Below are 57,671 nucleotides of genomic sequence, written 5' to 3'. Positions count from 1 at the left end.
CTCCGTGATCGACAGGTTTACGCAGACCGGAATTATCAGAAAACCGCTCCTGGGCCCGCTCAACATCACCGGCCCGGTTGCCCGGGCCTCGGGCAGCGGGCGGGACGTCCGGGTGGACAGCCCCTATGGGATGTACGACCGTTTCATACCCGTGCCCCATCCCTTAAATGACGGGGATGTCCTTGCCCGGTTCACGGTCAAGGCTGCTGAAGTCCTTGACTCCCTTTCCCTGATCGAAAAAGTGATTGCAGGAATGCCGGAAGGCCCGGTCATAAGCGCGGACGGGGTCGGTGACGGGGCGGCACTTGCACTCGTGGAGGGGCCGCGGGGAGAGAACCTCTGCTGGGTGGAGATCAGGGAGGGCAGGGTTTTCCGGTATAAGGTAAGGACGGCATCGTACTGCAACTGGCTGGCCATAGAACATGCAGCGCCGGGCAATATCATCGCGGATTTCCCGGTCATCAACAAGAGCCTGAACCTCTCGTACGCGGGAACGGACCTGTGAGGTGAGATACGATGGTAAATGCTGTATCCTGCATGCTTGGAAAGAAAGTGACCGGCCCGCTTCCGGTGCGGGACGAAGAGCTCGAACGGATCGGACGTGAGATCAGGCGCGAGATTAACGCACGGTTCGGCCGCAGCCTTGCCATACGGGAGCTGGACGCGGGCAGCGACAACGCGGCCGAGATCGAGATCAACAACTTAAGCAATGCGTATTATGATGTGGAGCGCTTCGGCATCTCCTTTGTTGCTTCGCCCCGGCACGCGGACGTCCTCCTCGTGACCGGCGCCATCACCTGCAATATGGCGATTGCCGCACAGAAAACCTACGATGCAATGCCCTCCCCGAAATTTGTGGTGGCCGTGGGCGACGATGCCTGTGATGGCGGGATCTACAAGGGCACGTATGCAGTCCTGGGAGGTGCGGATGCGATATTCCCGGTGGATCTCAAAATCCCGGGCAATCCCCCTGCACCGATCCAGATCCTCACGGGCCTTCTTGCCCTGATGCGGAGCGCCGGGAAAAGGACCTGAAAACGGTTCCCGGATATCAAAAAAAATCCGGCCGGTTATCCTGCCGGCCCTGTTCTCCATTTTCCCGGAGGAATGGACATCTCGAAACGGGTGCCGGAACCGGGCACACCGGTCTCTTTTATCATGATACCGGTAATGGAAAGGATGTCCCGGACCAAAAACAGTCCGAGCCCGGAGGTTTTTTTGGGGCCTGACGACGTGGTAAACCCGCGTTCGAAGATGACCTCTTTTTTGTCCTGCGGGACTCCGACACCATCATCTTCGTAGGTAAGCGTACACCCGCCGGACTCATCCGGCATGGCGTTCACCCGGATGCGCCGGACATGTACCCCATGGCGCAGCGAATTGTCAACGAGATTATAGAGTACTTTGGCAAACATGGGATCGGCAAAAACAGAAAATCCTCTTCCCGGTTCCTCAAATGCGATTGTTCCGGCATCAAGGTGTGACCGGATATCGGCAAGGATGGGCCCAAGATCCTGCCAGGCGGGGGCTGTTCCGCCCAATGATTCATAATCCCGGGTAAACTCTATGTGGTGGCGGATTGCTTCGGCCGAGGCCTCAGCCTTATCCAGAAAGCCAAGCAGCAGGGGATCGCGCAGGGATCCCCGGAGAAGATCCAGGTACCCCATCACCCCGGTCAGTTTGTTCTGGATGTCATGACGGGTGATGCTTGTGAGGATGCCTAATTTATGGTTGGCATACTCAAGAGCCGCTGTTGCCTGGACCCGTTCGGTGATATCATAGGTATAGATACGGAATGTATCCTGCCCCGGCGGAATGCAGATAGTCTCGTAAAACGAGCGTTCTTTGATCTGCACCACGCGCTCAGCCGTTTTCCCGGGCTCCTTTTTCAGGTCCAGGGCAATAAAATCAAAATCGGCAGGCAGGAAGGTCTCCGCATTTGCCGGGAGGCCCAAGTCACAAAGAACAGACAAGGTTGCAGGATTTGCGTACACAATCACGCGATCGGCCCCGACATCGATCACCGGGTAGGGATTTAGTTCTGAAAATGTCGACAAACGCTGGTTCTCGCGGAATGCCCGGCCAAGATCGGTTTTGTCAGCAATAACGGCAAGGATCAGTTGCCCGTTTGCTCCGTTTACCGGTACAAGGGTGACCTGTCCTTCCCTGAACGGACCACCATCTCTCCCAAAAGTCCAAAGGAATTCCTGATGCATTCCCAACCGGGCTGCTGCAAGATACTGCTGCACGGCCTGGACCGAGACCCGACCGTCAGGCTGATCCCGGGGCGAATACAAAAACGGTTCCTGCCCGGCCAGTTCTGCCCGGGTGCAGCCAGACAGCCGGGCAGCCGCATCATTGCCATCAAGAATCCTGTCGCCGATAAGGAGTATGGCCTCGCCCGCGGTCTCAAGGACCGCCCGGTACAGGTTTTCCTGGCACCTGCACGATTCCTCTGCCTGGCGGGCTGCATGGATATCGGTAATTATGCAGAGTGTTCGGTCCCGGACTGCACCGGGAATGCAGGTCTCACGAACCCGGCGGTATTCGCCGGAATGGTGCATAAGCCGGTATTCCGATACAACCGGCGTGTCCGGATCGGACGCGGTCCCCGGGGTCCGTCGGTATCGGTCGCGATCGCCGGGAAATACACTCTCCTCCCAGCCGCTGCCCCGTTCCTGTTCAGGAGTCCGGCCGGTAAACGCGTACCATGCCCGGTTGAAATACGCACAGTCATCCTCATTTTCGGTCAGCCGCACCGGAAAGGGAAGGCTTTCGAGAAGGGCAAACGGCGTTTCCTGTACCTGCAGCCGTACGTCCGCGGTTTTTTTCTCTGCCGTGATATCCCGGAATACAAGGATCAGTGCGGGCCGGCCGTTCTGCTTTGGGAACGTTTTTGCCTCCGCATACACGTCAAGCCCGGTACCATCCCCCCGCACCAGCCGCAGTTCCCCGGCAGCCCTCCCGGATTCCCCGCAGAGCCGCGCAAGTTCGACAAAACGGGGATCTCCGTCACCGGTAAGCCTCTTCCCTCCAAGTAACGAGATCTCGCGCCCGGTCCGGCCAAGCAGGCTGCAGGCAGCCGGGTTTGCATACAGGATGTCACCGTCAGGAGTGGCAACCACGACCGCGGCGGTAGTCTCCTCTACAATCGTGCGGTATTTCGATCGCTCTTTTTCAAGCGAATCTGCCTTCTGCTCCTTTTCGGATACATCAACAAGGAAAATTCCTACGCAGGGCTGCCCACCGGTCTCATCGGGAACAGCCTGGAGGATCACCTCAACTGGTACGGGAGTACCATCCTTTCTTTTGACCATGCACCCGTACCGGTCCGGCCTCTGCGTGGCAAGCACCTGCAGGAACCGGTCTTTCTCTGATTCCTGAAAGGAAAGAACGGACAACAGAGGAAGCCTGATCAATTCCTCCTCGGCATACCCAAGGAAGGAACAGAATGCCGGGTTTACCGCACCGGTGCTCCCGTCGGCATGTACTGCCGCAAAGGGGAGGGCTGCGGATTCTATCCCCCCGGCAAGGAACCGGGTGCGTTCCCAGCTCCCGCGCCCGCCTTTTCCGGCCCGGCGCTGGAGTGTTTTTTTATCGAGAAGATCGAGCGCAGACGAAAGCACGGACCCAAGATGCACCAGCGCATCGCTATTCCCGGAGGAAAAGGCATACGGTTCCCGGGAACACAGGGTCAGTGCACCTACCACTTCGCCTTTGAACCGGAACGGGAGGGCTGCCAGGGACCGGTACCCGTTCCGGAGTGCCTCCTCTTTCCAGGATCCTGCAGCAGGATCGGTGCTGATATCGGATACAATGCGTGGGCTTCCCGCCAGGATCGCCTCACATGCCGGGCATGCTGCGGGATCTTCACGGGTAACCGGGTATCCTTCTTTTGGCAGATCACTTTCCGTACCGGCCTGTGCCACCGGACGGAGAATTCCGGCAGCCTGATCGAATAAACCCATCCAGGACGTACATACGGTATCCCCGTCAACAGCATTCCTGCAGGTCTCATAAAGCACACGATCCAGCTCGCGGAGAGATCCGGCATCCGTTTCTGCCTGCGCACCGATCGCATAGAGCCTCTGGTCGGTACCAAGTTTCAGGAGTACCTTTTTACGTGCAGTAATTTCCTGTATGACCCCGATGGCACCGGTTATTGCACCGGCCGTAGTGCGGAGCGGGGAAAAGATCGCCCGTAGCCATCCCTGTTTTCCCACTGCAGGAAACTCGTACCGGAGATCCGGGGTTGCAACAATTTCCCCGGTACATGCACGCGCGACGGCATCCCTTCCTGTCTCCCCAAGGAACGGCAGGAGAGCCTCAAGCGGCTTCCCGATAGCATCCGGTGCAGAAATACCCGTAATATCTTCCAGGGTCGGGTTCCAGCGGCTGACATGACGATCCGGAGTACAGACAAGGATCCCGTCGCGTGCCCCGGTGACCACAGCTTCCGCAGCGGAGATGGCTGCCTTAAGGTCTGCATCTTTTCTTTCCTGGCCGGAGACGTCAGTGAGGGTGACAAGAATCCGGCATGTCTCCCCTTTGCTCCCGCGGATCGCAGCCCCGGCAAGGGATACGATAACATGGTTGTCTCCGGACAGCCTGACGACAAACTGCTCCTGATAGGTTGTACCCGAGCCGACGGTTCCTGCAAACCACGCAAGGAGCCGCGCCCCTTCCTCCGGTGCAAAAAAGTCCGCAAGGTTTTTCCCGGTGATCTCCTCAAGGGAGGATCCAAGCATCACGGTCCCGGCGCGACTGGCACCGGTCACACGTCCATCGGGAGAGAGCACCAGCTGGGCTGCCGGTGCATACGTAAAGAGTTCCTCCCAATCCCTCTCCCCGGGATTTATTGTCTCTGTCTCCCCACAGGAAATACCGGTAATCTGTCCGGCTGCCCCGATAAACTGCCCGTGATCGGTCCGCGGCCGGAACACGGCACGTACACTGTGAACCTTTCCCTCCCTGCCGGCGATTCGAAAGGCAAAGGACGGTGTCGCACCGCTTCTCACTTCACCAAGCCGGCGGGCCACTGAAGGAATATCCTCTGCAGAAACAAGCAGGGCAAAGTCCCGGCCCGTCAGGTCTTTTGGCTCATGGCCGAACCTGCGGATACCCGGGCTCACGTAGGTAAAAATGCCCTCTTCATTTACAGTAAAGACGGTATCGTCGAGCTGGTCCACAAGCGAGCGGAATGTCTCTTCGGATTGTTTCAGGGCACGCTCACTCTGCCTGCGTGCAACTGCAGATCGGATCCGGGTCTGGAGCTCCGCAACCTGGGCACGGGGCGAACCTTTTTTCTGCACGTAAAAATCGGCGCCTGCATTGAGCGCCTCAACGGCAACCTCTTCCCCGCCGTTCCCGGTAAAAAGGATAAAGGGCATCCCGTTGCAGCGGGGGCGGAGGTACTTAAGGAGGGAAAGCCCGTCCATCTCAGGCATCAGGTAATCCGCAACCATGGCATCGTACCGACTGCCTTTAAGTTTCTCGATGGCTTCCCGTGCCGATGTCGCGGTGTCTACCGTAAACTCCCCGCCTCTCTCCATACCATTTTTTGTTATTTCGAGAAGTGCAGACTCGTCATCCACGTACAGGACCGAGATCATGGCAGCCTCCGGCAGGGCCGGGTCGGGATTTCACCTGTTTTGCAATCGTTTTCCGACATGATTAAGGGTACCGCCTGCAAGCAGTCCTGGGGGAAAGACCCGGTACGGGGCCTGTAAAATTCCGGCAATGAACGTGGACGGAACAAAACGTTCTCTGGCACTGCCGGTTATCCCAGAAACTTCTCAATGGCTGTCCTGAGTTCATTGAAGGTAACCGGTTTCTGGAGAATACCCACGAGAGGATCGTTGAGGGTTCTCATCTTTTCCGGGACATTGGGGGATGCGGTAAAGAGAAGTACCGGTATCTCCCGCAGGTTGTACTCCGTCCGCAACCGTTCCAGAAATTCCCAGCCCGAAAGCGGCGACATCATGATATCGAGCAGGATCAGGGCAGGTGGATCCGCTTTTACCGCGGACAAGGCATCAAGCCCGTTTGGTATGAGAACCGGTTCGTACCCCAGTTTCTTTAACAGGATCTCCATGAGATCCAGGATTGGCTGGTCGTCTTCAACGACAACAATCTTACGCGTCATGGTAATTCCGTCCCGTCAGGTCGTTTTTTGGGGATATGGAGGGTAAAGGTGCTCCCGATGTTTACCATACTGTCCACGCTGATATATCCCCCATGCAGCTGGACATACTTTTTTGCAATGGCAAGTGAAAGGCCAGTACCGCCGACACCTTCACGTGCCGGCCCGGTTCCTCCGTCGGATTTGAAGATCTCATCAAGCTGGGCTTCAGTGATCCCGACACCGTTATCCTGGATAGCAAGCCGGTGGAAAGGGTGCGATGGCGAGTCGCGGTACGTAATCCAGATCTTCCGTGGCGGCTTGGAATATGCCACCCCGTTTGCCACCAGCACATCGATAACGTAGCTGAGTTTCTGGCGATCTGCATCAAAAAGAAGATCTGCCGGGACATCAACTGCGATCTCTGCCTTGAGTGCATACCCGCCTCCTGAGATTACGTTGTTTATCATACCGGCAACGGGAAAGACCGAGTAGTCAAGGCTGGATTCCTCTTCTTCGAGAACCGAGAGTTCAAGCATCTGGTTGATGATCTGGCGCTCGCGGTCCACGCTCTTTGCACACCGTTCAAGGATCTGCCGGGTCTCCTCGGTCACCCCAAAAGCGGGAGGATCCTGGAGAAGGAGGTTAAGGTACCCGAGCACCGGCTGGAGTGGGGTCCGCAGCTCGTGGGCAACCGCCCGCATCATCTCGCGCCTCCGCTCCTTGGTCTGCTCCACCCGTTCGCGGTATTCCTCCCATTCGGTATTGTCAATGATATTGACGAGTCCCGCAGGACGGTTATTCCGGATAATCGGGGTAAAGTAGAGCACAGCCCTCCTTGTCTCCCCGTTTTTGGTGAGAAACCGGAATTCATCACGATCAGGGGCAGGCTCCAGAAACCCCCAGCGATCAGAAAACGACCGGAACCGGTCTTTGTCTTCAGGAATGACCAGATCGGCAAGATTCATCCCGGAGCATTCTTCCTGCCCATAGCCGGAGAAGGAAAAAAACGCCGGGTTTGCAAAGAGGATTGTGGTGCGATCCGTGATCACCATACCTGTGGGCGAGTTTTCGGTCACCTGGCGGTACTGGATCGAACTGTCTGCCGCAAGTTCCCGTGCAGATTTCTCCGCGTCAATATCGGTGATTGAGCAGCTCACGATGGTGTCATCGATCCGGCTCCAGGAAAGGTTGACCCAGTGTGGCCTTTTGTCCTTTGTGACAAAACAGGTCTCGAAATTCCTGATATCCTCACCGGATCCAAGGTGCTCAAAGAACCTGCGTTTGAAGTCCTGCGAGAAGAAGAGATCGGAGAATGCAATCCCGCCCAGTTCCTCTGCCTCATATCCGAGCATGGTTGCCACCTGCTGGTTTGCAAGCCGGATCGTAAACCGGTTCTTGTCAAAAAGGATGATCCCGAGAAGGGAATTTTCAAAGATGCTCCGGTACCGGGCCTCGGATACCCGGATCAGGTTGGTGAAGTAAGCCACGGCAAGCGCGATGCAGATAAAAAGGATGGCCTGGGCGGTAGCCGACCAGAGTGCAAGAACATCCGGGTAGAGCGAGAAGTAGACCAGGCATTCGTAGATGACCCCGCAAAGGCCGGAAAGGATGATCCCGCGCTTGGGATAGAAATACGTTGCATACAGGATGGGAAAATAAAAGAGCTGGGGATAGAGGTCCCCGGCATTTTTGGCAAGAGCCAGTGCGGTTATCAGGATAACAGAAACAGTCAGCGAGGCAATGACGATGGAACGGACCAGATCGGTATGTGAGAATGAATATCCCCGGAGGGTAACCTGTCGTTCCATGCTTAACCTTTGAGTTTACCCTGATACCCTATAAACCTGTCATTGACTCCGGAAAAGAGATCCACCGAAAGAGGAAATACCTCAGCTCATCCGTGTACCTGTCTACAAACCGGGGAATGTGTCCCGCCGGCACCGGAGAAGTTAACGCACAAGTGGCCTGAGTTTCCCAATCACCCGGCTGACCTGTGCCGCGGAAGTACCAATGTAAGAATCCGGTGCAAGGAGGGTTTCCAGGTCGTGCCGCGAACAGTACCTGAGCACGTCCTGATCTTCCCCAAGCACATCTGCAAGCGGCCGGTTTTCCGCAAGCGCCTGCATGCTTGCGAGACGTATCTTTTCGTGGGAATCCTGGCGGTTCATGCCGCGCCGGGTGAGTTCGATCATCACAGACTCGGCCATGTTGATCCCGTGAAGGAAGGCAAGATTCCGCCGGATCGCTGCACGATTGATCTCCAGCTTGTCGAGGACCGTGGTCATGAGCCGGAGGCAGTGATCGGTAAGGATGGACGCCTCAGGGAAGAGTACCCGTTCGCAGGAAGAGTTGGTGAGATCCCGCTCGTCCCAGAGTGTATTATTGAGAAGTGCCGGTTCGACCGCAGCCCTTACGATCCGGGCAAGGCCGCAGACCTGCTCGGATTTTATAGGATTGCGCTTGTGCGGCATGGTAGAGGAGCCCACCTGTTTGGCACCAAACGCCTCTTCCACTTCCCCGATCTCCGTGCGCTGGAGCGAACGGACCTCGACACCGATCTTGTCCAGGGTCGTTGCGACATTTGCAAGAAACATGAAGTATTCCGCGTACCGGTCCCGGGAGATCACCTGGTTGGATACATCCACCGAAGAGAGATGGAGGATCTGCATGATCGCTGCCTGCACCTCCATGCCTTTTGGCCCAAGCGCTGCCTGTGTTCCCACAGCGCCGGTCATCTGCCCTACTGCAACCCGGGGGCGGAGCTGTTCAAGGCGTTCGATATGTCTTCCCACCTCGCTTGCCCAGATGGCAAACCGGAGGCCGTACGTGGTCGGGACTCCCTGCTGCCCGTGTGTCCTCCCCACCGCAACAAGGTTTGTCGTCTCTTCGGCTCTCCGCAGCAGCACCCCAAGAAGTTTGCGCAGTTTTTCATCGATGAGGTCCAGCGCCTGCGCCAGCTGGAGGCCGGTTGCCGTATCGAGAATATCGTTGGAGGTGGCCCCATAGTGCACCCACCGCCCGGACTCCCCGGAGACCTCCGAGATCGCTTTTACAATGGCCATCATATCGTGGTTGATCTCTTCCTCGATCTCCTTTGCACGGGCAAGGGAGGCACGGGGAGCGTTCTTTGCAATCTCCGCTGCCGCCTCCGCAGGGATCATGCCCTCGGCTGCCTCTGCCTGAGCGAGCGCAGCCTCGATTGAAACCACACATGAGAACCTGTTCTCTTCGCTCCAGACCTGGCGCATCTCCGCTGTGCCATAGCGGTACTCGATGGGGTGGACTGCCATGCAGAAGAGTTGGGATGTGCGGGGATATAGCGGTTGAGGATCGAAAAGGGAACATGGGATCCAAATGACCGGTGGATTCCAAACGGGATGTACGGTTTTGGGGTCCAAAGATCTCTTCCCGCAAAAAAATCGGGCCGGAGTGCAATCCAAAAAGCAGGGTACATGTTCACTCCCCATCCCACACCCATAAAACATCCGGCTGCCAATGGTACCCCGGCAATGGACAGTTTCGATCCGTTCTTCCCCTACAGCGAGTACCGCCCCCACCAGCGCGAGATGCTGACGTTTGCCGCACAGATAGCGCGGGACGGCGGCATCGGCATGATCGATGCCCCGACCGGCAGCGGGAAATCAAGTGTAATCTCTGCGCTTCTCGCAGAACGCCGGGGCCGGAAGATCGTAATTGCGGTAAGAACGGTCAGCCAGCTCACGACCTTTGTCCGGGAGCTTGCACTTGTCAAAAAGAAGCGGCCGGATCTCAAGACCGTATATCTTGTCGGGAAAAAGAGCATCTGTCCTTTAGGGGGAGAAGGAGATATTTACCGGCGCTGCGAAGGTGTCAAGACATTTTCTACAGCCCTTATGCGCGAACGGGCCGAACGCGGGGCGCTTGTCCCCATCAAGGATCCCTTCATCGTCCAGCAGATACGGAAAATGGACCGGGAGCACCCGCTTCTCTGTCCTTATTTTATTGCGAGCCGCCAGTTTGTTCCCGGGGAGAGCGGCGGGGTCAAGATGATCCCGTCTGCCCAGGTCCGCTCGAAAGCTGACCGGATGCTCGACGACCCGGTCCGGCCCCAGGAACTCGGGGGATTTTCTGGGGATATCTGCCCCTATGAGCTCGTGCTTTCGGCAGCGAAAAATGCCGATGTGGTGATCCTCAACTACCACCATCTTTTTGATCGTGTAATCCGGGAGCAGCTCTACGCAAACCTCAATGTGGAGGACCAGGACGTGATGCTCCTGATCGACGAAGCCCATAACTGCGGAGACGTGATCCAATCGGTCGAAAGTATTGCGCTTGCCCAGAAAGACATTGAGCAGGCCACCCGCGAGCTTTCGGGGATGCGCCGGCTCCATAAAGGGGCAGAGGCGGTGCAGCACGTCCTTCCCCGGCTCTCGGAGTTCATGGCCGGCCTTGCAAACTCTTCTGAGCCTGAGGACTGGTTCGACCCCGGGATCTTCGATCGGGCGATTGTCAAAGGCTCGCTCTGGAAGGACATGGGCGACATTGTTGACGAACTCATGGGGCTTGCCGAGACCATACGGGAAAAAAACCAGAAGTCAGGAGAGTTCCGCGAAACGGCAATCGAGCGCCTGACCCTTTTTATGTACCGCCTGTCCCAGTCAGCGAATAACCCGGCCTATCTGACCATCTACAAACGGACTGATGAAGGCATCCTCCTTGAAGTCAGGAATATCGACCCGTCTGCCCCATTAACGGAGATCTGTTCCACGCATGCCTGCTGTATCCTGATCTCGGGGACGCTCTCGCCGGTCGACAGCTTCCGGCGGCTGTACTTCAACAATGCATCCGTTGCCACCCTTGCCCTGCCCAACTCGTTTCCCAAAGAGAACCGCATCATCTGCTGCGCAAACGATATTACAACAGCATATTCCCTCCGCCAGAGCAGAGAGAACACCGAGAAGATCGTGCAGTATATTACCGTGTTTGCCGCACTCAAAAAGAACCGGGCCATCTACTTTCCCAGTTACCAGATTCTTGAATCCTACGCATCGCTTGCCTCCTCCCACATCAGCAGAAGGAAGATCTACATTGAACCCCGTGATGCGGCAGGAGCAGGGGCTGCTCTTAATGAGTTCCTCTCCCTTCCCGCACAGGGGGACTCAGGGATCATGTTTGCGGTCTGCGGGGGAAAATGGAGTGAAGGGCTCGACTACCGGGGGGAAATGCTTTCCGGGGCGATGGTGGTGGGCCTGCCGCTTGCCCCGTTTACCCGGGTCAGAAAGATGGTTATCGAGTACTTCCGGCACAAATATGGTGACGAAGGCGAATTCCTCTGTTATACCCTCCCAGCGATCAACCGGGCCCTCCAGGCGCTCGGTCGCGTGCTGCGCACTCCCGAGGATCGCGGTGTTCTTGTCTTTGCCGAACGCCGGTTTTTGGAAAAGCGTGTTTACTCGGCCCTGCCCTTATGGATCCGGGACGAGATGATCGAATGTGATTTCACAAAGTTCCGGGAGGTACTTGGGAAATGGAAGTGACTGGCGGGTCATGCAGGCTCGGACTCTGGCATGTCCATGTCTGGTGGAGCGGCGATACAATTCACCGTGTCCGGTTCGCACCCACAGGTATACCCGGCCCGGTGCCGGCCCCCATACAGAAATATTGTGCCGGTCGTCTCATGGACCTATCAGGACTCAGGACTGTTGCCTGTGAAGGGGATACGGTCTCCTCCCTCATCTACCGCGCCGTCCGGGAAATCCCGTATGGCAGTACCGCGACATACGGGGATATCGCGCGAATTGTGGGTACATCTCCCCGGGCCGTGGGGCGCGCCATGGCCCATAACCCTACACCACTCGTGGTACCCTGCCACCGGGTCGTGGCGGCAAACGGAATTGGCGGATTTACCCCGGCTCCCGAGATCAAAGAGCACCTCCTCCTGCTTGAGAAGAAAGCAAAGAAACGACAGGCCCATCAATCCGGGTGAATTTTCGCCGCCGGCCCGGGATATTCGGAATCTCTAATTGCCCTTCCGTGAAATAGAGTAGAGACAAGAAAAAGGGACGAACAGAGCATGAAAGTTCTGGTACTGGGAGCAGGAGCGGTGGGATTGTCGGTAGCGGCAAAGCTCTCCACAGTCTGCGAAGTCGACGCGGTTTCCAGGAGAAAAAACGCCGAGGCGATCCGTGCAGAGGGTTTTTCGCTCTCAGGCATCTGGGGATCCGATACCGGTCACTTCAGCATTTCAGAGAGCGTTCCTGAAAATGCCCGGTACGATTATATTATTATCACATCAAAGTCCCAGGACACCGAATCACTCTGCCGGGAATATGCTGCCACGCTTCGGGATACCGAAACCGTGAGCCTGCAGAACGGAATCGGAAATGAGGAGATCATCGGCAGATACACCAATAGGGTAATCGGCGGAATGATCATCACCGGTTTTGAATGGCGGGCAGATAACCAGGTCCATGTGTCCGTTGAGGCAGGCCCGGCCAGACTCGGGCGGTTCCCGGAGGGTCTTGATGACCCGGTTCGTACGCTTGTCTCTCTTATGGCCCGGGCCGGGATCCGGGTTGAAGGCACACCGGAGATCCGCTCCGAGCTCTGGGGAAAAACCCTCTATAACTGTGCATTAAATCCCCTGGGTGCGGTGATGGGAGTGCCATATGGGGATCTTGCCCGGCCTGCTGCCTGGAGGATCATTACCCGGATTGTGCACGAAGGTTTTGCCATTGTCAGTGCAGAGGGGGTCCGCCTTCCCTGGAAAACAGCGGACGAATACCTGGAGTACCTCAAAAATGTCCAGCTCCCGGCAACTGCACTGCATCATTCGTCCATGCTCCAGGATATCACCCGGGGTCGCCGCACCGAGATCGATTTCCTCAACGGTGCCATTGTGGCAAAAGGGGCTGGTCACGGTATTCCCACACCGGTGAATGCCTGTATTACCGATCTGGTGAAATTCCGCGAGGCGCTCGTTTTACAGGGTGCTCCAGGATGAAATCTGCGGTAGTGCTTGCCGGCGGTGAGGCCCGCAGGGCAAACGGGCAGGAAAAGTATTTCTTCACCTACCAGGGTAGGACATTTATCGAGCGCCTGCTCGAATCCCTGTCAGGTGTGGTCGATGAGATCCTGGTCGTTGCCCGCAACCAGGATCAGTGTGCCCGGTTCCAGGCAATGAACAATATCACCTGCATCAGCGATATACGCCAGGGGCTTGGTCCCATCGGGGGGCTTCATGCAGCCACCCTAGCCGCAAAGGGAGAACTCCTTTTTGTTTCTGCCTGCGATATGCCGTTTGTCGATCCCCGGGTAGTCTCGTATCTTTTCGGAGCAATCGGAGACTATGATGCGGCAATTCCCCGGTGGAACGAACAGATGATCGAACCACTGCATGCCGTTTACCGGAGATCCGCACTTCTTTTGTACCTGGAGAGCCATACTTCCCTCTCGTTACGGACCATGGTACGGACACTCAACGCCCGGTATATTCCGGTTGAGGATCTGCAGGGTTTTGATCCAAGCCTGAAAACATTTACCAACATCAACAAGCTCGAAGAGCTCGAACATCTCAACCACGTTTCCGGCAAAAAAGTCGATTGACGGGATCCTGGTTTCCATCCTGATCCTTTCCCGGGGGGATACGGCATGCCCATCCGGTTTTTAGGAGACAAAGAGCCCTCTAACATTATATGCATTAAAATCCACTGTAAATTAAGGGATATACCGTGGCAGGTCGCACCTGCTTTTCGGGAGAGCGCAGTACATGGGATCGCCAGTGCCTGACAGAGAGATTATTCTCCGCCTTACAATCGTGGCCATTGCCTCGCTCACCGCGATTCTGGGCACAATCTTTTCCCTCATCCACGGCATATTTGCAGTCTTTTCCTTCCTGTACATCCTCCCCATCATCTGCGTGGTCTATTTCTATCCCAAAAAAGCGGTACTCTTCACTCTCCTTATCAGTATAATCTATATCGGTCTCGTGTATATCCTGGGATCATTTAACCCGATCCTTATTGCCGTTTCTACCGCGTGGTTTGCCATTTTTCTCACCCTTTCCGTTGTTGCATCTTCCTATGCAAACGGCCTGCTCGAAGAAAAAGCCCGCATCCGGCAGATCATGGAGAACACCCTTGAGGGGATCTTCTGTCTCGATCCCGGCACTTTGCGGATCCGGGGAGTCAACCAGAAGTGTGCGCAGTGGCTGGGATATTCACTTGGTGAGCTGCAGGGAACACCGGTCACCACGGTCTGGACGGACACTGCCGCGCACCAGCGCTTTTTCGATGAGGTAACTTCGGGAAAAGCCGGCATTGCCTTTGATGCCCTGTTCCGGCAAAAGAGCGGAGGGGTTATCCGGGTGATCCTTTCCCCCCTCTATGTGACCAGGGGAATGTTGCTCTGTTCTGTGGTAAATGTTACCGATATCCGGGTTGCCGATGAGGAGATCCGCCAGACTCTCGAAGATCTTGAGCGCCAGGTACGGGAGCGCACTGCACACCTGGAACAGATAAATGAGGAACTGCGAAACGAGATCATTGAACGCCGCAGGCTTGAACATTCCCTCCTTTCAGGAGATCCGACAGTCAAACCCGACCGGGAAAAGGAGAGGAAGCCATGAGCGTTACTCTTTCGTCGGAAAAGAAGCACCAGATCTTCTGGACGATCACCCTCATTATTACAATCTTCGTTACCATCTTATCGACGATTTACTCCCTCTCGCTTGGGATATACGATGTATTCCCCTTCATCTACTTCCTGCCGATCATCCTCTTTGTCTACATCTACCCGAGCAGGGGCGTATATTTCTCCCTGGGGTTAAGCTCTGCCTATATTATCCTTGTTTACCTGTACAGCGGATTTAATCCCCAGGATGTGGCGATCTCCACTGCATGGTTTGTGGTCTTTGTCACCATTGGCGTTGTCACCTCCTCTTTTGCCGAGGGATTGCGCGAAGAAGAACGGAAATACCGGGGAATCTTCGAGAACTCCCAGGCAGGAATCTTTACATTCGATCTCAGTACCCTGAGGATCGCGGAGCTGAACGCAAAATGCGCACAGATGCTCCGGTATGAGAAAGGAGAGCTGGCCGGGACTGACCTGGCCCGCATCATACCTGATGCAGGAAACCGCGACCATTTCCTCCGGCAGGTTCGATCTTCATGGGAAACCGGGGATCTCGAACTGCTCTTTACCGCGCGTGACGGGACAATCCGCCAGATGCTTGTCTCTGCCTCGGTCGCATCCGGTAACATCGTGATCTGCTCTGCAATCGACATTACCGCAAGAAAACTTGCCGAGCAGGTGATCGAACGGGCACGGGAAGATCTTGAACGCCGGGTGAATGAACGTACTGAAGAGCTCCTGCGCGTTAACCGGGAACTTTCCGCGGAGATCGAGGAAAGAAAACGCTTTGAGGCTGCGATCAGGCTTGCCAACCACAAGATTAACACCCTCTCCGGGGTCACCCGCCATGATATCCTCAACCAGATCACAGTGATTGTTATGTACCTCGCGCTCATACGGGAGACCGAGACCGATCCCCACGTGACCGGGTATATCGACAAGATTGGCGAGGTTACAGATATGATCCAGAAACAGATCCGATTCACCCGAGAGTACCAGGATATCGGATCCGGGGAACCACGCTGGCACAATATCAATGAGGTAATCGGGGAAGCCGCATCGGGAGTGGGAAATGATGATGTAATCATCGACCGCCAGGTAGCTGACCTGGAGATCTTTGCCGATGCCGGCTTTCCCAAAGTATTCGCAAACCTGATCGAGAACGCGCTGGTCCACGGCAGGCATGTAACCCTTATCCGGTTCTCGTACTATGAGACAGATACCGGGCTGGTACTCTGCTGCGAGGACAACGGGATCGGTATTCCCGATGATGCAAAGGCACGGATCTTCCGGCGCGAATACTTCCGTAACACCGGGTACGGGCTGTTTTTAATTGTCGAGATCCTCAGCATTACCGGGCTCTCCATAAAAGAGACGGGTACTCCCGGAACTGGTGCCCGGTTCGAGATGCATGTCCCGAAAGGGAATTACCGGTTTGTTGCAAGAAACCACCGGAGCGACCGCTGGCAGTAAACGAGATTTCCGGACACCATTCTTGTCAGCCCGGGAAAATGTGGGAACAATAAAAAACGGATTGTACGGGCAGGGGAGACCGGGTCAGATCTTTTTCTTCCTGCCGCTTGCATCCCGGGTGTAATGCCCGAATTCACTCTTTTTGAGTTGTTCGCCAGAGAAGACCGGGCCGTCCCGGCAGACACGCAGGCCCTCGTGATCGATGCAGCAGGAACCGCAGATGCCCACACCACATTTCATGTACCGGTGAAGAGAAAATTCCGTTTTAGCGGCAAACCCGATAGTATCGACAGCAGCAAGCACCGCACGCATCATCGGCTCCGGCCCGCAGACCGCAATCCTGTCGTACACTGCAGGGTTGATTTCTTTGAAGAGATCGGTGACGTACCCGTGCTGCCCAAGGGATCCGTCATCAGTTGCAATAATAACATCGGTGCTCTCGTCCAGCTGGTCGACAAAGAGGAGTTCCTTTTCGGTCCGTGCACCAAGGAGCAGGGTCATCACACAGTCCGACCGGGCGAGCGGGAGAAGCGGTGCTGCTCCCACACCCCCGCCAATTGCAAGCATCTTCTCGCCCCGGGTAAAACCCTTCCCATAGGGGCCGCGTATTCCCAGTCCCATCCCCACGCGGAGATCAAACATGGCGCCGGTTGCATCGCCGGCTTTCTGGACCGTGACACTGTTTGGCGAGGAGAGCGCCATGGGAACCTCGTCTACCCCCGGGACCCAGACCATAACGAACTGGCCCGGCTCAAACGCAAATGTGCGATCGAAAAAGAACGTCTTTACCGAGGGGGTCTCTGTTTTTATCTCGGTGAGGGTCACCTGCACCGGCAGCTGCTCATCCATGGGCACACCCTATGATCTCTGCGGGATCGATCCCTTTCTTTGCGTACAGGTCGTTTTTTATGGTTTCAAAGACGGTGATGTCATGCTTCTGCACGGCACTGCCAATCTCAACGGCACAGGCCCCTGCCATCATCATCTCAATCACGTTATCGGCAGAAGAGATCCCGCCGCACCCAATAATGGGGAGGGAACAGGCTTCATACAGTTCATAGACACAGCGGACAGCCACCGGGAATATGGCTTCCCCGGAAAGGCCGCCGTACCGGTTTCCCAGCACCGGCCGCCGGAGTGCAGTGGATATGCGCATGGCTTTTACCGTGTTAACGGCCACAATTGCCGACGCGCCCCCACGCTCTGCTGCCTTTCCGATTGCCGTTATATCCGTGACATTCGGTGTCAGTTTCACCCAGGTAGGCATACCAAGAGTACTGACTGCACGCGTGCATTTTTCCACAAGATCCGGGTTCACACCTATAGAGGCCCCATAGCCTTCCGCATGGGGGCAGGAGAGATTGAGCTCAAGGCCGGCGGCCATCCCCTTAAACCACCCGGCCACTTCTGCAAATTCCTCCGGGTCCCCGCCAAAGATACTTACTATCACCGGCTTACTCCCAAGACCCGATAATTCCCCGGTAAATTCCCTTGAGGGATTGGGGAGCCCCATAGCATTGAGGATCCCGTCGTCAAGCAGGGCGATACAGGGACCAGCATGCCCGTCTTTTGGCTGCGGGCCGATCGATTTTGTCACTACGCCACCAGCACCGCAGGCAAGCACCCTTGATAACGATGCGCCGGTTGTCCCGAGAACGCCGGCAGCAAGAAGGAGATGGTTATTGAGGGTCACGCCGCCTATCGTCACCGGTTCCGTCCTGAGTACGACCATCCATCAGAAGATGGACGTGATGTGTTATAAAGGACATCTTTAACACCGGCAGACTCGATCCTGTTGTCGACAGTCACTTAAATCGGTGGGATCCATAGGTAATGCAGGAGAAAGGATATGACGAGGCTTGCAGTGATGGGGGTTGGGAGGATCGGGGGAGAGGTAGCCTCCCTTGCCACCCTCATGGGGCTCGCTGATGAACTGGTGCTGTACGACCAGGATCCCACCTTTCTCCGGGCTCAGGTCCTCGATATCAGCCATACCGGTCTTCCGGTTTTTCTTTCTACCGATCCCAGCGACATAAAGGATGCCGACATCTGCGTATTTGCTGCCGGCCTGCCCCGTAACCCGGATATAAAAACCCGGGCGGATCTTCTTGCGGCAAATCTTCCGGTAGTCCGGGCCTGTGCCGGGCTGCTTGATGGTTTCTCCGGTATTCTGGTCACTGTAACAAATCCCATGGACATAAACAACTACCTCCTCCACCGGCTCACCGGCCTGCCCCGGGAGCGCTGCATCGGCTTTGGCGGCCAGCTGGACAGCGCACGGTTTGCCTTAGCTCTGCACCGGCGGGGTCTTAACGGTCCTGCGGCTGTACTCGGGGAGCACGGCGAACACCAGGTACCGGTATTTTCCCGGCTCAAGAGGCCAATCGAAGAAAACCTGCGTCTTGAGATTCTCCAGGAACTCCAGGGATCAAGCATGGATGTGATCAAAGGCAAGGGGGGCACGGTCTTTGGGCCGGCATACCATATCATCACACTCCTGAAAATGCTGCTTTCCGGAACAAAGGAAACGATCCCCTGTTCTGCGGTGCTTAAGGGGGAGTACCAGCTTTCGGACTGTTCGCTTGGTGTTCCTGCCCGGATCGGGACGGATGGAATCCGGGAGATTGTCACCTGGGATCTTGACCGGTGGGAGCAGGAAAAAATGGCTGATGCAGGAGCGTTTGTCCGGAATCTCTGTCGTACGGTGGTGCCATAGATCATGCCCACCCAAGTGATGCGATCTGCAGATATCCTTGCCGTGGCCCGGGCCAATGAGGAAAACATTCCGGTGACGATCGCGATTAACCAGGTGGAGTATAGCAATACTCCTGACGGACCGGTGATTCATATTTTCGGACGGGATACAGGAAGTACCGCCCACCGGATCGATGTCACCGGCTTCCTCCCCTACTTCTATGTGCCTGAAGAGCAGGTAGGGCAGATCCCCCCGGCCCGGGTGACCGTTGAGCCCGATACCCTTTACCGCTCGATCCGGGGAGAGAAACTCAGACGACTGTATACCACAAGGCCAGGTGATGTCCGGGAGATCCGGGAGAGATACCGCCATTTCGAAGCAGACATCCCGTTTGCAACACGGTTTATGATCGACTGCGGCCTGACCGGTGCCGTTACCTCACCTTCCACTACGGTGGAGTACCAGGCCCTTATTCCCGCGGAATCCGATGCCCCGGCCCGCGTCTGCATGATCGATATCGAATGTGAGGATGAGCGCGGTTTCCCGGATGCGCAAAGGGATGCGATCATCTGTATCACCTGTTACGATTCGTTCGACAATGATTATACCACGTTTCTTCTCGGAAGCGCCATACTGCCGGGTGAGATTGCGGAAAAAGAGGCTGCGGGGGGGCTTAAAAACGGCTGTTTCAAAAAGGGCGTCCACACCATCTGCACCTATGACAACGAAGCGTCAATGCTCCGGGAGTTTGGCGCATACATTGCAAGGCGCGATCCTGATGTCCTTTCGGGATGGAATTTCGTTGATTTCGATATGCCCTATATCACCGGCCGTATGGAAAAACTTGGTCTCTCCCCGGTCCTTCTTGCCCGTCTCCCCGGCATGACCGAGAGGAACGCTGTCCGCGGCAGAGCACTCTTTGATCTCCTGACCGGTTACAAAAAGATGCATTCGACCCTCAAGGAATCCTACCGCCTCGATGCCGTTGCCGAGGAAGAAGTGGGTGAGAGGAAAGTAAGGTATACCGGCACTATCTCGGACCTCTGGAGAAAGCAGCCGGCCCTCCTCGTAGAGTACAACTTTAAGGATGTCGAGCTCTGCGTTGCGATCGACCGGAAAGACTCTATTGTGAGCTTTTACCGGGAGATCGCCCGGTATGTCGGGTGCCCCCTTGACAAGACCCTGAATTCATCGAGTGTGATCGATGTGTATATCCTGCGCAAGGCGCACGGGAAGTACATTCTTCCCTCGAAGGGTTTTGCAAATGCCGAAGAATTTGAGGGTGCCACGGTCTTTGAACCCAGTAAAGGGGTGAGGGAGAACGTGGTGGTGCTCGATCTCAAATCGCTCTACCCCATGGCGATGATGACCATCAACGCCTCTCCCGAAACAAAGGATCCCGAAGGCGAGCTCAAAGCGCCAAACGGCATCCGGTTCCGCAAACAACCCGACGGGCTGACAAGGAGCATTCTCTCGGAACTGTTAAAGGAGAGGGATGCAAAAAAGAACCTCCGCAATACCTTCCCTTACGGCTCGGCGCAGTACGTTCTCTACGATATGCAGCAGAATGTGCTCAAGGTGATCATGAACACCTACTACGGTGTTTCAGGCTATACCCGGTTCCGGCTTTTTGACCGTGAGATCGGGGCAGCAGTCACCTCGGTAGGCCGGGCCATTATCGAACACACCCGTCACGTCATCGAACAGGAGGGCTATAAAGTTATTTACGGGGATACGGATTCCTGCATGGTGCAGATCCCTCCCCTTGACCGGGAAAAGACCATCGAGACCGCAAGAACGCTTGAGAAAAAACTCAATACAAGTTACCAGGACTTTGCCCGGAACGTGCTGAATGCCGATACCCATTACTTCTCGATCAAGTTCGAGAAGATCTATGCTCGGTTTTTCCAGGCGGGAAAGAAGAAGAGGTATGCCGGCAGGCTTGTCTGGAAAGAGGGAAAAGAAGCAGATCAGATCGATATTGTGGGTTTTGAGATCCGGCGCAGCGATACCCCGCAGATCACCAAGATCGTGCAGTCGAAGGTGATGGAATCGATTCTTGCCGGAGCAGACTTTGCAGAGATCAAGACCTACCTTGGAGAGATCATTACAAAATACCGCGCCGGTAAATTTTCCCTTGATGAAGCAGGGATCCCGGGCGGGATCGGCAAGTCCCTTGACGATTACGAAACCGATGATGCGCAGGTTCGGGGAGCACGGTATGCAAACCAGTACCTGCACACGGAGTTTGGGAAGGGCAGCAAACCCAAGCGCATCTACATCAAAACCGTGACCGGGAAGTACCCCAAAACAGATGTGCTCTGTTTTGAGTATGCCGATCAGGTGCCAAAAGAATTTGTCCCGGACTGGGAGCTGATGCTTGAAAAGACTATCGAGCAGCCGATATCACGAATTATCGAGGCGCTGGGCTGGACATGGAAGGATGTCGATCCCTCGCATACAACACTTGCCCGGTGGGGATTTGGATAATTTTCCGGGATGCAAAAACGAGGGGATGCTCCATCCGGCGCGATGAACGGGCCTGATATCCCGTTTCCCTCCATAATTCTGGAAATATCCCAAAATACAGGATTTTGTCTGCTTTCTTTTCAAATGCCGCTTTCCTTGTGGGTCTTTATGCCCCGGATAATAGAAAACTATTAATATCCATTTGTGCAATGAGGAATCAGAGACGATGACGGAGAAACGCCGTGTAGCCGGGTGGTTGCCATCCTTAGTAACCCGCCATAATGAAGTGAATGCATGACAGGACAACCATCTCTCATGGGGGAACGAGAAGAAAGTTTTGTAGACCTCTGGCTGTTTATTATCGTTGCCACAACCATCATTGCAATCCTCATCAACATTCTTGCGCTCCATTATGGAACAGCGGCCGTGGCTGCAAATCTTCTCTATATCCCGATTGTCCTTGCAGCGTACTGGTACCCCCGCTGGGGAATCTCGTACGCAATCGGGGTCTCTGCCCTGTTTATTGCCATTGTCGCTTTCGTGACCGGGGGTACGGTTGCCCAGGTAGCGGCTTCCTTTGTTACATGCCTTGTGGTTATCGGGGTAGCAGCGGTTGTTTCAAGCCTTGCCATTCATATGCGCAAAAACGAGGTAAAATACCGGGGTATCTTCAACCATTCTGAGGCAGGTATCGGCCTTGTGAATAACCCGGATCATAAAGTAAATGAGGTAAACCGACGCTTTGCAGATACACTCGGGTACGAGCCCGCCGAAATCGAAGCAAGAACATTCGTTGACCTGTGGGCCGATGCGGCAGACCGGGACCGGTTTTTCCAGCGCCTTGCCAGCCAGGGTAATGTGGAGAACCTGGAAACCCGGTTTGTGACAAAGGGCGGCGCCACCCGGTGGATGCTGCTTTCTGCAGGAATGCTTCCGGATGACCAGTTTGTCTGTACGATCGTAGATATTACCGCCCGTAAGCAGGCCGAGGAATCGCTTATTATCAAAGATCATGCGATCAGTTCCTCGCTGAATGCGATTGCGATTATGGATCTTGATTTTTCGATCACGTACGTGAACCATTCTCTGATTTCCATGATGGGCTCCCGCAGCGAAAGGGAGTTTGCCGGCACAAATCTCTGGAAATGTATGGCATCACCTCAGGAGATCGAAAAGATACGGGACACACTCTCGCACAAAGGGAGCTGGCTTGGCGAGATCCTGCTCAAAAAAACGGATCAGACGCAGTTTTATGTCATGCTTTGGATTAACCTGGTAAGGAATGAGACCGGCAACCCGGTCTGCATCATGGCCTCGTTTATAGATATCACCGACCGCAAGCAGATGGAATCCGTAAAACGGCAGGCCCTGGAGCAGATTGAGAAGAATATCGAGCAGTTTGCCATCCTTGGCGATCACATCAGGAATCCGCTTGCTGTCATTGTCGGTCTCTCCAGTCTTGCACCCGGGGATGTATCGGATAAGATCATCCTGCAGGCCCGTGAAATCGACCGGATCGTAACCCAGCTCGACATGGGCTGGATAGAATCGGAGAAAGTGAGGGAATTTATCAAGCGGTATTACATGGTAGGTATCCAGGATATCAGCGATACCGGTGGGGCCCGGGAAGGCCTGGTTCGCTGACAATCGCGAAAGGTTATATTTTCCCGGGCGGAATCAGCAGGCGTAACCTTCCCACAGGTCAAGAGCGTTTTTTCTGTTTTGTATTCTCCTTGTGTCCGGTGTAACTCCCGGCTTCCTTAAGCCTCTCGTTGAGTTTTTTCACCTGTTCCCGGAGCGCGATCGCCCTCTCGAAATCGAGGCTGTCCGCGGCATCCCGCATCTGTTTCTCGAGCTCGATCACAACATTGGGGATCTCTGCTTTGGGCACGTGCTTTGTGTCCTTAATCTCCACCTCTTTTTCCTTGACCGGCTTTATGATGGTCTGCGGAGTGATGTGATGATTTTCGTTATACGCGATCTGCATCTCGCGCCGGCGCCTTGTCTCGGAAATTGCAGATTTCATGGAGTCAGTCATGGAATCTGCGTACAGCACAACGTTCGCATTCACGTTCCGGGCTGCCCTGCCGATGATCTGGATCAGGCTGCGGGTATCGCGGAGAAATCCTTCCTTGTCGGCATCAAGGATCCCGATGAATCCTACTTCAGGAATATCAAGCCCTTCCCGCAGGAGGTTGATCCCAACCAGCACATCGAATTTGCCCAGCCGTAATTCGCGGATGATCTCAGTACGCTCCAGGGTCTGGATCTCCGAATGGAGATACCGGGTTCGGATCCCTTTGTCTGCAAGATACTCGGAAAGTTCCTCAGCAAGTTTCTTCGTGAGTGTGGTCACAAGCACCCGGTCTCCCCGGGCAATGGTCTTTTTGACCTCCTCGATTACATCAAGGGTCTGTCCTTCGATCGGCCTGACCTCGACTGAGGGATCGACAAGACCGGTGGGGCGGATGATCTGCTCGACCACCTGCGTGGAATGTTTTAATTCGTACGGGCCGGGTGTCGCCGAGACAAAAACCACCTGTCGCATGTACTGCTCGAACTCGAAGAACTTCAGGGGACGGTTGTCGAGCGCGGAGGGAAGGCGGAACCCATAATTCACCAGTGTCTCCTTGCGCGAGCGGTCGCCGTTGTACATACCGTGCAGCTGCGGGATCGTCTGGTGGCTCTCATCGATGATCAGCAGGAAGTCATCGGGGAAATAGTCGAGCAGACAGTAGGGTTTCTCGCCGGCTTTCCTCCCATCGAAGTGCCGCGAATAATTTTCGATTCCCTTGCAGGAGCCGGTCTCGCGGATCATTTCGAGATCGAAATTTGTCCGCTGCCTGAGGCGGTGTGCCTCGACAAGTCCCAGTGTGGGAAGGACTTCGTCGAGCTCTTCCTGTATCGACGCAACAGCAGTTTTCTGTGCGCTCTCCGGGGTGACAAAGTGGCGGGCAGGATACACGTAAAAATATTTCATCTCCTCTTTTTTGGCCCCGGTATTTTTGTCCACCTCACGGATCTTCTCGATCTCGTCTCCGAAGAGTTCGATCCGGATAATGTCATTGAAGTACCCGGGAACAATATCAATGATGTCGCCCTTGACCCGGAACCGGCCCGGTGAGAGGTCGATATCGTTCCTCTCGAACTGGATATCCAGAAGCCGGCTCATGATCTCGTTTCGCGGGATCTTCTGGCCGACAGAAAGATCGAACCCGAGATTCCGGAAGTTTTCGGGATTGCCCAAACCAAAGATACAGGAGACCGAGGCAACCACGATCACATCGCGCCGGTGGGAGAGCGAGGCCGTGGCAGAAAGGCGGAGCATCTCAATTTTCGGGTTGATCGCAGAATCCTTCTCAATGTACTGGTCCTTTGCCGGGATATAGGACTCGGGCTGGTAATAATCATAATAAGAAACGAAATACTCCACCCGGTTGTGCGGGAAGAAATCACAGAACTCCTGGTAGAGCTGGGCGGCAAGAGTCTTGTTATGGGCTATCACCAGCGTCGGCTTATTGGCAGCGGCGATCACGTTTGCCATAGTAAACGTCTTGCCTGACCCGGTGACCCCAAGCAGAGTCTGGAACCGGGCGTTATCAGCAAGGCCGTCGCTAAGCTGTGCAATTGCTTCCGGCTGCGATCCGGCCGGGAGAAAAGACGATACGAGCTCGAAACCAGTCACGGTGCTTAAGTGTTTTTACCGGGATATAAAAAGGGATGGGAATGCGGCATGAAGGTGATGCCGTCACTTCGGTTTGTAGTAGCCCCACTTGGCAAGGGCCTCTTTGAGTTCCTTTGCTTTTTTTGCTTTCTCATCGAGCGTGATCCCTTCCTGCCATGCCTCGATCGCCTGCATGGTCGCCTTTGCCCCGGCCCTGGTTCCTTTCGGGTGGCCGTGGATACCTCCGGAGACAAGCAGCACAAGATCCGTGCCGTAGATATCGAGCACATCGGGAACAAGGCCCGGGTGCAGGCCGCCGGATGAGACCGGGAATGCCGTCTTTATCGTTCCCCAGTCCTGAGCAAGGCACTGGTGGGAGACTTCCTGTATCTTCTGCTTTCGCAGGAGATCGGCAAGAAGAATCGATTCGGTCTTTGTCCCGGTAAGCTTGCCCACTGCGGTCCCGGTATGGATCTGGGAGACCCCTATCAGGCGCATGAGCTTTGCGAGGAAGTACATAGTCATCCCGTGCTTTTTGTTCCGATCGAATGCCGAATGAAATGCGCGGTGGGCGTGGATCGCAAGGCCGAGATCGGAACAGTAGTCCCGCATCGTCATGACGCTCGCGGTTCCGGCAACTACTACATCGATCATCGCGTAGTTCCAGCCGTACTCAACGAGCAGGTCGGCCCGCTTCTTCATCGTCTCCACATCGGCAGAAATGTTGAGAAATGCCGATTTTTTCTCACCGGTCTCCTTTTCTGCCTTATCGCGGAGCTTCGTCATATATTTCACACGGTCATCGAACCGGTTAAACGATGTCGAAGTGAGGTTTTCATCGTCCTTGACGAAATCGAATCCACCCATCCAGGTCTCGTACCCGATCTCGGCGTGCTCCTTTGCCGAAAAACCAATCTTTGGCTTGGGCACGGCACCGGTAAGTGGCCGGCCACGGATCCCCATCATCTTCCGGATCCCGTCCATCCCGAAATGGGGGCCTTTGAATTCCCGGGTGTACGCGGAGGGAAGGGTCGCATCAATGAGGCGCAGGTTTTTGAGCGCTTTCATACCAAAGATATTGCCCGCGATCCCGCTCAGCAGCTGCACGGCATTTCCTTCTTCCCAGAGTGCGAGTGGGTAGGCGACCTTGACATAGTGGCCATCAAATTCAAACGCCTTTGCCTCCAGTTTCTTCATCCGTGGAGGCAGTGTGGCAAGCGTTGTCCAAGTGCCAGTCGAGCTTTCGGAAGCGATCCGTCCGGCCGCCTCCTTGTCGGTTATTCCTGCTGCCGGTTCAAAGTAAAAAAGACAGACAAGATCATCATTAGCGGGTTTGTAGTTCGGATCAACGAATTCATTGTACCAATCGATTGCCATAAGCTATCCCTGTACCTACAAATGCAGGCATGATTCAAAAATCTTGAGTTTGGGCAGAACATTCCCCAGAATAAATATCGGGAAAAATAGCCGGTATTATTTCGAAATGCTCAATATCTTGTTTGTGTTATAGTGATAGCAAATATTATACACCCGCCATAGCGGATGTCCGAGATGAACGGATGATCCTCCAGTATTCCCCGTTTTTTTTCCCCCTTCTCCTGTCCGGAGGGCTGACCGGTATTATAGCCTATATCAGCATACGGAACCGTTCCAACCCGGTGGCCCTGCCGTTTGCAGTCCTTATGGGTGCAGTCACGCTCTGGACAACCGCATACGCAGTGCAGCTGATCACAGCCGATCTGGCCACCACCCTGTTCTTCACGGATCTGGAGTATATCGGGATTGTAACCGTACCTGTGGCCTGGCTGCTGGTTGTCCTGTGTTATACCGGTCGTCCCCGGTATGTCACGGCCCGGAATGTCGGCCTGCTCATGATAGTGCCTGCCATTGTAGTCCTGCTGGTGGCAACAGATCCCCTTCACCATCTCTATTATTCCCTGATATACCCCGGGCAGGTTGCGGGCTCTGTTCTCTGGATCTTTACAAGGGGGCCGCTTTTCTGGATAAATGTCGGCTATAATTACATTCTGCTGATAGTCTCCCTTATCCTCCTTGCTTCGCGCTTTTCCGGCGCTCCTGCAGTATACCGGAGGCAGATCCTGATCCTCGGGATAGCCGTGATCGTGCCGGTACTGGCAAACTTTGTCTACCTCTCGCCCATTGACCCGGTCCCAGGCCTGGATCTGACCCCCTTTACCTTCACAGCGGTAGGAATCATTCTGGCGGTTGGTCTCTTTCGCTACCATCTCTTCCTTACCCTGCCGGTTGCGTATCCGCAGGTCTTCTCTGCTATAAGTGATGGCATTATTGTTGCCGACATCAGCAACCGGATCCTTGACCTCAACCCCGCAGCCCAAACGATCGCCCAGGTACCGGGCGAACTTATTGGCAAGGTCATTACCTCCCCCTTTCCCCAGTTATCCGTGTTTGTTGCCAATGACGGCTGCATAGCAGAAAGCCATCAGGAGATCGTAATCCCAAATGAAAGCAGCTCCCGGTGGTACGATGTCACGTGCCGGCAGCTTCGTATCTCCGGCCAGTCACCGACCGGACATCTCTTTATACTCCGCGACATCACCGACCGCCATATGGCTCTCGATGCTCTTGCTTCCGCTCACCGGAAACTCAACCTCCTTTCTACGGTTACCCGGCACGATATGATGAACAAGCTTACCGGTCTCATGGTATACCTTGACCTGATCAGGAGTACCCATGATCCGGCCGTACGGGACAGGTACCTCCGGCAGGTAGACGAAATTGCACGGATGATCCGGGATGAGGTTGCCTTTACCCGGGATTACCAGGAGATGGGGGTGAAATCACCTGCCTGGCAGGATCTCTCTGCCTGCATAGCCTCGGCAAAGAGTCAGGTTGATCTGGGGAAAATACGGGTAACAGAGGACTGCAGGGGAACCGAGCTGTTTGCGGATCCACTGCTGGTCAAAGTGATCATCAATCTCCTGGAAAACGCCGTCCGGCATGGAGGCAGCCGGTTGAGCATGGTCCGGTTCTCCTGCCGGCATGAAGGAGATTCCCTGGTTATCGTCTGCGAAGATGATGGTACCGGAATCGGGGATACAGACAAGGGGCGGCTCTTTGCCCGGGGTTTTGGAAAAAACACCGGACTTGGGCTCTTCCTCTCACATGAGATTCTCGCTGGCACCGGTCTTTTTATTCGCGAAAACGGTATCCCGGGGCAGGGGGCACGCTTCGAGATCACTGCTCCGTCGGGATCTTTCCGGGTTACAGGGGATACCTTTCTCAGGTAGGGGAGAGATCCTGTGCTGTGGCTTGACCTGACGGTCATCCCGGTGCTCGCCTCATAATTCGGGGAGAAACGGGCACCCCGGATATCCCCGGCAGAAGGGTTGGTAGCCATGGGGATCGGACGGATCACCATCCGGTGGCTACCCCGTTCATGGGCTAAAAGCCGGATACCGCATCCTGCCTTTTCCCCGTTATATTTTTACCAAAAATAGTGCTTTTCAGCCATCCCAAATATGCGATTAGGAAAAATATCCCGGTCACGCAGGAAGTGTTTACACTGCTGCGGTTGTAAGCGTCGGCACATAGGGGGGTTTTCCCGTTGTAGAGTTTACGAGAATGTTCACCTCAGCCCCGGGACTGTTTCTAAAAGCCTGAGTGATCATGGAGCCGTTGTTGTAGACTTCCACGGTCAGGTTGTTCCCGGATAAATCCAGCTTCTGGAACCCGGCCTGTACCAGTGCAGTGGCGTCTTTTACCAGGTACACCTGATCTCCGCTTCCCCGTACTTCAGTGAGACTTCCCGGATTCCCGTACTTCCCGTAATACGTCCCGTTGTAGGTCACCCTGATCCATATTCCCTGTTGAGGGATCCCACCGGTGGGAACCGGTGTTGCACCGGATAACGGCGTCAGGGAGGGGGCAGGAGTCTGCAGTTCTCCTCCTTTTCCCTGTTCCAGAAAGGGCGGGGCGGCAAGGAACACAATGGCACCGAGGAGAAGGAAAATAACAACGGCCACGGCAATGATGCCGGTTACCGGCATCCTCTGTTTTTCCGGTGGCGCTGCGGATGGCTGCACTGTGGGTTTAGTTCCTGCCGGTACACCGGCAGAATGGACAGGATCGGGCAAGGCACTGGAAGTAGATACAGAGAGGACCGGGAAAACAACCGTTTCAGGCAGCCCGGACGGTCCCGATGACGCAGCAGGAAGAACGGGTTCAGCTTCCCCGGCCCCGAGCGGTTCCGTTTCCTCGATCTGCCGGGACAGCTCTTCAAGGTTCCCGACAGGTCCTGCCACAGGATCTTCCCGCCCGGCAAAACTTTCGTACTCCTCAGGGTTCGAAGGTACCAGCTCCCTATAGGGAGTTACCGGCGCCGTTGCCGCAGGGGTTTGTTCCCCATAAGCGGCAGGTTCCGGATCCTTTCCTTCCGTCAGGGGCATGTTGCTGGCAGGTTCCGGTGCCAAATATTCCAGATCCGGTTCTTCCGGAATCAGCATTTCACCGGCAGGGGCAGGCTCCGGACTCTCTTTAACGGGTACATAACCTTTCTCTTCCGGCTCACTTTCGGGAACAAATTCCGGAACCTCTGCCTCGGACTCATAAAGACGGGTCCCGGCTTCAGGCAGTTCTTCTGTCTCCAGCCTCTCGGCAGAATTATCCTTGCTATCCCAAGGCACGGTCTGCATTGCAGAGAGCAGTTCCTCTGAAGGCCGGGGGCTTTGGGATACCTGGGTATGAGGGTGGGGGACATCGGGGGCGATAAACCGGCGGACCGAGGGTTGCATTCCCCGTGCCTTTTTCCCGGCAAGGGGTCTTTGGGTCTCTTCAGGTTCCTGGCGGACAGTAACAATATGCTCGATGAGTTTCTTTACCCAGAGATCGCATTCTACTGACCGGTCCTCGTACGGTTGCTCGGAAAAGATCAGGTCAAGGGTTTTTGAGGTATCGCCGTCAGTCGGATCAAGAACAGACAGGGTGATGACCGGCTCCCGTGCCGGGGTCACTGCCCCTTTGACGGAGATAATCGTGGCAAACGGGACTACCCGGGGCTCGTCACCGGTATGGCCGCTGTCAACAAGGGCAAGGCGCTGGCTGGTCAGGATCACGTCATACTCAGTGTCGCCAATAAGCACCCGGTCCGTAGTCAGGACAATGGTTTCACCACTTTTCAGGTACGGGCCGGCCATATCTTAATAGACTCCTGATCTCCTTTTTGTTGTCTGAAGTGATATGCTTTTTAGGTTATCCCGCAGTGTGCCGGAACCACGATGCTGCCGGACGGATGCTCTTGTATATGCAGATCAGGTACACAAAGGAGATAGTGAGAACGATGGCGGCAGGAAAATGCCGGTCTTTCTTAGAGAGAGTTCCTGCCCATTGCATTATTCATTTGGGGGCCACCCGTACCGGCCGGAGTTATGGCACCGTGGAAGCAGGATGTAATGGAAGGGCCCGTATGCCCTCTTTTAATTCTCCAAATTCTCTGTCAGGATTTCCCCGGCGGAGAATATACTGGTCTGCATCGGTCTCAAGAGTCTGGAACATCTCCTGGTCCGGGTCCATGCCGCTGTAGATGATAATATACGATCTGCATCCCTGCTTTCGCAGGGCCCGGACAAATTCACCTCCCGTCATTTCCGGCATCCGCCAGTCGGTAATAATCGCATCGTACCGGGAAGTGCGTGCCAGTTCCAGCGCCCGGGCCGGATCGGTAACGCAATCTGCACTGCATCCGGGATCGTCCTCAAACTCAAGACGCAGTAGTTCAAGAATATCTGCATCATCATCGACAATGAGAATTCTTGTCATAATCCGTGTGCAGATTGCACGGTGTTGCTATATAAATGGTACGCATATTTGCCGTGCAATCGGTATCGGTATAATCATAGGATATAGCCGGGACGGGGTACCGGAAAAGCCCTGCCTCAATCCTCTATCCGCGAAGAGTAGCGATAGGAAACGGCAGGAATAACTATCTCGTAGCAAACACTTTTTCCCGGCTCCCCGGTTTTTTCAAGGGTGATATCGGTCAGGGAGAGGATCTCCCTGATAATGGCAAGGCTTCGCTCTCCCATATCCTCTTCAGCAGCTGCCGGGTTTTTCGCGGTCGCTTCTGCCATAATTGCGGCATCTTCATGCTCTACGCAGATCACGATCCTGTCCTGATCCCCGCGCGAGAATATCCGGATCGATTGCGGGGGCGAGGGGGAATTTAAGGCAGTCTCAAACAGCCGTAAGAACACCCGTTCGATCTGGCGATCCGCATACACGAGAAGATTTTCGGGAAGTTCAAGGGAGAAACGGGGTGCAGAATCCCCGAACCTTTTTGCAGCTGCACCCACCAGATCCCGGATATTAAGCCATTCGGGGGAATCAGTCCCCAGGTCCTTGAAATCCCGGGTAAGGGAGATCTCGTCCCGGATCGCCTTTGCAGCCCGTTCCTGCCGATCGAGATATTCCCGGATCTCCGGGTCCGTCTCCCGTTTTCTTGCCCGGGTCAGGTAGCCCAGCAGGACCGTTACCTTGTTCTGGATATCGTGGCGGGTGATGCTGGCAAGCACGTTGAGTTTCCGGTTTGCCAGGTGCAGGGTATGCTCCATCCGCTTCCGTTCGGACACGTCCCGGACAAAACAGCATACAAACTCGCTTTTGTGATATGCAAGATACCGCAGAACTATCTCCACCGGTATCCTGGTCCCGTCTTTTTTTATCATCTCAATCTGCTGTTGTATCGTTCCTTCGCGCTTGAGATGATCCCAGACATTGTTCCAGGAATATGCGGAGGGCAGGGGAAAAAGATCGCCAAGCCCCGTAGCGGCGAGTTCAACAGCAGAATAGCCCCCGCCTTCTACAGCAGCCTTGTTTGCGTAATCCACAACACCGTTGCGGTTGATCCAGAACACCATGTCCGCCGCGTTATCCATAGCAAACTGGGTCATGAGGAGCTGCTGTTCCATGGTTTCCCTCCGCGTCATCTCGTCATAGAGCTGCCGGTTGATCTCGCGGAGTTCGTTTGTCCGTGCAATAATTGTCTCCTCGAGCATATCCTGGGTTTTTTTGAGTTTTCCCCTGACCATGACTTCTTCGGTGATATCCAGGCCGCAGGAAAAATAACCCGCCAGCTGCCCGCGATCGTCAAAGAGGGCATGGTCCCACCAGCGCTGCCAGCGCGCCTCGCCGTTTGCCATGATGGCACGAAACTCGATCATGCCTGCCGGGTACTTCGGGTTGAGCCGTGCGCGGTTGGCAGCGATCCGTTCGGTATCCTCTCCCGGGACCAGGTGCTTGAACGGCCTCCCGATCAGGTCTTCGCGGGATCGCGCCATGGCGCGGCAGTAGGGTTCGTTGACATAGAGGATGATGCCCTCGGGGCTGTACCGGACAACGTATTCAACCTGGTGATCGAGAAGTTTCTGGAATTCAGGGAACGGGGATTGAGGGTTCTGACCCACCGCTGCTTCCCCACGATCCGTGTCGGCAATAACCGCGACACCCGGTTTTCCGGTTGCAAACACAAGAGGAACAAGGATCAGGCGGAGGGAATGTTCTTCACCTTTGATGAGAAGAGATGCCTGCACTTGTTGTTCCCCGCCCTTGAATGCGGTACGGAATACCTGCTGGAGCGTACCACCCTCCGGTATCCGGAAAGGAAAGGTATCAAGCGCCCTGCCCAGGATCTGTTCACGGGAAAGACCGGCAAAGCGGGAAAAAGCCGGGTTGTAATCAGTCGCAACCCCATCCTGATCGAACGTGACAAACGGTTGGAAGCAGATCTCCCTAAGGGAATCTGCGGGAACCCGGCGGGACCGGTAATAGACTTTGGAGGTTCCGCGTTTCCTCCCGTCAGCCAGGCCCTGGATCTGCAGGAGGTCCATGTACCTGGCAACTGAATTACGGTTAAGACCGAGCAGGCCGGCTATATCAGTAATACTCAGCCCTTCCGGGTGCTGCTCAAGTTCTTCACGGATCCTTGAGATTTCTTCCTGGTGCTCCTGCATAATTCCCGTCTTAGACTCTATGTTTCAGGTTTGCACACATATATTAAAAAGTTTCTCTTTGCGAAACTTATATGCCATGCATTTAATTATGTTTATATGCAATTTTTAGCACATGATGCAATACAGCCGCAAAAGGCACAGCAAATGTGCATTCACGGCACCAGATAACACAGAGAAAACGATCGGGAGAAGTGTGCAGTATCTGCCCGATATCCGGGAAAGATCCTGCCCTGAATCGTTGTCAAAACAACGTCGGGCAGAAAAAATCCGTTTCCCGGCATCCACGATCTCCTGACAGGTGAAAGGTATTTGCCATGCAAACATCAAGCGAAGTTTCCAGTCCGATGACCATCAGGAAGAAAATCTCCCAGGGCCGGATGAACGTGCCATCGTCCCTGACTGATGATGCATATGTCTATCCATCAGGTAACATTGCTGTCGGGAGAGTCATGCTGCTTCAGGCTATCCTTCATGCTTCAGGATTAGATGAGATCAGGGAAGTCCAGGGAAGGGTGAACGTACCATGGAAGTAAAGGAAGATTCGGTATTTAAAAACGAGTTTCGGCTTGTAGATATGACTGCAAACCCGGGAGGCCTGGGCCTCCTGGCATTCGGTCTGACGACGATTATCCTGAACATGCATAATGCCGGGATATTTGCCATGGGCTCCGTGGTGTTTGCCATGGGCATCTTCTATGGCGGCCTTGCCCAAATCGTTGCAGGGCTTATGGAATGGAAAAAGAACAACACGTTCGGGATGACAGCGTTTATCTCGTACGGGTTTTTCTGGATCTCTCTGGTGTTTTTGATCCTTATGCCCATCTGGGGATGGGGGCCTGCTCTTTCCGGAGAGGGGCTTGTCTGTTTCCTTGGGATATGGGGGATGTTCTCGCTTGGGATGTTTTTGATCACATTCAGGATGGCAAAATCCATGCAGGTGGTCTTTGGCCTCCTGGTACTGCTCTTCCTCCTGCTGATCGTAGGAAATGCGCTCGGGAACAGCACCATCATCGTAATTGCCGGTATTGAAGGGATCCTCTGCGGACTCTCTGCAGTATATGTCGGCTTTGGGCAGATCATGAACGAAGTGTGGAAAGAAACAGTCGTAAGACTCGGGTGATGAAAATGGTTGAAGTACAGGATTTAACAGAGATGTTCGAGAAAAATCCGCTCGCACAGGCAGTCGTAGATGCAAACCAGAAGTTCCAGCTTGTAAACGATGGCTTCTGCAGAATGGTAGGGTTTTCCAAGGATCGCCTCATGGCAATCCGGTTCTCGGATTTCCGTGACCAGAATATGATCAGATATCTTGAGAACAGCGGGGAGTCGGTGGCAGAGTCTATCAGTACCCGGCGGACTACCCATGGAAGCAGCACGCTTGAATCCTCCTCCGGGATCCACGTTGTTGTCAGGACAAATATGCCAATCCTGAACGAACATGGGGAAGTAAAGTACGTTTATATCACGTACAATGAGATCACGTCCCATGTGAAGGTCCAGAAATATATGGAAAAAGAGGTTGCCGACCTGAGCGTGGTCTATGCGAAGATGGCAGCCGGGGACCTGACCGTGCGCCACGAGATTACCAAGCCGGATGAGGACACGAAGGCAACGTACGAACAGATTGTCAAACTCCGCGATGCCGTTCGCGGGATTGTAGTCAGTCTCGAAAAGAACATCGGGGATGTCAACAAGCAGATGCAGAACCTCACGACAACGGCTGACAATGCGAACCGGAGCATCGAGGATGCCTCAAAAGGCGTAAACCAGATCGCAAAGAATGCCGGGGTAGTCAGCGAAAATGCCCAGCATGCAGCCGAGGGCGTCGACCAGATCTCCAAGGCCATGCAGGACATGAGCGCGGCAGTTGAGGAAATCACCTCAAGTATGGAGAGTGTCACCAACCAGGCAAAGAGCGCAAACGATGCAGCAAAAGACGGTGCGATCCTTGCGGAGACAGTCAACAAGGATATGGATGAGATCACCGTGTCTACCACGAACGTACACGGGATCGTCAAAGAGATCGAGAAGCAGATGGCAGACATCAGCAAGATCATCGTGCTCATCCGCGACCTTGCCAACCAGACAAACCTGCTTGCACTGAATGCCGCAATTGAGGCAGCCCGGGCCGGAGAGCACGGCAGAGGCTTTGCCGTTGTCGCATCCGAGGTCAAATCCCTTGCCCAGGAATCCCGGTCCAGCGCGGAAAGGATCGAGGACATGATCACCCAGCTCAATGCGGCCACAAAGAAGGCAACCGACGCAATGGAGGCCTCAAAAGAGCTCGTAGACAAGGGAGTTGCCGCGTCCGCCGATGCCCTTGCCGCATTCAGGAAGATCCAGACCGCGGCAGAGACGGTAGTGAACAGTGCATCCGAGGTAGCGGCCGCAACCGAAGAACAGGCCGCAACCACCGAGGAAATTACCGCAAGCGTCCACGAAGTCGGCGGGATTATCGAGCGGACCGCAAAAGAGGCCGGGGACGCCGCAGCGGCAACCGAGGAATCTGCAGCTGCCCTTGATGAGATCACGCGGATGATCCAGACCGTCAATAATGTGGCCGTCGAGGCAATGGAAGCCAACCGGAAATTCAAGGTGGACTAATCCGGGAGATGGTGGCCATGACGGTAAAGTCAGGTGAACCATTGGCAGCGGAAAAATCCCCGTCTGCATCCCAGGGCGGCATGAGCTCCATCCAGGTCGTGGAGTTTGTGCTCGGAAACGAGCATTTCGCCATCGATCTGTTCGATGTGAAAGAAGTTGTGGAGTACACCACGATCACCAAGCTCCCCAATGTCGCTCCCTATGTCCGCGGGATCATTGATCTCCGGGGCGAGATCACGATGATCATTGACCTCAAGCACCGCCTGAACATCACCGATGCGAGCACAACCGCACTCGAAACCTCGCGGATCATTGTCCTTGATGACAAGATCACCTCATCCAAGGTTGGGATCCTGGTCGACGATGTGACCTCGGTCTCCACCTTCGAAGGCAACCAGGTCGACCATACATCCGCATCGATCAGTCACGAGGATACGGCAATCATCGGGATCATCAAGCGCAAGGTCAAGGTAAAAGACAAGGAGATAAACGAGCTTATCATCTGGATCGACATAAAAAAACTGCTCGGCGATCTCGATTCAGCGGCCTGATATCCATCAAAAGGATACTGACGCACCCGTTTCTTTTTTTTTTAGATCCGACTGAAGCCAGACCCCGGAAATATGCACGTCCCTCCGGGCACCGGCTCACATCCCGCGGGTAGCGTTCACCGGCTGACTGCAAACCCGCCGCTTCCTTATTATAGTTCCCCTCAAATACCAGTGTGATGGAAACAGGTACCGGCATGAAAGCGGTTCTTATTCTTTCAGGCGGGATGGACAGCACCACCCTCCTCTACGATCTCATCGACCAGGGATACGAGGTCAGTGCGATCACGTTCGATTACCACCAGAAACACAAAAAAGAGATCGCGTGCGCACAAAAGACCTGTGCAAAACTCTCCATTCCCCACAAAATTGTCAACCTCTCGGTGCTCAACGATCTTGCACCGTCCAGCCTGACCCGGGCCGACCGGGACGTTCCCGAAGGCCATTATGCAGAAGAGAGCATGAAACAGACGGTGGTCCCGAACCGGAACATGGTCTTTTTGAGCCTTGCCGCATCCTATGCCATCGGCATCGGGGCCGGTCACCTGTTCTACGCGGCACATGCCGGGGACCATGCAATCTACCCGGACTGCCGCCCGGTTTTTGTGAGTGCCATGAGCACCGCATTCCATCTCTGCGACTGGAACGATCTGGTGCTCCAGGTGCCCTATCTCATGCTCTCCAAGGGTGATATCGCAAAAAAAGGGATCGGTCTTGGGGTTGATTACGCCAATACCTGGTCGTGCTACAAGGGCAAAGAGCGCTCATGCGGAAAATGCGGGGCCTGCACCGAACGCCTTGAGGCATTCCGGGAAGCAGGTGCCGCCGATCCGCTGGAATACGAACCGTAAAAGATCCAAAAAAAAGTTCCTGATTTTCCCGGCCGGCGGGTCAGGGATTTTCTACAGCGAAATCTACCCGGTAGTCCTGCGTGCATTCGCCATCAAGGATCATCTCGTAGTTTTTGGTATCGCCCGGTGCAATGCTGCCGATGTAGATAGAGCGGGAGTCCCGGATCGTCCCGGTGCCGGTATTGACCAGGTTGAAGTCCAGACGCAGGTCCTGCGTGGATACGTTTCCCGCATTATACACGTATCCCGTCAGGTGGCTGTAGCAGCCCAGTCCCGGCGACCAGGAGTCCTGGTACTGGTAATGAGCATGAACAGGACCGGCCGAGTTGTCCCCGACAGTAACGGTGCTCAGGCAGCCGGCGCCCACTACAAGCGCTGCAATGATCAGAAAAAGCGATGCATACAGGACAATGTTTCTGGAGAACATACGCAGGTCTCACTCCACAAAAATCTCTAAAAAAAAAGGGAGTGTTCACTTGAGCACGAGGATGGATTCAGGTGCCCGGACAATGAGCGCAAGGCTCTCGTAGATCTGGAACTCCAAGAGATCCCCGACCGGGCCATTATACCCGACTGCGAGATCCTGGCCAAGCGCAACCGAGGCATACTGGCTGCCCGAGGCAACGAGCACGCCACCCTTCTTGAGTACCGGGGCCTTAATCACACCGTCGCCCACAATAGACGAGACGTGGTCGAGCTCGGTCCCGTCTCCCTGCGGGTACCGCCTGAGGAGGAGGTTGTACTGGGCCGGCGCAAGTGCAAGGCTGTAGGGCCCGTGGAATCCTGCTGCGTCGAGTTTGGTCACCGCATCGATAATCTGGTCTGCAGCGGCTCCGACCTTGTCCCACTTTGAAAGGGTGAGCGATCCGGCACCTTCCGCGTTGAGGAGGCCCGGGGTCCCGGCAAGGCCGTTAAAGATGATCCGGTCCTCCTTTGCCGCTGCATCCATGGCTGCACAGGCCACCGGGGCCGTGTCAAGGATGAGGTGATCGCGTTCATAGGCCGCAAGATCGCGCTTGCCCAGCGAGAACTCGGTCCGGATCAGGGAGAGCGGGAGCGAGACGCTCGCGCTAATCCCGTCCTCAAGGGCATAGTCCCCAAGGGGAATTGCCTTGAGCCCGAATCCGTACGGCCCTTCGATTGCAAGCAGCCTGCGCCCGGCAAGCTGGCCTTTTGCTGCCTGGACTGCCACATCATCGATCAGTTTCCAGGACTCTGCACCAATGGGTGCCTCGTCGCGTCCGAGATATACATTTGCCATAATTATGCCTCCTTTGTGTTCTTGAGCGAACCTATTGTCGGTTCTTCCTTTGTCACGGGTGCAGCAGCGCCGGCAGCCCCGATCTGTCCTGCAAGGGTGTCCACTTCAAGCGTTCCTTTCTTATAGAATTCATCCTCGTTACCGGTAAGGATGGAAAGGAGCCGCAGGAGTTCCCCGACATGCACGCGCTCTTCATTGGCGATATCGGTAAGGACCGCCTTTGCAAGCTCGTTGTCGGTCGCCTCTGCATGGGCCATATACCCGTGGATTGCTTCAAGCTCCCCGGCAACATCGAGCCGGACGACACGAATAAGTTCTTCTTTGGTCAGTTTGCGTTCCGGGACCATTCCGCTGAACGGGTTGAAAAAGTCAGGCATGGTATCCTCCGTAATTCTGTAAGGTCAATAGTCTCTTACGTACCATAAATACTTTTGACTCGTGGCAGGATCAGGTAATGACCTTCTTTTTCCGAAGCAGGCGATTGTAGGTGATAGCGAAACGGTGCGCCTCGTCCCGGATCTCATGGACGTAACGGAGGGCGATGCTTTTTTTGTCGAGCCTGAGCGGAAGTGCATTATGAGGAGTGTAGATCTCCTCTTCGCGTTTTGCAATCGCAATGACCGGCTGGGCGCTGGCCCCGAGCGCTGCCAACGATTCCTGTGCTGCTGAAAGCTGTCCTTTTCCCCCGTCAATAATGACAAGGTCCGGGAACGGGGCATGCTCATCGATGAGCCGGGTGTACCGCCGTTTTACCACTTCTGCGATCGAGGCAAAATCATCAATACCCTCTACGGTTTTGATCTTAAAGCGCCGGTAGCCGGACTTGTCCGGCCTGCCGTCCCGGAACTGCACCATCGATCCTACCATGGCGGTGCCGGAAAGGTGCGAGATATCAAAGCACTCGATCACGGCAGGGGGATGCGGCAGGCCAAGGGCTGCGCCCAGCTCAGCGCTCTTGAGGGTGTCGCGGAAGAACGCGATCTCCAGGTTCTTTCTTGCCAGGTCCAGGAGCTGTCTCTTCTCTCCCCGCTGCGGCACTACTATCTCTACCTGCCGGCCCTTCTTTTCCGAAAGGAACCCGGCAAGCGCGGGGTCGGTCTCGTGACCGAGGATCAGCTCGTTTGGGGGTTCGCGATCCGAGTAGTACTGAACGAGAAACTCTTCAAGGATATCTTCGCCGGCTTCAAAGGTGAACTCCTCCTTGTTTGCAAGCGTTCCCCGTTCCACATTGAACACGGTGAGGTATGCCTTCCCGTCCGTTACCTGGTACGCGATCACATCCTGATCGTACTCCCGCCGCCTCTCCACATGCTGCCGGTCCGCAAGGTGCCCGATTGCGTTAATCTCGTTTCTCAGTACGAGCGCCCGCTCGTACTCCTCACGGGATGCCCGTTCTGCCATCTCGTGCCTGAGCTCATCGAGCAGCTCGGTGGACTTCCCCTTCAGGAGCAGGGCTGCCTTTTTTACGTTCTCATCATACTCTGCCGGGCTTACCTTTCCCGTGCAGGGAGCGCTGCAGGACTGCATGTGGCGCCGGAGGCAGGGGCGCTTGGGGAGTTTTTTGCAGGTCCGCAGATGGAAGACTTTTTTTGCCACGGCAAGCACCCGGTCCCGTTCGGCCGCAGAGACAAACGGCCCAAAAAATGTGCCATCATCCGTTGCCCGCCGGGCGATCACCAGGCGCGGGAACTCTTCCCGGGTGAGCTCGATCCAGGCATAGCGCTTGGCGTCCTTGAGATCGATGTTGTACTTGGGCTGGTGCTTTTTGATGAGTGTGTTTTCGAGAAGGAAAGCCTCGGTCTCCGTGCCGGTGACAACGAAATCCACCGAGGCGATATGGGCAACCAGGCTCCGGGTCTTGGGGTCGTGATCCTTTTTTGTGAAATAGCTCGATACCCGCTTTTTGAGGTTCTTTGCCTTTCCCACATAGATGATCCTCCCGTCCGCATCTGAATAGAGGTAGCAGCCGGGGTTCTCGGGAAGGCCTGCGGTATCGATCATGGCTTACCAGAGAAATATCCGGGGGCCGGTGACTTAAACGCTCGGGATCGGGTAAGTGCGCCGTGGGATCGTGACGCCAACCGGTGCGGCACTCCCGGATCGTTTTGGGGAACGCCGGGACCGGATCTTTCCTTCGGTTCCGGGAACTTTCCCGGTGCAGGCATCGCAGGACCCGCAGTTTTTCCGGGCCGGCTGTTCGCCAAAATACGCGAGGAGGAAATTTCTCCGGCAGCCGATTGTCTCGCAGTATCCCGTCATGTCCCGGAGTTTCTTTTGCGCTATCCGGGATGCCTGTTCACCCGCACCGTCATGGTCAAGCATATACCGGATCCGGACTGCATCCCCCCGGCTGTAGAGCAGGACACATTCAGCAGGCTTCCCATCCCGCCCGGCCCTCCCGGTCTCCTGATAGTAGCCCTCAACAGACTTGGGGAGATCGTAATGGACCACAAACCGCACGTCGGGTTTGTCAATGCCCATGCCGAATGCAACTGTGGCGCAGACGATCCGGGAGGTATTTTTGAGAAACGCGTCCTGCACGGCCTCCCGGACCGGACGGGATAGGCCGGCATGGTACGCAAGCGCCGTAAAGCCGCGCTTCTTGAGATCGGCTGCGCACTCCTCGGTCTCTTTCTTGCTTAAGCAGTACACAATGCCGGACTCGTTTTTGTGCCGGCAGCAGATGTCTGCCAGCTGGACTAACGGGTTCTTCTTCTTTATCACCCGGTACTCCAGATTCTCCCGGCAGAAACTGCCCACGAACGATTGGGGCTTTACAAGGCCGAGCTGCCGGCTGATATCCTTTCGCACTTCGGGAACTGCCGTGGCCGTGAGCGCGATGACGGGTGCGGACGGGAAGCATTTCCGCAGCCGGGCAAGGTCGCGGTACTCGGGCCGGAAATCATGGCCCCACTCCGATATGCAATGCGCCTCGTCAATGGCAACGAGCCGGACCGGAAACTCCTGCAGGAATTCGAGAAATCCCGGCTGCAGGCATTTCTCCGGTGAGACAAAGAGGATCCGGAGCCTTCCGTCCCGCATCGCCGCCTCGATCCGACTGCGCCCGGCCGAATCGAGCAGGCTGTTCCACGCGGCGGCCGGGATGCCCCGGGCATTGAGCGCATCCACCTGGTCTTTCATGAGCGCAAGAAGCGGCGAGATCACGATCGTAAGGCCGCCAAGATACACCGCCGGCAGCTGGTAGCAGAGCGATTTCCCGCTGCCGGTTGCCATGATCGCAAGCGTATCGTTGTGCCCGATGATGGAGGCAATGATCGCTTCCTGGTGCGGGCGGAATGCCGGATAACCCCAGTATTTCCTGAGCAGGGTCAGGGGATTCTCCGGCGATCCGGGGGCGATACGTGCGATGGATGTGGGGGTCGTGTTCACGAAGAATGCTCCTGTCAGGCGGGTCGGCCGCCCGGATTACGACGATGTGTGATGAGGAGTGCGGCAGGACGGTATATGAACCCCGGAGCGCGGAGGGTGAAACTAAAAAGGACAGATACCACAAAAAAGAGGGAACGTTATCCATACTCCGTAAAGGAAAAGAAAACGGTATGAGGGGGATTTATCCGGGGGGTTTTAGATAATGATCGCTGCGGACTTCTGATCTTTTTCATCATTGAAGTCCGTGATCAGGACTTCGGTTGAAAGGATCAGGCCGGCGATAGAACCCGCGTTCTGGAGGCCGATCCGCACGACTTTTGCCGGGTCGATAACACCGTTCTCCATGAGGTCTTCGTAGATCCCGGTCTTCGCGTTGTACCCGTAGTGCTTGTTCTTGTGCTCCCTGATCTTCGCAATCACCTCGGCACCCTCAATACCGGAGTTCTTTGCAATCTGCCGGATGGGCTCTTCGAGCGCACGCTTCACAATGGAAACCCCGACCCTGCGGTCGTCTTCGAACTTCAGGGTATCCAGAGATTCGATGGCCCTAAAGAGCGTGATCCCGCCGCCAACCACAACGCCTTCCTCGACTGCGGCCTTAGTGGCGTTGAGCGCATCGTCCATACGCATCTTCTTTTCTTTTAACTCCGTCTCGGTTACCGCGCCAACCTTGATCACGGCAACACCGCCGCCGAGATTCCCAAGGCGCTTTTTGAGTTCTTCTTTCTTGTACTCGGAGTCCGCGATGTTAATCTGGGACTGGATGAGGGTCATGCGATCTTCAACTGCTTTCTTTTCTCCCCTCCCGCCAACGATCAGCGTCTTCTCGCTATCAACCCGGATCACGTGGGCCTGGCCGAGTTCGCGTTTGGTAACGCCGTCGATCTTCATGCCCTTCTCCTCGGAGATAACCGTTGCACCGGTGAGGATTGCGATGTCTTCGAGAATTGCCTTGCGATCATCCCCGTATCCCGGGGCTTTCACTGCACAGACCTTAAGGGCGCCGCGGATGATGTTTAAGAAGAGTGCGGCCTGCGCCTCACCCTCAACGTCATCGGCGATGATCAGGAGCGGCTTTCCTTCGGATGCAACCATCTCAAGAACCGGGATCATCTGCTTGACAGACGAGATTTTTTTGTCGGTGATCAGGATTGAGCAGTCTTCGTACTCGCAGACCATCTTCTCGTTGTCAGTGACCATGTAGGGTGAGATGAACCCGCGGTCGAACTGCATGCCTTTTACCACATCGAGGCTCGTCTCCAGGCTCTTTGCGTCCTCAACACTGATGAGCCCATTGTAGCCCACTTTCTCCATGGCTTCCGAAATGAGTGTGCCTATCTCCTCATCATTATTGGCGGATATGGTGGCAACCTGCACGATCTTGGCCCGGTCCTTGACCGGCACGCTCGTGGTCTTGATGTAGCCAACGGACGCGTTGACGGCCGCATCGATTCCCTTCTTAACCTCAATGGGGTTTGATCCCGAGGTGATGTTCTTGAGCCCTTCGACAATCATGGACTGGGCAAGGAGCGTTGCCGTGGTCGTGCCATCCCCGGTCTTGTCCTGCGTCTTCTGGGCAACCTCTTTTACCAGTTTCGCGCCCATGTTCTCGAACTTATCATGGAGTGCAATCTCCTTTGCGATGGTGACGCCGTCATTGGTGACAATCGGGCTTGTTGCCTTATCGATCACCACATAGCGTCCCTTGGGGCCGAGCGTGATCTTGACGGTATCAGCTACCTTGTTGACTCCGGCAAGGAGCGATTTCCTCGCTTCCTCGTTAAACACCAGCTGTTTGGATCCTGCCATATTCTCTCACCTCACTCGATCTTCGCGAGCACGTCCTTGAACGGTACAAAGACGTAATTCTCGTTGTCTATCTCGACTTTGTCCGCACTGTACCCGCCATAAATGACATGGTCGCCCGCCTTGAGAGGGAGCGGCTTTCCGTCATCTTTGGTTCCGATGGCAATGACCGTCCCTTCTTTTTTCTTTTCCTGGGCGGTTTCGGGAATGTAAATCCCGCTCTTTGTTACTTCTTCGGCTTCTTTGGGCCGGATTAAGACCCGTTCTCCTATGGGAACAATCGCCATTCGTATTACCTCACACGTATTTGTGGTATGTCACTAGTATGGGCTTCTAAAATATTTAAAAATTGTGAAAATTGTAGATATGATTTGAACTTTTTTGAGAAAATAGAGAAAAAGTTTAAATTATTTTGGCGATAACAGTGGAAGAGATATGATCCGGCAGATCGTGATCCGACAGGTGGACCGGCCCCTGGCACCCGGTGAGGACGAGGAGATCCACTGGTTCTTCCATTCGTTTGGGATCGGTGAGGGGCGGGACACGGACCGGGTGGCAACCCAGGTGATCGTCACGCTGCTTGATCACCGCCCCACGGGCGAGGGGGTACCGGTGGAGCAGATAGCCGCCGATCTTAACATTACTCCCTCCCGGGTAAACCATCACATCCGGAACCTGATCGATGCCGGCATCCTGTACCGGCACCGGAAACTGATCTATCTGCGGGGCAGCACGCTCCGGTCAATGGTGCAGGAGCTCAGAAAAGATGCGCTCCGGATGTTTGACGATCTCGAAAGCGTGGCAGACGGGATCGACCGGGAATATGGGACCCGAAGGGAGTAAGTGGCGCCGGGTTTTTCCCGGAAGTCTGATATATTCAAGCGAATTTTTTGAAAAGTTCGGCAATGCGGTTGAACGAATTTCAAAAATCCTGGTAACTCCAGCAAACTTTTTTGAGAAATTTCAGCAGCCGCGCCCGGCTTTTTCCGGAAGAGCAGAAAAACCGGAAAATCCCGGTGAATGTTTTAAGCGGATAACAGGGGAAAAGGGATACCTGCACTGCCGTATCCGGGGTTCAGGGAGGGTTACTGAGTTACCCTAATCCGGGCCCGATATGGGCTCCGACGACCCTTTTTCGATCAAAAAAAAGCCCGTATCGGGCTCCTTTTTAATCAGAGCCCATATTGGCTTTATTTTGGCAATCGGACGATTTTAATGAGCCTCATAAAGGCCCTTTCCTGCCCTGATCTCACCTCAAACTGGCATTTGTTTATTTCCGGAAAAAGAGGCCGAAAAAAGGCCGCTATTGCCCGATTATGGGCATTATATGGGGTTCAATTTGGGCGTATTTTGGCAAACAGGGCCACATAAGGGCACGAAATTTCGGACATGTGGATCGGACGATAATACGGAGCCGGATTTGCCCAAAAACTGAATTCCGGGGCGGATTTTCTACGACGGAGAAAACCCGGGGAGAGTGTGCGGCCCTTTGCGGTTGAAAAGCTACGTGAAGCACCGGACAGGAATCCGGAAAAACAATGGCACCCCTATTTACTTTAATTTAAAGGAGTCCGCCAATTTTTTGCAGACCACCAAAATTGAGGAAGGGAGGTGAGGGATCGAACTTTTTTTTTTGAAAATTGCCGGGTTGCGAATCGGACTTTTTTTGAAATCTTCAGCTGCTGAACAGAGCAGGGTCTAAAATTCCTATTTAAAAACCAGTCTTAATAGCACAATGACGTATAGTATCGAATATGATTTCTCCCAAAATAAGTTTCCCTGCACGAATGCTTGTCGTTGCTACCGTTGCAATTATTGTCGTGAATGTGATAGAGTTTTACGGCATAATGCATCTTGCACCGGACTTCGTTCTTGAAGTCAGCATATTAGAAGTCGTAGTAATAGCGATAAACTTCGCATTCTGGGTCCCACGGTACAACCTGAAATGGGGAAGAAATCCGTAAGCATACATATGGTCAAAATTTACGGGATTTCCGACAGCAATGCGACATATTTCTTCAACCGTGACCTGAACATTTTTGGAGAAATACACAGGTTAAAGGATTATACTGTGTGTGTTTAGTCCACATCTGAAAGCGCGTGAAATTGATCCCGATCAGATTTAATCCGGCTCCGGTGATCCGGTCCGTGTCCGGCCCGTATTTTCCGGGATATTAGTTCCGGGAAAATTCAAAAGATGATTTTCTGTTTACCTGAATAAAGGAAAAATGAGGAAAAAACTGAGGGGAATAAAAAGGGAGATTTTAGAGTGAAAAAATCGGGAGGAGAAGAATCCGGAAACCGGATCGGACCTGAGTTATCATGGGAAGATATTGTGGGGGATTGCATACAGTTAACTGAAAATTTTTTTCGCTCAACGACGGACTTATGTCCTTTTTCGCAAATACGATTCTCCATCGCATGAACGATGACGCGCAACCGTGACTGGCGCAAAAGAGTGCGATCCAAGGTGAACGACAATGAAATACAGGTATTTTCTCTCAAGAACCGGATTTATATCCGCGATCATTTTCCTGCTGCTTATGGCAGCCTGCCCGGTGATGGCCCATGAGGTGTGGACTACAGGGACCGTGGATATGACTTCAAGCGATGTCGGCCAGCACAATTCCCTGGCAATAGATCCGGCCGGTAACCCGCATATCAGTTATTACGATGATGAGAACAAGCAAATCAGGTATGCAGCCGTAGTTGATGGCAGCTGGACTAATGGAGCCGTAGCCGATTCCCGCTCAACCCACACAACGTCACTGGCCCTGGACCCGGAAGGGAACCCCGGGATAAGTTACGGTGACGGCGACCATGACGGGAAGCTGATGTATGCGCACCTGAACGGGGGCTGGACCACCGAAACGGTTGCAAGCGACTCCGGTCATGCAGACATTGGTACTTATTCCTCGCTCGCTATCGATTCCGCCGGTACGCCGCATATATCGTACAACAACGGAAAGGGAAATTATGACACCCTCCTTGAGTATGCAACAAGGAACGGCACCGTCTGGACAAGTGTAACACCGGATCCTAAAATTCTCGGGTACGATTCGTCGATGGTACTGGACTCATCCGGATTGCCGCACATTGCATACCTCAATGGCATGGATTCCGGTTACATTGCATACGGGTACCAGGATACTCCCGGGAAGTGGAGCACAAGAATGGTGGCAAACACAGAGGGCAGAGGCGGAGACATGGCAAAGAATGCCGGGTGCATCCTGTCACTTGCACTGGACTCTGAAAAGAACCCGCATATCGCCTACTTTGATAAGACCCGTAAGGAACTCATGTATGCATTCTGGGACGGGAAGGAATGGATCACGGAGATCGTAGACCAGGATGGGGATACCGGATGGCATCCGTCGCTTGCCATGTATCATGACCAGCCCTCCATCAGTTACTACGATATCTCAAGAGGGGAACTGCGCTTTGCCACCCGGGATCAGGCTACACAGAAATGGGTGCCAAGTACGGTTGACAAAGGCGGGGTTGGCTCTGATTCCTCCCTCGCGTTTGACTCCACCGGTAATCCGGGGATCGCGTATTACGACGGGAAGCATCATGCACTGAAGTACGCAAGCGGGAAACCACTGTAAAGACCGGTGATTCTCCTGGAGGAGCCGCCGGAGAATACTCCGGGACACCTCATTTTTGTTTTTCTGCAGATCTTGGCGACGGGGACTAAAGACCCGGCTTTCTATCTGTTCCGGATCATCCGGGCAAATGACAGGAAAGACTCTCTCTTTTTTGTGCATTTTTGCCCTCATAGCGGTTCCCGGGATTCGCCATGCAGCATAACGTGCTGCCCGGCTGCCGGATATGAGCGCATGCCGGATCTTTTTGGCCGGGGTATACCGCCACATTTGTCCTTAAAAAACGCGTTGTTCGTATCCGGCATGCCATCTCCCGGGAGGACAGGGAGAATACCTGCACCTTTTTTTCACATAACAGAAGACTTATCCCCTTTTTCCCTCAAGAATTACCTGTGGCATCAACACCAGGTTCATGGCGGGAGAGGATCCCGGTAAAGGTGCAAATCCTCGCGGGGCTTTGCGTTCTCTGTATTCTCATACTGGCACTGGCTTTGTTTTCAGGGTTTCCGGGCGGGACTGCACCGGCACCTCATACAAACGCAACGGTCCATATACAGATTCTTGAGGTAAACGATTTCCACGGGCACATGGCAGCGGGGCAGATCATGAACAACCGCCCGGTCGGGAGTGCGCCGGTTCTTGCATCCTATCTTAAGGCAGCAATTGCATCCGAAAAAGCAGACGGCACCATCATTGCCCTGCCCGGGGATGTGATCGGGTCGGCGCCACCGGTCTCCGGGCTGCTCTTGGACGAGCCTAGCATGCTGTTTTTCAACAGTTTTGCAAACCAGTACTGTACCATCGGATCGAACTCTCCCAGTGTTTCCTGTAATATGGTGGCAACACTGGGAAACCAGGAGTTCAATAACGGAGTGCCGGAAGTGCTGAGAATGATTAACGGGGGGAACGGGGCAACAAATATCACGCACATCGTGGATCCGTACCCGGGTTCGAAAATCGATTATGTCTCCTCAAATGTGGTCTGGACCGCAAACAACACCCCGGTCCTGCCACCCTATACCCTGCGAACGGTCGATGGCGTGACCATTGCATTCATTGGTGCAGATACGATCTCTACACCCAATCTCACGACATCAGCCAATGTTGCAAACCTGACTTTCCGGGATGAGGCCGATTCCATAAACCAGTACATCCCGGAGATCCAGGCGCAGGGCGTGCACGCGATCGTTGTCCTCCTTCACGAAGGCGGGAACCAGACTCCCTACGAAGGGCCCACGGAAGGAAACGCAACCCTGCAGACACAGGGCGACGAGCGGGTAGCCGGGATTGTTTCCCGGCTTGACCCGGCAGTTGACGTAGTACTCTCCGCCCATACCCATGAGTTTACCAATATCTACCTGAACGACTCCGCCGGAAAACCTGTGCTTGTCACGCAGGCGTACATGTACGGCAGGGGGTATGGCGATATCGATCTCACCATAGACCGGTCCACCGGAGAAGTCGTGGGGAAATCCGCACAGATTGTCACGACCTATGCAGACCAGGCTCCCGGCACCAGCCCGGACCCTGCTGCCACTGCACTCCTTAACGAGGCCCAAAATGCCGTTAATCCGGTTGAAAATCAGGTAATTGGAACGGCAGCGGGAAATATTACGATTGCCCGGAACAGTGCCGGGGAATCGGCAATGGGAGACCTGGTGGCAGACGAAGAGCGGGCAACGATGAAAACAGATGTGGCATTTGATACTTCCGGTGATGTTTTTGCAAATATCTCAGAGGGGCCAATTACCTGGATGGACCTGTACAATGTCCAGCCGAATGCCGGGACGCTCATGGCAATGACCATGTCGGGCGAACAGATCAAACAGACGCTCGAACAGCAATGGCAGGCGCCGCTTCCTTCCAGCAATCTCATTGTCTCGGGACTTTCCTATACCTACGATGCGGCACAACCTGCCGGAAGCAAAGTGATCTCCGTGTCGGTAAACGGAGTCCCGCTCAACCCGAACGCAACCTACACGGTGGCAACAGTCGATACCGTTACGCTGGGCGATGACGGGTACACGACATTTGGGCAGGGATCGAACATGAGTTACGGGACGACCGATGTCGATGCACTTGTTGCCTATGTGAAGGCATTGCCGCAACCGGTGAACGTGACCATTGACGGAAGGATCCAGCGGATCAATTAAAACGCCAACCGGTCCGGCGTCGGATCACCTTCGGGTACTCTCAGGATGTGGGGCAATGGCATGCACTCCGGGCTGCATGAATCCGCTGCTGCAAGGTACGCCCACTTAAAAAAAAGGGGGGCGGCCTCATCATCATTTGAGCGTCCCCCCGCCACTCCATACCCGGCTAAACTCTTCTTTTCCCCGCGTGAGATTTTCCTCCCTCCCACGTTTCCCGATGCCTTAATACGACTCGCATCCGGTTTATGGAATGACAGGAATCTGTTGAGTCGAGGTGGACCTGGAGGCAAATTCCAGTAATCTCCGAACCAGGACCAGCTGAGTTGATCGATAAGGCATGGGCAGAGATCTCATTTGCCTCCACCTCGGCAAACCAAAACCGGCTCCTGAATGCGGTATAGGTGTTATAGGGGAAAATAAGCCCAAATCGGGCCCCGATTCTTTCACCCAATAATTTATCCGTTTAAAAACCTCCATTTGCCAAAATACGCCCAAATTGAACCCCATATAATGCCCATAATCGGGCAATAGCGGCCTCTTTTTCCGGGAATGAACAAATGCCAGTTTGAGGTGAGATCAGGGCAGGAAAGGGCCTTTATGAGGCTCATTAAAATCGTCCGATTGTCGAAAAACGGCAGATTTGGGATTTGATTTAAACGGAGCCCGATACGGGCTCCGATGATGCCCCGGAAAAGGGTCATCCGGGCTCAATTCGGGCCCGGATGGGGGTAAGTGATGTGGGACGATGTGGGGGGTGGGGGTATACCCCCTTTCATGGGCAGGGCGATGATTCCCCGTAATTGCCCAGACCCGGACCGGACTTTTCTAAAAAATCCCTGTCAACGGAGGTGCAGATTTTTAGAAATCCTCAGCAGCTGAGTGACACATTTCCTTAAATCTTCAACAGGGTGATCGATCTTTTTTTAGAAATGCCAGCTTGCGACCCGAACTTTTACGGAAAAGAGCGGGTGGCGGTACGGATCCGCCAGACTTTGGAAAATGATCAGGAAGATGGGGGCTGTCGCCCCCATATCCCCACGAGTGAGGAGTGCCGCCGCTCCCGAAGGGGCGCCCCCGCGGCGGATCAATTACCGGAGATGGGCATGCTGGTGGACGGTCCAGCGAGGGTAATATCTTTTCTCAATGGTATTTGCAGCATAAAAACAAGAATTCATAATGTGATGAATATAAATTAAAAGATTGGTTGGTAAAAATGATCTCCCGTGTTGATGTACATATTCCGTTTGATATTCTCAGCCCGGTTAATGAAGATTATCAGATTTATTCTATTGAAAGATCAGGTTACAATATAGATTTTTTACCGTTAAGCCGTAATGCAGACTTTGCGACAAAAAAGGATCCCGTCATTGCAAAACTCGATGATCGAGATGCTATATTATGCAATACTGTTACAATGATCTTTCATAAGGATGCATTTAATAGAAATATAACTGCCTCTCTAAAATTAGATCCTCCGCTCGACGTTATAGAATTCGCATTAAATTTCTTTTTAATGCGTTTAAAATGGGTGATACAATCACCGCAAATTCATCCAGTGTCTCTATTTTCGACATTTAGTAAAATTCAATATTTAAATGACGATGGCTCTGTACTTCATGAGGAAAATGGAAAATTTCGAACAAAATTTTTAGAACTTTATAATATAAACTCACCTGCGATAAATAAAGAAATTTGGAATGATTCCTTTTCATATTCCTCCGATTATTTTGAAATTGTGGGAACTTTGGGATGGGAGTATTTACTTCTCGACGCAATCGATGAATTACCTCAAATTGGGCCGAGTATTGTTTTAGCTAACGTAGGATTAGAAGTGTTTATAAGTGGACTCCTCAACAAGTTGGCAGGAAAACAAAGTCAAATCTCCATCGATTTTTGGAAATGGATATCCATTCGGAACGACAAACTCGAATTACAGCCAAGTGTAAAGGATCAATATGATATCCTCCTAAAGGTGTTTACAGGACATTCTCTTAAAGAAGAAAATGAGTTATGGAAAGGTTTTTCGGAGTTAAGAAACGTAAGAAATCAATTCGTTCATGAAGGGGTTGCAAGACTAAATTCATCATCGCCACCATTAACAGAACAACAAGCACGCGATTTACTTCAAAAAGCAATCGATATACCCCGTAAAATTAATACTTGGATCCCTGAATCTCTTCGAGGTGAATCTCATAAAAATTATGTGATGAAAAGACAGTTACTGTGGCAAACTCCCTTGCCGAAGTGATGATCTTCTATAATCTTAATACAGTTTGGCTTGCAGTTTTTGATTGAAGAAGTAATCCAATCCTTTATGAAAAACAGAGAACGAGAAAATTCCCCTACACCCTCCCCCCAATCATCCCCTTCAAAAACTGCCCCGTATAACTCTTCTGGACGAGAGCCACCTTCTCCGGTGTCCCGGTCGCCACGATCTCGCCGCCGGCATCCCCGCCCTCGGGGCCGATATCGATGAGGTAATCGGCCGACTTGATCACGTCCAGGTTGTGCTCGATCACCACGACCGTGTTGCCCTTCTCCACAAGATCGTCAAGCACCTTGATCAGTTTCTTTGTGTCGTCGAAGTGGAGCCCGGTGGTCGGCTCGTCGAGCAGGTAAAGGGTCTTCCCGGTCGCCCTCTTTGCGAGCTCCCGGGTGAGCTTGATCCGCTGTGCTTCTCCGCCAGAGAGTGTAGTCGCACTCTGGCCGAGCTTCACGTACCCGAGGCCGACCCGGGTGAGCATCTCGAGCTTGCTCTGGATCGAGGGAATGTTCTCGAAGAGGGCAAGGGCTTCCTCCACGCTCATGTCCAGCACATCGGAGATCGACCTGCCCTTGTACTTCACTTCTAGCGTCTCGCGGTTGTAGCGCTTCCCCTTGCACTCCTCGCACTCGATATACACGTCTGGCAGGAAGTTCATCTCGATCTTGATGAGGCCGTCGCCCTCGCAAGCCTCGCAGCGCCCGCCTTTGAGGTTAAACGAGAAACGGCCCGCCTTGTAGCCCCGCATCTTTGCTTCTTTTGTATCAGCAAAAATGGTGCGGATCTCATCGAAGAGTTTGGTATACGTTGCCGGGTTCGAGCGTGGTGTCCGGCCGATCGGGCTCTGGTCGATCACGATCACCTTGTCGATCTCGGAATCGAACACGATCTCCTTATGCGCCCCGGCCTGCTCCCGCGAGCCGTACAGTTTCTGCATCATGCCCTTGTAGAGCGTATCGTAGACAAGCGTTGACTTGCCCGACCCGGAGACGCCGGTCACCACCGAAAAAAGACCGATCGGGATCTTTACATCGATGTTTTTCAGGTTGTTCTCCTTACAGCCTTTGACCGTGATGTACTTCGCAGCTTTCCGGCGTTTCTCCGGCACATCGATCTTCTTTTTCCCGGCAAGATACAGGCCGGTGAGGGACTTTTTGTTCTTCTCGATCTGCTGCGGTGTGCCTTCTGCCACCACCTCACCGCCGTGGAGCCCGGCGCCGGGCCCGATATCGATCACGTGATCGGCCGAGCGAATCATGTCCTCGTCGTGCTCCACCACGATCAGCGTATTCCCAATATCGCGGAGCGTCCGTAGCGTCTCGATAAGTTTCCGGTTGTCCCGCTGGTGAAGCCCGATGGACGGTTCGTCGAGCACGTAGAGCACGCCCATCAGGTTCGAGCCGATCTGGGTGGCAAGCCGGATCCGCTGCGCTTCGCCGCCCGAGAGCGTCCCGGCATTCCGCGAGAGCGTGAGGTATCCGAGCCCGACTTTTTCCAAAAAGAGCAACCGGGACCGGATCTCCTTGATGATCTGCCGGGCAATGCCTTCCTCCTTCTCGGTGAGCCGGAGGCCGGAGAAGTACGCGATGCAGCCGGAGACCGAGAGATCGGTCACATCAATGATCGATTTGCCATCAATCCGGACCGCGAGCACCTTGTCCTTGAGCCTTTTTCCCTTGCAGGCCGGGCAGGGAAAGACCCGCATGTAGCCTTCAAGTTCCCGCTTCCGCCACTCGGACTGGGTCTGCGAATAGAGCCGGGCGGTCTGCGGGAGGAGCCCTTCCCACTCACCGTTGTGTGACCACTGGGCGTCGCCGTTTTTCATGCTCATCGAGAAGTGCATCTTTTCGGTCGAGCCGAACATCAGGGCATTGTACTGCTCTTCGGTCAGATCTTTGATGGGTGTAAGTACCGAGAAACCGAAATGTTTTGCAACCGTTGCCAGGTACTGGCCCCGGAAACCGTCCATCGGGTTCCGGTACGGGGCAACTGCACCATCGGCTATGCACCGGTTCTTGTCCGGGATAATGAGGTCAGCGTCAAACTCCATCTTGACGCCAAGCCCGTGGCATTCGTCGCAGGCGCCAAAGGGGCTGTTAAACGAGAACATCCGCGGCTGGAGTTCCTCAAAGGCAAGGCCGCAGACCGGGCAGGCGAGAAGCGAGGAGTACGTAGATTCCTTTCCCTCTTCGTCCGCTACGAGCACGAGCCCACCGGATTTTTTGAGCGTGTTCTCGACCGCTTCAGCGAGCCGGGCCCGGTCGGTGGTTTCGAGCCGGTCGATCACGACCTCGATGTCGTGCTTCTTGTACCGGTCGAGCGTAATCTCTTCATCGGTGCGGATTATTTTTCCGTTCAGCCGGACCCGGGCGTAGCCTTCCTTATTCAGGTCTTTGAGGAGCTGCTGGTACGTCCCCTTCTTCTGCCGGACAATCGGGGCAAGGACCGTGACCTGGCCCGGGTGCTCAGCAGCGATCTGGTCGGCGATCCGGTCCGGGCTCTGGGCGGCAATCGGGATATTGTGCTCGGGGCAGTACGGCGTCCCGATCCGGGCAAAGAGCAGACGGAGGTAATCGTAGATCTCGGTCGTCGTCCCCACGGTCGAGCGGGGGTTCTTGGACGTGGTCTTCTGCTCGATGGAGATGGCAGGTGAGAGCCCTTCGATGGAATCCACATCGGGCTTCTGCATCATCCCGAGGAACTGCCGGGCATAGGACGAGAGGGATTCGACATACCGCCGCTGACCTTCGGCATAGAGCGTATCGAATGCAAGCGTCGATTTGCCGGAGCCGGAAACCCCGGTTATCACGACAAGCTTGTCACGCGGGATCTCGACATTGATATTTTTGAGGTTGTGCTGGCGTGCACCTTTGATGATGATGTTTTTCATGGATACGTGCTCAGAGACTCAGCTCCGGCATATAAAGCGGTTCAGTTCGGGGCACGAAAGTGAAAGAGGAGAACCGCCCTCCTGAACAGGAAACCTGATTATCTTTCTCGCATAATGGATTGATCAGAGAAACCTCAAAAACATGAGACTGCCCCATGGAAGTTGAGGAACAGATTATCAGGGAATTACACCAGGTGCCGCGCCAGCTCTATCGTGAGATCCTTGATTTTATCCGGGAAAAGAAGAAGAAAGCCGGCAAATTGATCAGTGATACCGCTCTTGCCAGCGAATCTTCCCTGAAAAAGGACTGGTTGCGTCCCGAGGAAGACGAGGCATGGGCGGACTTGTAAAGGGCGACGTTGTTGTCGTTTTGTTTCCTTTTTCGGACTTAAGCAGCGCAAAGAAACACCCCGCTCTTGTCCTTGCCACACCTGATGGTGATAATGTTATCCTTTGCCAGATAACCAGCAGGCTGCTGTCCGATCGCCATGCAATTTTAATCGGTGATGGCGATTTCTCGTCCGGATCCCTCCAGCAGGAGAGCAATATCCGGCCTGCCAGGATTTTTACAGCCGATACACGGATTGTCCAGTATGTCGCAGGTTACCTGAAGGATGAAACAATAAGGGCAATTGTCGATCGGGTTGTTGAAATCCTCCGGGAAAAATAAGGCTGCATATCCGTGCCCCTTGTTCCGGGATTTGACCGCGATCTCTCCGGGTCCGCCCCGGCCATCTCTTCCACATCCGATCCGAACGCGAGGGAGTAAATAGCATACGTTCAGATATCTTAAGTTAAGGTGCGATTATGCCCGTCGTTATTCTCAAGATGCGCAAAGGCTGGACCACAGAACAGAAACGCAAAATCGTCAAGGAATTCACAAACACCCTTGTCTCAACGCTCAAGATCGAACCGGATCTGGTTACGATCATGATCGACGAGCACAGTCTCGAAGACATCGGCCATGGCGGCGTGCTCCGCTGCGACGAACACTAATCTTTTTTCATCCGGGTCTGCCGGGATTACTCAAAGGATATCCCACGGTACCCCGGGTCTGGAATTCTTCCGGGCGCCATGAAAAATTTTAAACATCGGGAAAAATGCGGGTGAGATCCGCAGATCCCACCCAAAATAAATCCCGGAATAACCAGATAATTCCCCAGTACCCATTCAGTTACCATATACAGTTAGCGACGGCCTATTCTTCCGGGTCGTCACGAAACGTGTCCGCACATTTCTGGCTCCAGTTCCCGTACTTCCGTTTCTGGTACTCATTGCCCCATTCATTCAATGCCACAAGAACGGGAAGGGCCGAACGGCCATCATCCGTGATGGCGTAATCGACCCGTGGAGGGACCTCGGGATAGACCGTCCGTTCGATCATCCCGTCGGCCACAAGCTCCCTGAGCTGTTTTGCAAGCATCATCTGGGTAATCCCCGGGATCTTTTTCTGGATCCCGGAAAACCTGACCGGTTCGTCTTTGAGAAACCAGAGGATAATCGGCTTCCACTTTCCACCGATAACAGAGAGCGAGATCTGGATCGGGCATGTGCCGACCGGGGACGAGCGTGGCATGTCCAAAACTATCTTCAATAATAGTATATACGATTGTGCAAACTGCGCATCTTTTGATACTGTAAGGACCATAATCGTCCACACGCAGGAATAACGCCCTGACAAAAGCGACGGGCACCGGGTTGAAACTTCCATGGACAGGGTATATCACGTGGGCAACGCCACAATCACCAAAATACCGGAACTTATTCTCGATTCAAACAGCCCGGAGTACCTGTATCCCCAATGGGACCCGGCTTTTCTTTTGGAACACGAACACTGGCTGGTCCCCGAAAACATGGATCAGACACGGACGCATGTCATCCAGAGTATCCATACCTGGCTTATCAGGACAAGACAGCATACGATCCTCATCGACACGGCAACAGGAAACGATAAAGAACGCGTCTGGTTTCCCCGGCTTAACCGATTGAACACACCCTACCTTGAACGGCTCAAAGCTGCAGGTGTGACGCCGGAGATGGTGGATTATGTCATCTTAACGCATCTTCACGTGGATCATGTAGGATGGAACACCCGCCTCGTTGATGGCGTGTGGGAACCTACCTTCCCCAATGCAACATACGTTTTCTCAAAGGCCGAGCAGAGACACTATTCCGACCCGGAAAATTACCCGGAGAAGAACCGTGTCAAATTCATCATATACAAAGACAGTGTTCTTCCGGTGATCCATGCAGGACAGGCCGAGATCGTTCTCCCGGACGGGACAGAGTTTCTTGAGGGAGTTTCCCTGTATCCCGTACCGGGGCACAGCCCCGGCCAGATGGCAGTTGGCCTAACTTCAAACGGGGAAGAAGCTCTTTTTGGCGGTGATGTCATGCATCACCCCGTTCAGGTATACCGTCCTGAATGGAATTCTGTGTACTGCGAGGATACAGAAAAGGCCCGTGCCTCACGGAAGTGGGTACTGGACTATCTCGCGGACCGGCATGCCCTGTATTTCAGTTCGCATTTTGCCGGTACTTCCGCAGGGCGTGTCACGCGTACAGGTAATAGTTTCAAGTGGAAATTCTGCTAAAACAGGATAAAGCCGGGCGAATCGCTATCCGGCAAAAGGGGGAAAGATCCCCGGCTTACTGCAGCCGGCTCCCTTTCCTGCGCTCTTCGTAAGAGATCTGGGTGCTTCTCCCGGGCGTAAGCTCATCCTTATCATTCTCTTCGTTCCCGAAGCGTTCTTCGAGCGGGATGCTGGCACTCCTTCCTTTCGTGAGCGTCCGGTCCTCTTCCCGGGAACTCCGGAAGCGCTCGTCAAGAGGGATGCTTGCACTTCTTCCTGTGGTAAGTCTCTGGTCTTCGTCCCGCATGCTCCGGAACCGTTCTTCGATCGGGATTGATGTGCTCTGCACGCGGGCCCCGGGCGGACCCCGGGGGAGGTCGCGCGACGAATCCGCATCAGGGATAAAATCAATGCCGCTATCGTCCCGCGATGCTGCCCGGGATGCAGGTGCCCGGCCCGGTGCAATGCGGGAGCGTTCAACGGATATCCCCGCGGGCCGCCCGGTATCATCCGATGTGTGCCGGGGACCTGTGTACGCGTACCGGCTGCCGGATCCGGAACTGCTCCGGATCTTTGCCACTTCTTCATCGATCTCCGCGTCCGTCTCCCGCTGGCTCTTCTCGGTAAACATCAGGAACTGGAGGAATGCCTCAGGCTCGCAGAAGACCGATACATCCAGACGTTCGAAAACCAGCCGCCGTTCGATA

General features: G+C 54.4%; 47 protein-coding genes (2 of these 47 running past the window's edge). 26 read left to right on the top strand and 21 right to left on the bottom strand.

The annotated features are described in order from the left end of the window. On the top strand, positions 1-505 hold the 3' portion of the coding sequence (locus tag MBOO_RS05870) for a hydrogenase large subunit (RefSeq protein ID WP_012106668.1). Its footprint begins 1,076 nt before the window's first position; the window shows 505 of its 1,581 coding nt (coding positions 1,077-1,581); its start codon lies beyond the left edge, outside the window; it ends in the stop codon at positions 503-505. A gap of 11 nt (positions 506-516) precedes the next feature. Continuing rightward, on the top strand, positions 517-1,035 hold the full coding sequence (locus tag MBOO_RS05865) for an NADH-quinone oxidoreductase subunit B family protein (protein WP_012106667.1): 519 nt from the start codon (positions 517-519) through the stop codon (positions 1,033-1,035). A 35-nt stretch (positions 1,036-1,070) separates the two neighbouring features. Here the strand turns inward: MBOO_RS05865 and MBOO_RS13025 are convergent, their stop codons facing one another. The 4 genes from MBOO_RS13025 to purB form a co-directional block, all read right to left on the bottom strand. Continuing rightward, a complete protein-coding gene (locus MBOO_RS13025) occupies positions 1,071-5,612 on the bottom strand; it encodes a PAS domain S-box protein (protein ID WP_012106666.1) in 4,542 nt (1,513 codons plus the stop codon). 167 nt (positions 5,613-5,779) lie between these two features. Next, the gene (locus MBOO_RS05855) at positions 5,780-6,145 is read right to left on the bottom strand and encodes a response regulator (RefSeq protein WP_012106665.1); all 366 of its coding nucleotides are present in this window, start codon (positions 6,143-6,145) and stop codon (positions 5,780-5,782) included. Beyond that, positions 6,142-7,932, bottom strand: coding sequence for a PAS domain-containing sensor histidine kinase (locus MBOO_RS05850; RefSeq protein WP_012106664.1), 1,791 nt, complete (start codon positions 7,930-7,932; stop codon positions 6,142-6,144). Before MBOO_RS05850 ends, MBOO_RS05855 begins: the two co-directional genes overlap by 4 nt. 141 nt (positions 7,933-8,073) lie before the next feature. Further along, positions 8,074-9,414, bottom strand: coding sequence for an adenylosuccinate lyase (purB, locus tag MBOO_RS05845; protein WP_012106663.1), 1,341 nt, complete (start codon positions 9,412-9,414; stop codon positions 8,074-8,076). Between the two features lie 219 nt (positions 9,415-9,633). Here purB and MBOO_RS05840 point away from each other — a divergent pair, with 219 nt between their 5' ends. The 6 genes from MBOO_RS05840 to MBOO_RS05815 all read left to right on the top strand — a co-directional run bounded on the left by MBOO_RS05840 (position 9,634) and on the right by MBOO_RS05815 (position 16,207). Further along, complete coding sequence (locus tag MBOO_RS05840; RefSeq protein ID WP_048068630.1) at positions 9,634-11,640, top strand: ATP-dependent DNA helicase; 2,007 nt, start codon at positions 9,634-9,636, stop codon at positions 11,638-11,640. Next, positions 11,631-12,089, top strand: a complete 459-nt coding sequence (locus MBOO_RS05835) for an MGMT family protein (protein ID WP_012106661.1) — start codon at positions 11,631-11,633, stop codon at positions 12,087-12,089. The genes MBOO_RS05840 and MBOO_RS05835 overlap by 10 nt, the downstream gene beginning before the upstream one ends. An 87-nt stretch (positions 12,090-12,176) precedes the next feature. After that, complete coding sequence (locus MBOO_RS05830; RefSeq protein ID WP_012106660.1) at positions 12,177-13,106, top strand: ketopantoate reductase family protein; 930 nt, start codon at positions 12,177-12,179, stop codon at positions 13,104-13,106. Continuing rightward, complete coding sequence (gene mobA / locus MBOO_RS05825) at positions 13,103-13,708, top strand: molybdenum cofactor guanylyltransferase (RefSeq protein ID WP_012106659.1); 606 nt, start codon at positions 13,103-13,105, stop codon at positions 13,706-13,708. Before MBOO_RS05830 ends, mobA begins: the two co-directional genes overlap by 4 nt. 163 nt (positions 13,709-13,871) lie before the next feature. Beyond that, positions 13,872-14,729, top strand: a complete 858-nt coding sequence (locus MBOO_RS05820; RefSeq protein WP_012106658.1) for a PAS domain-containing protein — start codon at positions 13,872-13,874, stop codon at positions 14,727-14,729. Then, positions 14,726-16,207, top strand: a complete 1,482-nt coding sequence (locus MBOO_RS05815) for an ATP-binding protein (protein WP_012106657.1) — start codon at positions 14,726-14,728, stop codon at positions 16,205-16,207. Before MBOO_RS05820 ends, MBOO_RS05815 begins: the two co-directional genes overlap by 4 nt. Positions 16,208-16,291: 84 nt before the next feature. Here MBOO_RS05815 and MBOO_RS05810 read toward each other — a convergent pair whose 3' ends face one another. Both MBOO_RS05810 and MBOO_RS05805 read right to left on the bottom strand, forming a co-directional pair. Continuing rightward, positions 16,292-17,056, bottom strand: coding sequence for a dihydroorotate dehydrogenase electron transfer subunit (locus MBOO_RS05810; protein WP_012106656.1), 765 nt, complete (start codon positions 17,054-17,056; stop codon positions 16,292-16,294). After that, positions 17,049-17,939, bottom strand: coding sequence for a dihydroorotate dehydrogenase (locus MBOO_RS05805; protein ID WP_012106655.1), 891 nt, complete (start codon positions 17,937-17,939; stop codon positions 17,049-17,051). Before MBOO_RS05805 ends, MBOO_RS05810 begins: the two co-directional genes overlap by 8 nt. A gap of 117 nt (positions 17,940-18,056) precedes the next feature. Between MBOO_RS05805 and MBOO_RS05800 the strand changes: the two genes are divergently transcribed. The 3 genes from MBOO_RS05800 to MBOO_RS05790 all read left to right on the top strand — a co-directional run bounded on the left by MBOO_RS05800 (position 18,057) and on the right by MBOO_RS05790 (position 23,015). Beyond that, positions 18,057-18,923, top strand: a complete 867-nt coding sequence (locus MBOO_RS05800) for a malate dehydrogenase (RefSeq protein ID WP_012106654.1) — start codon at positions 18,057-18,059, stop codon at positions 18,921-18,923. Positions 18,924-18,926: 3 nt separating this feature from the next. After that, complete coding sequence (locus MBOO_RS05795) at positions 18,927-21,392, top strand: DNA-directed DNA polymerase (RefSeq protein WP_012106653.1); 2,466 nt, start codon at positions 18,927-18,929, stop codon at positions 21,390-21,392. A 273-nt stretch (positions 21,393-21,665) separates the two neighbouring features. Continuing rightward, on the top strand, positions 21,666-23,015 hold the full coding sequence (locus MBOO_RS05790) for a PAS domain S-box protein (protein ID WP_012106652.1): 1,350 nt from the start codon (positions 21,666-21,668) through the stop codon (positions 23,013-23,015). A 58-nt stretch (positions 23,016-23,073) separates the two neighbouring features. Here MBOO_RS05790 and uvrB read toward each other — a convergent pair whose 3' ends face one another. Continuing rightward, a complete protein-coding gene (gene uvrB / locus MBOO_RS05785; RefSeq protein WP_012106651.1) occupies positions 23,074-25,056 on the bottom strand; it encodes an excinuclease ABC subunit UvrB in 1,983 nt (660 codons plus the stop codon). A 63-nt stretch (positions 25,057-25,119) separates the two neighbouring features. Then, positions 25,120-26,412, bottom strand: a complete 1,293-nt coding sequence (gene rbcL, locus MBOO_RS05780) for a type III ribulose-bisphosphate carboxylase (protein WP_012106650.1) — start codon at positions 26,410-26,412, stop codon at positions 25,120-25,122. Positions 26,413-26,594: 182 nt separating this feature from the next. Here rbcL and MBOO_RS05775 point away from each other — a divergent pair, with 182 nt between their 5' ends. Further along, positions 26,595-28,304, top strand: a complete 1,710-nt coding sequence (locus MBOO_RS05775) for a sensor histidine kinase (RefSeq protein WP_012106649.1) — start codon at positions 26,595-26,597, stop codon at positions 28,302-28,304. 270 nt (positions 28,305-28,574) lie between these two features. Here the strand turns inward: MBOO_RS05775 and MBOO_RS05770 are convergent, their stop codons facing one another. The 3 genes from MBOO_RS05770 to MBOO_RS05760 form a co-directional block, all read right to left on the bottom strand. Beyond that, positions 28,575-30,209, bottom strand: coding sequence for a hypothetical protein (locus tag MBOO_RS05770; protein ID WP_012106648.1), 1,635 nt, complete (start codon positions 30,207-30,209; stop codon positions 28,575-28,577). Between the two features lie 229 nt (positions 30,210-30,438). After that, positions 30,439-30,831: a response regulator transcription factor gene (locus MBOO_RS05765; RefSeq protein ID WP_012106647.1), complete on the bottom strand. Its 393-nt coding sequence runs from the start codon at positions 30,829-30,831 to the stop codon at positions 30,439-30,441. Between the two features lie 116 nt (positions 30,832-30,947). Beyond that, the gene (locus MBOO_RS05760) at positions 30,948-33,020 is read right to left on the bottom strand and encodes a PAS domain-containing sensor histidine kinase (RefSeq protein WP_012106646.1); all 2,073 of its coding nucleotides are present in this window, start codon (positions 33,018-33,020) and stop codon (positions 30,948-30,950) included. A 314-nt stretch (positions 33,021-33,334) separates the two neighbouring features. Here MBOO_RS05760 and MBOO_RS05755 point away from each other — a divergent pair, with 314 nt between their 5' ends. From MBOO_RS05755 to queC, 5 genes are all read left to right on the top strand, one after another. Continuing rightward, positions 33,335-33,553, top strand: a complete 219-nt coding sequence (locus MBOO_RS05755; RefSeq protein ID WP_048068321.1) for a hypothetical protein — start codon at positions 33,335-33,337, stop codon at positions 33,551-33,553. Continuing rightward, complete coding sequence (locus MBOO_RS05750; RefSeq protein ID WP_012106645.1) at positions 33,544-34,140, top strand: acetate uptake transporter; 597 nt, start codon at positions 33,544-33,546, stop codon at positions 34,138-34,140. The genes MBOO_RS05755 and MBOO_RS05750 overlap by 10 nt, the downstream gene beginning before the upstream one ends. A 5-nt stretch (positions 34,141-34,145) precedes the next feature. Further along, the gene (locus tag MBOO_RS05745) at positions 34,146-35,624 is read left to right on the top strand and encodes a methyl-accepting chemotaxis protein (protein ID WP_012106644.1); all 1,479 of its coding nucleotides are present in this window, start codon (positions 34,146-34,148) and stop codon (positions 35,622-35,624) included. Between the two features lie 17 nt (positions 35,625-35,641). Continuing rightward, positions 35,642-36,175: a chemotaxis protein CheW gene (locus MBOO_RS05740; protein ID WP_012106643.1), complete on the top strand. Its 534-nt coding sequence runs from the start codon at positions 35,642-35,644 to the stop codon at positions 36,173-36,175. Between the two features lie 176 nt (positions 36,176-36,351). Continuing rightward, on the top strand, positions 36,352-37,023 hold the full coding sequence (gene queC, locus MBOO_RS05735) for a 7-cyano-7-deazaguanine synthase QueC (protein WP_232385637.1): 672 nt from the start codon (positions 36,352-36,354) through the stop codon (positions 37,021-37,023). Positions 37,024-37,063: 40 nt separating this feature from the next. Here the strand turns inward: queC and MBOO_RS05730 are convergent, their stop codons facing one another. From MBOO_RS05730 to groES, 7 genes are all read right to left on the bottom strand, one after another. Then, entirely contained in the window at positions 37,064-37,450 is a 387-nt protein-coding gene (locus tag MBOO_RS05730) for a hypothetical protein (RefSeq protein WP_012106641.1), read from the bottom strand. A 45-nt stretch (positions 37,451-37,495) separates the two neighbouring features. After that, the gene (locus MBOO_RS05725) at positions 37,496-38,284 is read right to left on the bottom strand and encodes a family 1 encapsulin nanocompartment shell protein (protein ID WP_012106640.1); all 789 of its coding nucleotides are present in this window, start codon (positions 38,282-38,284) and stop codon (positions 37,496-37,498) included. A gap of 2 nt (positions 38,285-38,286) precedes the next feature. Further along, positions 38,287-38,661 (bottom strand): ferritin family protein, encoded by a 375-nt coding sequence (locus MBOO_RS05720; RefSeq protein ID WP_012106639.1) that lies wholly within the window; start codon positions 38,659-38,661, stop codon positions 38,287-38,289. 70 nt (positions 38,662-38,731) lie between these two features. Next, positions 38,732-40,285, bottom strand: coding sequence for an excinuclease ABC subunit UvrC (uvrC, locus tag MBOO_RS05715; protein WP_012106638.1), 1,554 nt, complete (start codon positions 40,283-40,285; stop codon positions 38,732-38,734). 33 nt (positions 40,286-40,318) lie between these two features. Next, a complete protein-coding gene (locus MBOO_RS05710) occupies positions 40,319-41,674 on the bottom strand; it encodes a RecQ family ATP-dependent DNA helicase (RefSeq protein ID WP_012106637.1) in 1,356 nt (451 codons plus the stop codon). Positions 41,675-41,869: 195 nt separating this feature from the next. Continuing rightward, positions 41,870-43,483, bottom strand: coding sequence for a chaperonin GroEL (groL, locus tag MBOO_RS05705; protein ID WP_012106636.1), 1,614 nt, complete (start codon positions 43,481-43,483; stop codon positions 41,870-41,872). Positions 43,484-43,494: 11 nt separating this feature from the next. Then, the gene (gene groES / locus MBOO_RS05700) at positions 43,495-43,767 is read right to left on the bottom strand and encodes a co-chaperone GroES (RefSeq protein ID WP_012106635.1); all 273 of its coding nucleotides are present in this window, start codon (positions 43,765-43,767) and stop codon (positions 43,495-43,497) included. A gap of 148 nt (positions 43,768-43,915) precedes the next feature. Between groES and MBOO_RS05695 the strand changes: the two genes are divergently transcribed. The 5 genes from MBOO_RS05695 (at position 43,916) to MBOO_RS05670 (ending at position 51,486) form a co-directional block, all read left to right on the top strand. After that, positions 43,916-44,323: a winged helix-turn-helix domain-containing protein gene (locus tag MBOO_RS05695; RefSeq protein WP_012106634.1), complete on the top strand. Its 408-nt coding sequence runs from the start codon at positions 43,916-43,918 to the stop codon at positions 44,321-44,323. Positions 44,324-45,267: 944 nt separating this feature from the next. Next, positions 45,268-45,444: a hypothetical protein gene (locus MBOO_RS13860; protein ID WP_198324450.1), complete on the top strand. Its 177-nt coding sequence runs from the start codon at positions 45,268-45,270 to the stop codon at positions 45,442-45,444. Between the two features lie 516 nt (positions 45,445-45,960). Beyond that, positions 45,961-47,088, top strand: a complete 1,128-nt coding sequence (locus tag MBOO_RS05685) for a hypothetical protein (RefSeq protein WP_012106632.1) — start codon at positions 45,961-45,963, stop codon at positions 47,086-47,088. A 389-nt stretch (positions 47,089-47,477) separates the two neighbouring features. After that, positions 47,478-49,238 carry a bifunctional metallophosphatase/5'-nucleotidase gene (locus tag MBOO_RS05680; RefSeq protein WP_157677610.1) on the top strand — a complete coding sequence of 587 codons (1,761 nt, stop codon included), beginning with the start codon at positions 47,478-47,480 and terminating at the stop codon, positions 49,236-49,238. Positions 49,239-50,451: 1,213 nt separating this feature from the next. Then, positions 50,452-51,486: a hypothetical protein gene (locus tag MBOO_RS05670; protein WP_048068319.1), complete on the top strand. Its 1,035-nt coding sequence runs from the start codon at positions 50,452-50,454 to the stop codon at positions 51,484-51,486. A gap of 94 nt (positions 51,487-51,580) precedes the next feature. On the opposite strand, the gene uvrA is transcribed toward MBOO_RS05670, so the two are convergent. Further along, positions 51,581-54,391 carry an excinuclease ABC subunit UvrA gene (gene uvrA / locus MBOO_RS05665; protein ID WP_012106629.1) on the bottom strand — a complete coding sequence of 937 codons (2,811 nt, stop codon included), beginning with the start codon at positions 54,389-54,391 and terminating at the stop codon, positions 51,581-51,583. 155 nt (positions 54,392-54,546) lie between these two features. On the opposite strand from uvrA, the gene MBOO_RS05660 reads away from it, so the two are divergent. The 3 genes from MBOO_RS05660 (at position 54,547) to MBOO_RS05650 (ending at position 55,387) form a co-directional block, all read left to right on the top strand. After that, positions 54,547-54,741 carry a hypothetical protein gene (locus tag MBOO_RS05660; RefSeq protein ID WP_048068318.1) on the top strand — a complete coding sequence of 65 codons (195 nt, stop codon included), beginning with the start codon at positions 54,547-54,549 and terminating at the stop codon, positions 54,739-54,741. Further along, a complete protein-coding gene (locus MBOO_RS05655) occupies positions 54,726-55,061 on the top strand; it encodes a type II toxin-antitoxin system PemK/MazF family toxin (protein ID WP_012106628.1) in 336 nt (111 codons plus the stop codon). Before MBOO_RS05660 ends, MBOO_RS05655 begins: the two co-directional genes overlap by 16 nt. Positions 55,062-55,198: 137 nt before the next feature. Then, on the top strand, positions 55,199-55,387 hold the full coding sequence (locus MBOO_RS05650; RefSeq protein ID WP_012106627.1) for a tautomerase family protein: 189 nt from the start codon (positions 55,199-55,201) through the stop codon (positions 55,385-55,387). A 202-nt stretch (positions 55,388-55,589) separates the two neighbouring features. Here MBOO_RS05650 and MBOO_RS05645 read toward each other — a convergent pair whose 3' ends face one another. Next, a complete protein-coding gene (locus MBOO_RS05645) occupies positions 55,590-55,967 on the bottom strand; it encodes a winged helix-turn-helix transcriptional regulator (protein WP_012106626.1) in 378 nt (125 codons plus the stop codon). 133 nt (positions 55,968-56,100) lie between these two features. Here MBOO_RS05645 and MBOO_RS05640 point away from each other — a divergent pair, with 133 nt between their 5' ends. Next, positions 56,101-56,985: an MBL fold metallo-hydrolase gene (locus tag MBOO_RS05640; RefSeq protein WP_012106625.1), complete on the top strand. Its 885-nt coding sequence runs from the start codon at positions 56,101-56,103 to the stop codon at positions 56,983-56,985. Positions 56,986-57,040: 55 nt separating this feature from the next. On the opposite strand, the gene MBOO_RS05635 is transcribed toward MBOO_RS05640, so the two are convergent. After that, positions 57,041-57,671, bottom strand: partial view of a hypothetical protein gene (locus MBOO_RS05635; protein ID WP_012106624.1) — the 3' portion only. Its footprint extends 452 nt past the window's final position; the window shows 631 of its 1,083 coding nt (coding positions 453-1,083); its start codon lies beyond the right edge, outside the window; it ends in the stop codon at positions 57,041-57,043.

It is taken from the genome of Methanoregula boonei 6A8, assembly GCF_000017625.1.
Taxonomy (GTDB): Archaea; Halobacteriota; Methanomicrobia; order Methanomicrobiales; family Methanospirillaceae; genus Methanoregula; species Methanoregula boonei.
This window is presented reverse-complemented; position numbering and strand designations above follow the sequence as displayed.

Coding starts and splice junctions, on each gene's coding strand:
- MBOO_RS05810 (WP_012106656.1), bottom strand. CDS start 17,056: ATGGATGAGCAGCTGCCGGTGCAGGTGACCCTCACCGAGATAAAAACA.
- MBOO_RS05765 (WP_012106647.1), bottom strand. CDS start 30,831: ATGACAAGAATTCTCATTGTCGATGATGATGCAGATATTCTTGAACTA.
- mobA (WP_012106659.1), top strand. CDS start 13,103: ATGAAATCTGCGGTAGTGCTTGCCGGCGGTGAGGCCCGCAGGGCAAAC.
- MBOO_RS05730 (WP_012106641.1), bottom strand. CDS start 37,450: ATGTTCTCCAGAAACATTGTCCTGTATGCATCGCTTTTTCTGATCATT.
- MBOO_RS05660 (WP_048068318.1), top strand. CDS start 54,547: ATGGAAGTTGAGGAACAGATTATCAGGGAATTACACCAGGTGCCGCGC.
- MBOO_RS05830 (WP_012106660.1), top strand. CDS start 12,177: ATGAAAGTTCTGGTACTGGGAGCAGGAGCGGTGGGATTGTCGGTAGCG.
- MBOO_RS13860 (WP_198324450.1), top strand. CDS start 45,268: ATGCTTGTCGTTGCTACCGTTGCAATTATTGTCGTGAATGTGATAGAG.
- MBOO_RS05750 (WP_012106645.1), top strand. CDS start 33,544: ATGGAAGTAAAGGAAGATTCGGTATTTAAAAACGAGTTTCGGCTTGTA.
- MBOO_RS05720 (WP_012106639.1), bottom strand. CDS start 38,661: ATGCCTGACTTTTTCAACCCGTTCAGCGGAATGGTCCCGGAACGCAAA.
- MBOO_RS05740 (WP_012106643.1), top strand. CDS start 35,642: ATGACGGTAAAGTCAGGTGAACCATTGGCAGCGGAAAAATCCCCGTCT.
- queC (WP_232385637.1), top strand. CDS start 36,352: ATGGAAACAGGTACCGGCATGAAAGCGGTTCTTATTCTTTCAGGCGGG.
- MBOO_RS05800 (WP_012106654.1), top strand. CDS start 18,057: ATGACGAGGCTTGCAGTGATGGGGGTTGGGAGGATCGGGGGAGAGGTA.
- MBOO_RS05820 (WP_012106658.1), top strand. CDS start 13,872: ATGGGATCGCCAGTGCCTGACAGAGAGATTATTCTCCGCCTTACAATC.
- MBOO_RS05790 (WP_012106652.1), top strand. CDS start 21,666: ATGACAGGACAACCATCTCTCATGGGGGAACGAGAAGAAAGTTTTGTA.
- MBOO_RS05855 (WP_012106665.1), bottom strand. CDS start 6,145: ATGACGCGTAAGATTGTTGTCGTTGAAGACGACCAGCCAATCCTGGAT.
- MBOO_RS13025 (WP_012106666.1), bottom strand. CDS start 5,612: ATGATCTCGGTCCTGTACGTGGATGACGAGTCTGCACTTCTCGAAATA.
- uvrC (WP_012106638.1), bottom strand. CDS start 40,285: ATGATCGATACCGCAGGCCTTCCCGAGAACCCCGGCTGCTACCTCTAT.
- MBOO_RS05815 (WP_012106657.1), top strand. CDS start 14,726: ATGAGCGTTACTCTTTCGTCGGAAAAGAAGCACCAGATCTTCTGGACG.
- MBOO_RS05640 (WP_012106625.1), top strand. CDS start 56,101: ATGGACAGGGTATATCACGTGGGCAACGCCACAATCACCAAAATACCG.
- MBOO_RS05775 (WP_012106649.1), top strand. CDS start 26,595: ATGATCCTCCAGTATTCCCCGTTTTTTTTCCCCCTTCTCCTGTCCGGA.
- MBOO_RS05745 (WP_012106644.1), top strand. CDS start 34,146: ATGGTTGAAGTACAGGATTTAACAGAGATGTTCGAGAAAAATCCGCTC.
- MBOO_RS05770 (WP_012106648.1), bottom strand. CDS start 30,209: ATGGCCGGCCCGTACCTGAAAAGTGGTGAAACCATTGTCCTGACTACG.
- MBOO_RS05685 (WP_012106632.1), top strand. CDS start 45,961: ATGAAATACAGGTATTTTCTCTCAAGAACCGGATTTATATCCGCGATC.
- uvrA (WP_012106629.1), bottom strand. CDS start 54,391: ATGAAAAACATCATCATCAAAGGTGCACGCCAGCACAACCTCAAAAAT.
- MBOO_RS05840 (WP_048068630.1), top strand. CDS start 9,634: ATGGACAGTTTCGATCCGTTCTTCCCCTACAGCGAGTACCGCCCCCAC.
- MBOO_RS05835 (WP_012106661.1), top strand. CDS start 11,631: ATGGAAGTGACTGGCGGGTCATGCAGGCTCGGACTCTGGCATGTCCAT.
- MBOO_RS05655 (WP_012106628.1), top strand. CDS start 54,726: ATGGGCGGACTTGTAAAGGGCGACGTTGTTGTCGTTTTGTTTCCTTTT.
- MBOO_RS05650 (WP_012106627.1), top strand. CDS start 55,199: ATGCCCGTCGTTATTCTCAAGATGCGCAAAGGCTGGACCACAGAACAG.
- MBOO_RS05695 (WP_012106634.1), top strand. CDS start 43,916: ATGATCCGGCAGATCGTGATCCGACAGGTGGACCGGCCCCTGGCACCC.
- MBOO_RS05865 (WP_012106667.1), top strand. CDS start 517: ATGGTAAATGCTGTATCCTGCATGCTTGGAAAGAAAGTGACCGGCCCG.
- purB (WP_012106663.1), bottom strand. CDS start 9,414: ATGGCAGTCCACCCCATCGAGTACCGCTATGGCACAGCGGAGATGCGC.
- MBOO_RS05760 (WP_012106646.1), bottom strand. CDS start 33,020: ATGCAGGAGCACCAGGAAGAAATCTCAAGGATCCGTGAAGAACTTGAG.
- groL (WP_012106636.1), bottom strand. CDS start 43,483: ATGGCAGGATCCAAACAGCTGGTGTTTAACGAGGAAGCGAGGAAATCG.
- MBOO_RS05645 (WP_012106626.1), bottom strand. CDS start 55,967: ATGCCACGCTCGTCCCCGGTCGGCACATGCCCGATCCAGATCTCGCTC.
- MBOO_RS05850 (WP_012106664.1), bottom strand. CDS start 7,932: ATGGAACGACAGGTTACCCTCCGGGGATATTCATTCTCACATACCGAT.
- groES (WP_012106635.1), bottom strand. CDS start 43,767: ATGGCGATTGTTCCCATAGGAGAACGGGTCTTAATCCGGCCCAAAGAA.
- rbcL (WP_012106650.1), bottom strand. CDS start 26,412: ATGGCAATCGATTGGTACAATGAATTCGTTGATCCGAACTACAAACCC.
- MBOO_RS05755 (WP_048068321.1), top strand. CDS start 33,335: ATGCAAACATCAAGCGAAGTTTCCAGTCCGATGACCATCAGGAAGAAA.
- MBOO_RS05725 (WP_012106640.1), bottom strand. CDS start 38,284: ATGGCAAATGTATATCTCGGACGCGACGAGGCACCCATTGGTGCAGAG.
- MBOO_RS05795 (WP_012106653.1), top strand. CDS start 18,927: ATGCCCACCCAAGTGATGCGATCTGCAGATATCCTTGCCGTGGCCCGG.
- MBOO_RS05805 (WP_012106655.1), bottom strand. CDS start 17,939: ATGGTCGTACTCAGGACGGAACCGGTGACGATAGGCGGCGTGACCCTC.
- MBOO_RS05670 (WP_048068319.1), top strand. CDS start 50,452: ATGATCTCCCGTGTTGATGTACATATTCCGTTTGATATTCTCAGCCCG.